The 55,496-nt window shown below is 69.5% G+C and carries 51 protein-coding genes (2 of these 51 only partly in view); 20 read left to right on the top strand and 31 right to left on the bottom strand.

Annotated features, from left to right (window positions below; genetic code table 11):
- Positions 1 to 1,283, bottom strand: partial view of a CynX/NimT family MFS transporter gene (locus tag FHY06_RS07450; protein ID WP_184604256.1) — the 5' portion only. It extends 37 nt beyond the left edge of the window; only the first 1,283 of its 1,320 coding nucleotides appear in the window; it begins with the start codon at positions 1,281 to 1,283; its stop codon lies beyond the left edge, outside the window.
- Entirely contained in the window at positions 1,283 to 1,960 is a 678-nt protein-coding gene (locus tag FHY06_RS07445; protein ID WP_184604253.1) for a FadR/GntR family transcriptional regulator, read from the bottom strand. Before FHY06_RS07445 ends, FHY06_RS07450 begins: the two co-directional genes overlap by 1 nt.
- A gap of 352 nt (positions 1,961 to 2,312) precedes the next feature.
- Here FHY06_RS07445 and FHY06_RS07440 point away from each other — a divergent pair, with 352 nt between their 5' ends.
- Positions 2,313 to 3,206 carry a LysR family transcriptional regulator gene (locus FHY06_RS07440; RefSeq protein WP_184604250.1) on the top strand — a complete coding sequence of 298 codons (894 nt, stop codon included), beginning with the start codon at positions 2,313 to 2,315 and terminating at the stop codon, positions 3,204 to 3,206.
- Position 3,207: 1 nt separating this feature from the next.
- Here the strand turns inward: FHY06_RS07440 and pbpC are convergent, their stop codons facing one another.
- Positions 3,208 to 5,478 carry a penicillin-binding protein 1C gene (gene pbpC / locus FHY06_RS07435; protein WP_145760473.1) on the bottom strand — a complete coding sequence of 757 codons (2,271 nt, stop codon included), beginning with the start codon at positions 5,476 to 5,478 and terminating at the stop codon, positions 3,208 to 3,210.
- A 289-nt stretch (positions 5,479 to 5,767) separates the two neighbouring features.
- Between pbpC and FHY06_RS07430 the strand changes: the two genes are divergently transcribed.
- Entirely contained in the window at positions 5,768 to 5,974 is a 207-nt protein-coding gene (locus FHY06_RS07430) for a hypothetical protein (RefSeq protein ID WP_019654179.1), read from the top strand.
- A gap of 74 nt (positions 5,975 to 6,048) precedes the next feature.
- Here FHY06_RS07430 and FHY06_RS07425 read toward each other — a convergent pair whose 3' ends face one another.
- The 4 genes from FHY06_RS07425 to FHY06_RS07410 all read right to left on the bottom strand — a co-directional run bounded on the left by FHY06_RS07425 (position 6,049) and on the right by FHY06_RS07410 (position 8,071).
- Positions 6,049 to 6,675 (bottom strand): LysE family translocator, encoded by a 627-nt coding sequence (locus tag FHY06_RS07425; RefSeq protein WP_019654178.1) that lies wholly within the window; start codon positions 6,673 to 6,675, stop codon positions 6,049 to 6,051.
- 51 nt (positions 6,676 to 6,726) lie between these two features.
- Complete coding sequence (locus FHY06_RS07420; protein WP_019654177.1) at positions 6,727 to 7,128, bottom strand: GFA family protein; 402 nt, start codon at positions 7,126 to 7,128, stop codon at positions 6,727 to 6,729.
- Between the two features lie 110 nt (positions 7,129 to 7,238).
- A complete protein-coding gene (locus FHY06_RS07415) occupies positions 7,239 to 7,520 on the bottom strand; it encodes a DUF2277 domain-containing protein (RefSeq protein ID WP_145760472.1) in 282 nt (93 codons plus the stop codon).
- Between the two features lie 38 nt (positions 7,521 to 7,558).
- Positions 7,559 to 8,071, bottom strand: coding sequence for a GNAT family N-acetyltransferase (locus FHY06_RS07410; protein WP_145760471.1), 513 nt, complete (start codon positions 8,069 to 8,071; stop codon positions 7,559 to 7,561).
- 221 nt (positions 8,072 to 8,292) lie between these two features.
- Here FHY06_RS07410 and FHY06_RS07405 point away from each other — a divergent pair, with 221 nt between their 5' ends.
- From FHY06_RS07405 to FHY06_RS07395, 3 genes are read left to right on the top strand one after another with little or no spacing between them, the layout of a single operon-like run.
- Positions 8,293 to 8,589, top strand: coding sequence for a hypothetical protein (locus FHY06_RS07405; protein ID WP_222431633.1), 297 nt, complete (start codon positions 8,293 to 8,295; stop codon positions 8,587 to 8,589).
- A 24-nt stretch (positions 8,590 to 8,613) separates the two neighbouring features.
- The gene (locus tag FHY06_RS07400) at positions 8,614 to 9,780 is read left to right on the top strand and encodes a DUF3182 family protein (RefSeq protein ID WP_184604248.1); all 1,167 of its coding nucleotides are present in this window, start codon (positions 8,614 to 8,616) and stop codon (positions 9,778 to 9,780) included.
- The gene (locus FHY06_RS07395; protein WP_145760469.1) at positions 9,764 to 10,540 is read left to right on the top strand and encodes an alpha/beta hydrolase family protein; all 777 of its coding nucleotides are present in this window, start codon (positions 9,764 to 9,766) and stop codon (positions 10,538 to 10,540) included. The genes FHY06_RS07400 and FHY06_RS07395 overlap by 17 nt, the downstream gene beginning before the upstream one ends.
- 80 nt (positions 10,541 to 10,620) lie before the next feature.
- On the opposite strand, the gene FHY06_RS07390 is transcribed toward FHY06_RS07395, so the two are convergent.
- From FHY06_RS07390 to FHY06_RS07340, 11 genes are all read right to left on the bottom strand, one after another.
- Positions 10,621 to 11,979, bottom strand: a complete 1,359-nt coding sequence (locus tag FHY06_RS07390; RefSeq protein WP_184604246.1) for an amidase — start codon at positions 11,977 to 11,979, stop codon at positions 10,621 to 10,623.
- Positions 11,979 to 12,716: a DUF2848 domain-containing protein gene (locus tag FHY06_RS07385; protein WP_019654170.1), complete on the bottom strand. Its 738-nt coding sequence runs from the start codon at positions 12,714 to 12,716 to the stop codon at positions 11,979 to 11,981. Before FHY06_RS07385 ends, FHY06_RS07390 begins: the two co-directional genes overlap by 1 nt.
- A 3-nt stretch (positions 12,717 to 12,719) precedes the next feature.
- Complete coding sequence (locus FHY06_RS07380; RefSeq protein ID WP_126182816.1) at positions 12,720 to 14,063, bottom strand: MFS transporter; 1,344 nt, start codon at positions 14,061 to 14,063, stop codon at positions 12,720 to 12,722.
- Positions 14,064 to 14,099: 36 nt separating this feature from the next.
- Positions 14,100 to 14,789 carry a DUF4286 family protein gene (locus FHY06_RS07375; RefSeq protein WP_184604243.1) on the bottom strand — a complete coding sequence of 230 codons (690 nt, stop codon included), beginning with the start codon at positions 14,787 to 14,789 and terminating at the stop codon, positions 14,100 to 14,102.
- A gap of 143 nt (positions 14,790 to 14,932) precedes the next feature.
- Positions 14,933 to 15,850 (bottom strand): LysR family transcriptional regulator, encoded by a 918-nt coding sequence (locus FHY06_RS07370; RefSeq protein WP_019654167.1) that lies wholly within the window; start codon positions 15,848 to 15,850, stop codon positions 14,933 to 14,935.
- Between the two features lie 95 nt (positions 15,851 to 15,945).
- Positions 15,946 to 16,311 (bottom strand): nuclear transport factor 2 family protein, encoded by a 366-nt coding sequence (locus FHY06_RS07365; protein WP_019654166.1) that lies wholly within the window; start codon positions 16,309 to 16,311, stop codon positions 15,946 to 15,948.
- 167 nt (positions 16,312 to 16,478) lie between these two features.
- The gene (locus tag FHY06_RS07360) at positions 16,479 to 16,886 is read right to left on the bottom strand and encodes a 2OG-Fe(II) oxygenase family protein (protein WP_184604241.1); all 408 of its coding nucleotides are present in this window, start codon (positions 16,884 to 16,886) and stop codon (positions 16,479 to 16,481) included.
- Positions 16,887 to 16,929: 43 nt separating this feature from the next.
- A complete protein-coding gene (locus FHY06_RS07355) occupies positions 16,930 to 17,616 on the bottom strand; it encodes a putative DNA-mimic protein (RefSeq protein WP_184604238.1) in 687 nt (228 codons plus the stop codon).
- 149 nt (positions 17,617 to 17,765) lie between these two features.
- The gene (locus FHY06_RS07350; protein WP_126182818.1) at positions 17,766 to 18,200 is read right to left on the bottom strand and encodes a hypothetical protein; all 435 of its coding nucleotides are present in this window, start codon (positions 18,198 to 18,200) and stop codon (positions 17,766 to 17,768) included.
- A 32-nt stretch (positions 18,201 to 18,232) separates the two neighbouring features.
- Positions 18,233 to 18,874 (bottom strand): putative DNA-mimic protein, encoded by a 642-nt coding sequence (locus FHY06_RS07345; protein WP_184604236.1) that lies wholly within the window; start codon positions 18,872 to 18,874, stop codon positions 18,233 to 18,235.
- Positions 18,875 to 18,959: 85 nt separating this feature from the next.
- On the bottom strand, positions 18,960 to 25,001 hold the full coding sequence (locus FHY06_RS07340; RefSeq protein WP_184604234.1) for an alpha-2-macroglobulin family protein: 6,042 nt from the start codon (positions 24,999 to 25,001) through the stop codon (positions 18,960 to 18,962).
- 186 nt (positions 25,002 to 25,187) lie between these two features.
- Here FHY06_RS07340 and opgC point away from each other — a divergent pair, with 186 nt between their 5' ends.
- Positions 25,188 to 26,330 (top strand): OpgC domain-containing protein, encoded by a 1,143-nt coding sequence (gene opgC, locus FHY06_RS07335; RefSeq protein ID WP_132752481.1) that lies wholly within the window; start codon positions 25,188 to 25,190, stop codon positions 26,328 to 26,330.
- 61 nt (positions 26,331 to 26,391) lie between these two features.
- On the opposite strand, the gene FHY06_RS07330 is transcribed toward opgC, so the two are convergent.
- The 3 genes from FHY06_RS07330 to FHY06_RS07320 form a co-directional block, all read right to left on the bottom strand.
- The gene (locus FHY06_RS07330; protein ID WP_020723044.1) at positions 26,392 to 27,126 is read right to left on the bottom strand and encodes an SGNH/GDSL hydrolase family protein; all 735 of its coding nucleotides are present in this window, start codon (positions 27,124 to 27,126) and stop codon (positions 26,392 to 26,394) included.
- Between the two features lie 101 nt (positions 27,127 to 27,227).
- Positions 27,228 to 27,983 (bottom strand): anti-sigma factor, encoded by a 756-nt coding sequence (locus FHY06_RS07325; RefSeq protein ID WP_184604231.1) that lies wholly within the window; start codon positions 27,981 to 27,983, stop codon positions 27,228 to 27,230.
- A gap of 46 nt (positions 27,984 to 28,029) precedes the next feature.
- Positions 28,030 to 28,605: an RNA polymerase sigma factor gene (locus FHY06_RS07320; protein ID WP_405054279.1), complete on the bottom strand. Its 576-nt coding sequence runs from the start codon at positions 28,603 to 28,605 to the stop codon at positions 28,030 to 28,032.
- Between the two features lie 154 nt (positions 28,606 to 28,759).
- Between FHY06_RS07320 and FHY06_RS07315 the strand changes: the two genes are divergently transcribed.
- Complete coding sequence (locus FHY06_RS07315) at positions 28,760 to 29,299, top strand: hypothetical protein (protein WP_184604228.1); 540 nt, start codon at positions 28,760 to 28,762, stop codon at positions 29,297 to 29,299.
- A 45-nt stretch (positions 29,300 to 29,344) separates the two neighbouring features.
- Positions 29,345 to 30,667: a hypothetical protein gene (locus FHY06_RS07310; RefSeq protein ID WP_019654155.1), complete on the top strand. Its 1,323-nt coding sequence runs from the start codon at positions 29,345 to 29,347 to the stop codon at positions 30,665 to 30,667.
- Between the two features lie 12 nt (positions 30,668 to 30,679).
- On the opposite strand, the gene FHY06_RS07305 is transcribed toward FHY06_RS07310, so the two are convergent.
- Together FHY06_RS07305 and argH are read right to left on the bottom strand one after the other, a co-directional pair.
- Positions 30,680 to 32,155 carry a rhomboid family intramembrane serine protease gene (locus FHY06_RS07305; protein ID WP_184604226.1) on the bottom strand — a complete coding sequence of 492 codons (1,476 nt, stop codon included), beginning with the start codon at positions 32,153 to 32,155 and terminating at the stop codon, positions 30,680 to 30,682.
- Between the two features lie 116 nt (positions 32,156 to 32,271).
- Entirely contained in the window at positions 32,272 to 33,669 is a 1,398-nt protein-coding gene (gene argH / locus FHY06_RS07300; protein WP_132752486.1) for an argininosuccinate lyase, read from the bottom strand.
- Between the two features lie 56 nt (positions 33,670 to 33,725).
- On the opposite strand from argH, the gene FHY06_RS07295 reads away from it, so the two are divergent.
- From FHY06_RS07295 to FHY06_RS07270, 6 genes are all read left to right on the top strand, one after another.
- Positions 33,726 to 34,811 (top strand): sensor histidine kinase, encoded by a 1,086-nt coding sequence (locus tag FHY06_RS07295; protein WP_409327449.1) that lies wholly within the window; start codon positions 33,726 to 33,728, stop codon positions 34,809 to 34,811.
- Positions 34,808 to 35,557: a LytR/AlgR family response regulator transcription factor gene (locus FHY06_RS07290; protein WP_019654152.1), complete on the top strand. Its 750-nt coding sequence runs from the start codon at positions 34,808 to 34,810 to the stop codon at positions 35,555 to 35,557. Before FHY06_RS07295 ends, FHY06_RS07290 begins: the two co-directional genes overlap by 4 nt.
- Positions 35,554 to 36,816, top strand: a complete 1,263-nt coding sequence (locus FHY06_RS07285; protein ID WP_184604224.1) for an AI-2E family transporter — start codon at positions 35,554 to 35,556, stop codon at positions 36,814 to 36,816. Before FHY06_RS07290 ends, FHY06_RS07285 begins: the two co-directional genes overlap by 4 nt.
- A gap of 102 nt (positions 36,817 to 36,918) precedes the next feature.
- Positions 36,919 to 38,100, top strand: a complete 1,182-nt coding sequence (locus FHY06_RS07280) for an acetyltransferase domain-containing protein (protein ID WP_184604222.1) — start codon at positions 36,919 to 36,921, stop codon at positions 38,098 to 38,100.
- Positions 38,101 to 38,104: 4 nt separating this feature from the next.
- The gene (locus FHY06_RS07275) at positions 38,105 to 38,872 is read left to right on the top strand and encodes a DUF4198 domain-containing protein (RefSeq protein WP_184604219.1); all 768 of its coding nucleotides are present in this window, start codon (positions 38,105 to 38,107) and stop codon (positions 38,870 to 38,872) included.
- Between the two features lie 31 nt (positions 38,873 to 38,903).
- A complete protein-coding gene (locus FHY06_RS07270; protein WP_260310156.1) occupies positions 38,904 to 40,316 on the top strand; it encodes an OprD family outer membrane porin in 1,413 nt (470 codons plus the stop codon).
- Positions 40,317 to 40,335: 19 nt separating this feature from the next.
- Here the strand turns inward: FHY06_RS07270 and FHY06_RS07265 are convergent, their stop codons facing one another.
- The 3 genes from FHY06_RS07265 to FHY06_RS07255 form a co-directional block, all read right to left on the bottom strand.
- Positions 40,336 to 40,803: a winged helix-turn-helix transcriptional regulator gene (locus tag FHY06_RS07265; protein WP_019654147.1), complete on the bottom strand. Its 468-nt coding sequence runs from the start codon at positions 40,801 to 40,803 to the stop codon at positions 40,336 to 40,338.
- An 83-nt stretch (positions 40,804 to 40,886) separates the two neighbouring features.
- A complete protein-coding gene (locus FHY06_RS07260) occupies positions 40,887 to 42,140 on the bottom strand; it encodes an MFS transporter (RefSeq protein ID WP_184604217.1) in 1,254 nt (417 codons plus the stop codon).
- Positions 42,141 to 42,151: 11 nt separating this feature from the next.
- Complete coding sequence (locus FHY06_RS07255) at positions 42,152 to 42,685, bottom strand: GNAT family N-acetyltransferase (RefSeq protein ID WP_184604215.1); 534 nt, start codon at positions 42,683 to 42,685, stop codon at positions 42,152 to 42,154.
- A gap of 49 nt (positions 42,686 to 42,734) precedes the next feature.
- On the opposite strand from FHY06_RS07255, the gene FHY06_RS07250 reads away from it, so the two are divergent.
- Positions 42,735 to 43,658: a LysR family transcriptional regulator gene (locus tag FHY06_RS07250; RefSeq protein WP_184604213.1), complete on the top strand. Its 924-nt coding sequence runs from the start codon at positions 42,735 to 42,737 to the stop codon at positions 43,656 to 43,658.
- Between the two features lie 21 nt (positions 43,659 to 43,679).
- Here the strand turns inward: FHY06_RS07250 and FHY06_RS07245 are convergent, their stop codons facing one another.
- From FHY06_RS07245 to ppc, 4 genes are all read right to left on the bottom strand, one after another.
- Positions 43,680 to 44,921 carry an MFS transporter gene (locus tag FHY06_RS07245; protein WP_184604212.1) on the bottom strand — a complete coding sequence of 414 codons (1,242 nt, stop codon included), beginning with the start codon at positions 44,919 to 44,921 and terminating at the stop codon, positions 43,680 to 43,682.
- Between the two features lie 181 nt (positions 44,922 to 45,102).
- Positions 45,103 to 45,645 (bottom strand): hypothetical protein, encoded by a 543-nt coding sequence (locus FHY06_RS07240; protein ID WP_019654142.1) that lies wholly within the window; start codon positions 45,643 to 45,645, stop codon positions 45,103 to 45,105.
- Between the two features lie 4 nt (positions 45,646 to 45,649).
- A complete protein-coding gene (locus FHY06_RS07235; RefSeq protein ID WP_184604211.1) occupies positions 45,650 to 46,051 on the bottom strand; it encodes a GFA family protein in 402 nt (133 codons plus the stop codon).
- 119 nt (positions 46,052 to 46,170) lie between these two features.
- Complete coding sequence (gene ppc, locus FHY06_RS07230; protein WP_019654140.1) at positions 46,171 to 49,014, bottom strand: phosphoenolpyruvate carboxylase; 2,844 nt, start codon at positions 49,012 to 49,014, stop codon at positions 46,171 to 46,173.
- Between the two features lie 103 nt (positions 49,015 to 49,117).
- Between ppc and hemC the strand changes: the two genes are divergently transcribed.
- From hemC to FHY06_RS07210, 4 genes are all read left to right on the top strand, one after another.
- Positions 49,118 to 50,023: a hydroxymethylbilane synthase gene (hemC, locus tag FHY06_RS07225; RefSeq protein ID WP_260310155.1), complete on the top strand. Its 906-nt coding sequence runs from the start codon at positions 49,118 to 49,120 to the stop codon at positions 50,021 to 50,023.
- A gap of 16 nt (positions 50,024 to 50,039) precedes the next feature.
- On the top strand, positions 50,040 to 50,813 hold the full coding sequence (locus FHY06_RS07220; protein ID WP_184604209.1) for a uroporphyrinogen-III synthase: 774 nt from the start codon (positions 50,040 to 50,042) through the stop codon (positions 50,811 to 50,813).
- Positions 50,810 to 51,907 (top strand): uroporphyrinogen-III C-methyltransferase, encoded by a 1,098-nt coding sequence (locus tag FHY06_RS07215; protein WP_126182837.1) that lies wholly within the window; start codon positions 50,810 to 50,812, stop codon positions 51,905 to 51,907. Before FHY06_RS07220 ends, FHY06_RS07215 begins: the two co-directional genes overlap by 4 nt.
- Positions 51,908 to 52,012: 105 nt before the next feature.
- Positions 52,013 to 53,296 (top strand): heme biosynthesis protein HemY, encoded by a 1,284-nt coding sequence (locus FHY06_RS07210; protein ID WP_019654136.1) that lies wholly within the window; start codon positions 52,013 to 52,015, stop codon positions 53,294 to 53,296.
- Between the two features lie 24 nt (positions 53,297 to 53,320).
- On the opposite strand, the gene FHY06_RS07205 is transcribed toward FHY06_RS07210, so the two are convergent.
- Complete coding sequence (locus FHY06_RS07205; RefSeq protein WP_184604208.1) at positions 53,321 to 54,886, bottom strand: MFS transporter; 1,566 nt, start codon at positions 54,884 to 54,886, stop codon at positions 53,321 to 53,323.
- Between the two features lie 119 nt (positions 54,887 to 55,005).
- Here FHY06_RS07205 and FHY06_RS07200 point away from each other — a divergent pair, with 119 nt between their 5' ends.
- Positions 55,006 to 55,496, top strand: the 5' portion of a protein-coding gene (locus tag FHY06_RS07200) for a LysR family transcriptional regulator (protein ID WP_184604207.1). 388 nt of this gene lie beyond the right edge of the window; only the first 491 of its 879 coding nucleotides appear in the window; it begins with the start codon at positions 55,006 to 55,008; the stop codon falls past the right edge of the window.

Below are 55,496 nucleotides of genomic sequence, written 5' to 3'. Positions count from 1 at the left end.
GTGCGGCCTGCCCCCAGCCCCGCGATCACGAGCGCGATGCCCAGGCCGATGAAGAGCCACGACGAGGCGCGGAAGCTCCCCGTCCATCCGTGCAGCAGCCCGGCCACCAGCGGCCCGAAGGCCGCCACCATGTAGCCCACGCCCTGCGCCATGCCCGAGAGATGCGCGGCCACGTGCGAGTCGGGCGAGCGCAGCACGATCATCGTGAGCGCCAGAGCGAAGGTGCCGCCCTGTGCGATGCCCAGCAGCACCGCCCAGGCCCACACGCCGAACACGCCGCCCAGCGGCGCGAACAGCATCGCCAGCATCGCGCCGACCGTCAGCAGCGCCAGCACGACCGCGAGGCCGCGCTGGTTGCGCAGCTTCACCGCCAGCGCCGGTATCACGAGGCAGGTCACCACCTGAGTCATGACCGACAGCGACACCACGTAGCCGGCCGTCTCGCTGCCCAGCCCGCGTTCGCGCAGGATCGGCGCGAGCCAGCCCATCACGATGTAGGCGAGGGCGGACTGCAGGCCCATGAAGAAGGTGACCTGCCAGGCGAGCCGGTCGCTCCAGAGCCCGCGCACGGTGAAGCCCGATTCGCTCGCCACCGGCTTCACCGGCAGCGCCTGCGGCGCCCAGATCAGCGTGACCAGCGCAGCCGGGAGCGCCCACATCGCGAGCGCCGTGGTCCAGCCGCCGCCCAGCGCGTGCTCGATCGGCACCGTGAGGCCGGCCGCGCTGGCCGCGCCACCGCAGACGGCCATGGTGTAGAAGCCCATCATCAGCGCCGCCTGCGAGGCGAAGTCGCGCTTGACCAGGCCCGACAGCAGCACGTTCGACACCGCGATGCCGCTGCCCGCGATGGCCGAGGCCAGGAACAGCAGCGGGATGTTGCCGGTGCCGCGCAGCACCGTGCCGACCAGGATCAGCACCATGCAGCCGAGCAGCGTGCGCTCGGTGCCGAAGCGCCGGCCCAGGCCGGGCGCGAGCGGCGCGAAGACGCCGAGGCAGACGATCGGCAGCGTGGTCAGCAGGCTGGCGGCGGTGGCCGAGAGGCCGGTGGCCTTGATGATTTCGGGCAGCACCACCGAGAGGCTGGCGAACACCGGGCGCAGGTTGAAGGCGATCAGCACCACGCTGGCGCCCAGCAGGATGCGGCGCGCGAGCGTCGGCGCCGGCGTGGGGCGCGGCGCGGGCAGGCTGTCGGCCTCCGCGTCGATCAGCAGTTCGTCGCTGGAGTGACGCGGCGAAGCGGGAGCGGCGGCGGCGTTGCGGCTTGCGAGGGTGGCCGAGTTCATCACGAGCCCAGCGCCAGCGCGTTGATCATCGGCGACATGAAGGTGCGCACCGCGGCGGCGGCCACGTCGGGGTCGCGGCTGGCGATGCCTTCGATGACGGCGCGGTGCGCCGCCTCGTCGGGCTCGGGCAGGGCGGTGCCCAGCGAGCTCGCGATGGTCTCCTTGATGTAGCCGGTGATGAAGCGGCAGGTCTCGGCCAGCGCGAGGTTGCCCGAGATGTCGACGATGGCGAGGTGGAACGCGAGGTCGCGCTCGATGAAGGCCACGCCGTTGTCGGCAGGGTCGAAGCTGCCTCGCTTGTCCAGCAGAGTGTGCAGGCGGCGCAGGTCGCGCGCCGTATGGCGAACCGCGGCGAGCCGGGCGGCTTCCACCTCGAGCGCGCGGCGCACCTCGAACTGGTCGCGCAGGCTGGCGAGCCGCATCTTCTGCAGGCTGGACGACGGATCGAAACCCGAGCGCACATAGGTGCCCGAGCCCTGGCGCACTTCGAGCAGGCCGCGCGACACCAGCGTCTTGACCGCCTCGCGCACCGTGCCGCGGCTCACCCCCAGCAACTGGGCGAGCTGCGGTTCGATCGGAATGCGGGAGCCGACGGGCCAGCGGCCGGCGGAGATCTCGGCGCGGATGCTGTCGGCGGCGGTGTCTGCGAGCGAAGTACGGGGAGCTTGGACAAGCATCGGGAGTGGGCCTGGTCGTTCAATGATTGGATGAATTTTGCCCCCAAACAGAGACCGGACTCCCCACGCGGCGATTGACCCGGAACGCCCCATTTCCAGAAACCGAAGCACCTTCGAAGCATCGCGCAAGCCGTTTTCGCGGATTTGTCCTCAATAAGTGAATTTTTCCCGACCTTCAGCGACTGATGTCGAAAGTGTTGCTCCGCCAGACCTGACTGTCAGAAAATGAAACTAAAGGTAGCTTGTGAATCCGCAGGTTGCCTCCGCCACGCAATCGGCCTTCTTCCGGCCGCTGGCACGGATTTGAGGGAGCGCAACAAGCAATGGGACCGCCTCGAGCGATGGAAGCGTCATGAAGGACTTCTCTTTGTCGGACGTGCGGCTGTTCGCCAAGGCCGCGCAGCTCGGGGGGCTGACCCCCGCAGCCGAAGTGCTCAAGGTGCCCAAGGCTTCGGCGTCGCGCCAGCTCCAGCGGCTGGAGGCCACCGTGGGGCACCTGCTGCTGCATCGCGGCGCCACCCGCTTCGCGCTGACCGAGGAAGGGCGGGAGTTCCTGGCGGCGGCCCAGCACGCGCTGACGATCCTCGACGACGTCATGCTGAACCTGTCGTCCGACGGCGGCGCGGTCTCCGGGCGGCTTCGCGTGGCCGTGCCGCACTACTACGGCCGCGAACTGCTGATGAAGCACCTGCCCGCCTTCATGACCGCCTACCCGCGCCTGGAGGTCGCGATCGAGACCGGGACGAACCGTGCCGACCTTCAACGCTACACGGCCGACGTGGCCATCCGCTGCGGACGCGACGACGGCGACGCGCTGGTGCTGCGCTCCCTGGCGCTGGAGCCGCTGATGCTGTGCGCCGCGCCGTCGTATCTCGCGCGCCATGCCCCGGTCGCGGACCTGCACGACCTCGCGGCCCACCGGTTCCTGACCACCGACGCCGACGGCCGCAAGCGCGAGATCGGCCTCGCGACCGCCGAGAAGACGCACCGCGTGCGGGTGGAAAGCGTGTTCCAGTCGGACGACCCAGAAATGGTCCTGCGCCTCGCGCTCTCGGGCCGCGGCATCGCGCTGCTGCCGCAGTCGCTCGCGCGCCCGCAGGTCGACGGCGCCGCCCTGGTGCAGGTGCTGCCCTCGCTCGCGCTGAAGCCGCACGACATCTATCTGAGCTACCTGCCCGCGCGCCGCAACACGCCGAAGATCCGGACCTTCGTCGACTACTTCCTCGACGTGTTCCGCGACGCCTGAATCAGCGCCGCGCGCCGCCGTTGTTCTTCGCCACCACGCCCGCGCCGCGCACCTCGATCCTGCGCTGGTCGGCCACCTTGCCGCCTGCGTCCACCAGCTCGATCACGTGGCGGCCCGGCCATGGGAACCACTGCACGGTGTTGCCGCGCGCCAGCGGCTTGCCGTCGACGCGCCACTGAACGCCGCGGCCTTCCGAATCGAAGCGCACGCGCTGGCGCTGCGGCGGGATGTCGGGGTCCAGCGCGATGATGGTGCCGTCGGCCGGCGCAGTGATGCGCGCGGAGCCGGAAGCATCGGTCGCCATGCCGGTGTCGAGCGCGAAGAGCGGCTGCTCCGTGCCCTGCAGGAACCACTCGCTGCGCGATGCCTCCAGCGCATTGCCGTCGCCGCCAGGCCCGAAGCTCACCTGCATCTCGACCAGCCCTGCCGGCGGCGTTGGCGCGCGGCTGGGCTCGCGCGCGTGCAGGAAGCGCATCACCTCGGCCCACACCGGCGCGGCGCCGCTGGTGCCGCTCACGTCCCACATCGACTCGCCGCTGGCGTTGCCCACCCACACGCCCACGGTGTAGCGCTGCGACCAGCCCACGGCCCAGTTGTCGCGCATGTCCTTGCTGGTGCCGGTCTTCACGGCCGTCCAGAAGCGGGTGGAAAGAATGCTGTCGAGGCCGAAGGTGCGCGTGCGCGCATTGGGGTCGGAGAGGATGTCGCCCACGATGAAGGCCGCACGCGGATCGATCAGCGGCGCGGGCGCGGCGGAAGCGGCCTTGGGTTTCTCCGCAGGCTTCGGCGTCAGCGTCGTCGTCGCGTAGCGCCCGCCGTTGGCCAGCATGCGGTAGGCATTGGTGAGCGACAGGAGCGACACCTCGGCGCTGCCGAGCGCGAGGCTGTAGCCGTAGTAGTCGCCGCTCTCGCGCAGCGGCAGGCCGGCAGCGCGCAGCTCGCGCGCGAAGGCCTCGGGCGACACCATCACCAGCGTGCGCACGGCGGGCACGTTGAGCGATGCGGCCAGCGCGGTGCGCGCCGACACAGGGCCCTTGAAGCGGCGGTCGTAGTTCTGCGGGATGTACAGGCCGCTGGCGGTGCTGATCTGCGCCGAAGAGTCCTCGATCAGCGAGGCCGCCGTGATGCGCTTCTCGGCGATCGCCTGGGCGTAGAGCAGCGGCTTGAGCGTGGAGCCGGGCTGGCGCAGCGCGGTGACGCCGTCGACCTCTGCGGCCTGGCTCAGCGGACCGGAGGAGCCGACCCAGGCGAGCACCTCGCCGGTCGCGTTGTCGAGCACGACGAGGGCGCCGTCTTCCACGTGCCGGTCGCGCAGCTCGCGCAGGTGGCGCTGCAGCGTGTCGAGCGCGAAGCGCTGCAGCGGCGCGCGCAGGGTGGTGCGCACGCCGGTCTCCTTCTCCTTGCCCTTCGATGCGGGCGCTGCGCTGGCGGCAGCGGGCGCGGCCGCCGCGTTCGCGTCGCGAATCTCGCGCAGCACCCGCCGCGCGGCATGCGGCGCGATCCCTTCGTTGGGCTCGAAGGCGCGCCGCTGAACCGCGGCGCTGGTGAACATGTCGAGCGCCTCGCAGTCGGTCTTCTGCTGCGGCTCCATGGTGCGCAGCACCTCGCAGGCGCGCTGTGCCACCGCGGCGGGCTTGGCGTTGGGGGCGCGCACCAGCGCCGCCGCCACGCTGGCCTCGCGTGCATCGAGGCCGCTGGGCGCCTTGCCGAAGAGCGTGCGCGAGAGCGCGTCGATGCCCACGATCTCGCCGCGGAACGGCACGGTGTTGAGGTACGCCTCCAGGATCTGGTCCTTGCGCCAGTTGCGCTCCAGCTGCGCGGCCGCCACCGTCTGCCCGATCTTCTGGGTGAAGCTGCGTCCGCCCGAACTGCGGCGCAGGTCGTCGTCGAGCAGGCCCGACAGCTGCATCGTGATGGTCGAGGCGCCGCGGGTGCGCGTGTTCCAGAGGTTGCCCCAGGCAGCGGCCGAGACCGCGCGCCAGTCGATGCCGCTGTGTTCGTAGAAGCGCTTGTCCTCGCTGAGCACCATGGCCGTGCGCAGCGCGGGCGACACGTCGGCCAGCGCGGTCCACTGGCCGCGTCGCACGGTGGGGTCGGTGCGCACGCGCTGCAGCAGTTCTCCGTTGCAGTCGAGCACGGCGGTATCTGACGAGCGGAAATCGCGCTTCACCTCCTCGAAGCTCACCACCGCCCCGGCCGTGTGGGCCCATGCCGCGGCGATCAGCAGGGCTGCGAGGGACTTGCGGGAAAGAGCGAAGGGGGCTGGCTTCATCGGAGGAAAGGAACCGGTATCCAAAGGCAGGACTTGGCGCAAAGGCATGGGCGCCGCCATTCTCTCTCGGTGCGGGCCACGGGAACCGCGCCTACCGTGCGACGGGCTGCGCGCCGCCTTTCAGCGCCCGGGCCGCGAGGCAGATTGCAGATCGGGCTCCACATCCGGTAACGAACTTCACGCGAGGGCTTCAAAGCGGAAACCCGGCGCGTACCGGCGTGGTCTTCAATGCACTACCGGCTCGCAGGAGGCGAAGCCCGGTTCCACAAACATTCCAAGGAGAACTCGCATGACGAAGACATTGGCGATCCTGCTGGCCGCATCGGCCATCCTCGCAGGCTGCGTGGTCGCACCCTACGACCGTCCGCCGCCGCCGCGTCCGCACTACGGCGACCGCGACCGCGACGGCGTGCCCAACCGCTACGACCGTGACCGCGACGGCGATGGCGTTCCGAACCGCTACGACCGCAACCCCAACAATCCGTACCGCAACTGATCCGTGGCGTGACGAACAAAAGGCCGCGAAGCTCTACGCTTCGCGGCCTTTCTTTTGTTGGAGCAGGCGATCGCTCAGCCTGGCCGGCGCGCCATCAACGCCCAGATGCCTGCGGCGCTCAGCAGCGAACCGCCTGCCAGGTTGAAGCGCCGCTGCGCGCGCGGCGAAGACAGCAGCCTGCGCGCCGATCCCGCGAACACCGCGTAGAGCGTGGCGTTGGTCGCGGCCAGCACCACGAAGGTGACGGCCAGCACCCACAGCTGGCGCGTCACGTCGGCGGCCGGGCTGATGAACTGCGGCAGGAAGGCCACGAAGAACACGATGCCCTTGGGGTTCAGCGCGGTCACCAGGTAGGTGTTGGCGAACAGGCGCAGCCGCGACGCGGGCGCCGCAGGCGTGGCGATCTCGGTGGACGAGATGCCTGCGCGCAGCAGCCTGACGCCGAGGTACAGCAGGTACAGCCCGCCGGCCCACTTCACCACGGTGAACCAGAAGGCGGAAGCCGCGAGCAGCGCGCCCAGCCCCAGCAGCGACACCACCAGCGCGGTGGAGTCGCCGAGCGCCACGGCCGCCACCAGCGGCAGCTTGGCGCGGCGGCCGTGAGACATCGAATAGCTGATCACCGTGAGGATGGTCGGCCCGGGAATGACGAGCATCAGGGCGGAGGCCGCGACGAAGGCGAGCCAGAGTTCGATGGGCATGGGCTTTTTTTCTCCGGAGTGTGGTTGTCGTGGGAATGGATCTTGTCGTCGTCAGATGCCGATGGCCGTGCGTGCGACGTGCCAGGTGCCGCGGTGGCCGTCCACGTAGCTGATCGGCGAGCTCGCAAGGTCGTCGAGGTCCACGTCGTCCAGGCAGGTCACGTTCACGCCGTAGGCGCTCTCGCCGGTCTGGGGCGAATGGCCCACGCCGAAGGCGCGCACGCCGCAGTGCCTGCAGACGATGTAGTGGCTGTTGCGGGTGTCGAGCATCTGCTCGCTGAGTTCCGACTCTCCTTCGATCAGCCGGAAGGCGTCGGTCGCGACGATGGCGGGCCAGAAGCGGGTCTGGGTGCAGATGGAGCAATTGCAGCGCAGCGTGCCCAGGCTGAGGTCGATGTCGGCCTCGAATCTCACGGCGCCGCAGTGGCAGCCTCCTGTGTAGGTCTTTTTCATGTGCTCGGGCTTCGCATGATGGTGCTGGAAAGCACCATATCAAAGGCCGCGCAACGGCGCTGCGCTGTGGGCATGTGCTTGGCCCGCCGTGCGCGCGGCGCCGGACGCGCTCAGGCGGAAGGGCCGCTGCCGAAGCGCAGCGCCGAGCGGGCGCGGGCGCGCTCGGCTTCCACCTCACGGTCGCGCGGCTCGGCCGTGGTGACCAGCGAATCGATCAGCCGCGCCGCGGTGGCGGCCACCTCGTCGACGGCCCGGTTGAACGTCTCCTCGTTGGCCCTGGAGGGCACGTTGAAGCCGCTGAGCTTGCGCACGAACTGCAGCGCGGCGGCGCGGATCTCCTGCTCGGTGGCGGGCGGCTCGAAGTTGTAGAGGGTCTTGATGCTGCGGCACATGGGAGCACTCCATTCGGCGACGGTCGACGCCGTTCAGTTCAGTCTAGGGCCTGTTCGGGCTGTCGAAGCAGCGCCATCGCGTGGCAGTCGAGGTAGGCGCCGTCGATGCGCATCGCGTGGCGCAGGAGGCCTTCATGCTCGAAGCCCAGGCGCTCGTAGAGCATCCTGGCTGGGGCGTTGTCGGCGCGCACCGAAAGCTCGATGCGCGTCAGCCCGCGCTCCCACGACTTGCCGATGGCCGCCTGCAGCAGCCGCGTGCCCAGCCCGAGCCCGCGTGCCTCGGGCACCAGCGCGATGCCCAGGACGCCGACGTGCTGGCGCGAATGCCCGAACACCGGCGACACGTCGCACCAGCCGACCACGCGGTCGCCGTCGAGCGCCACGAAATGCGGGAAATCGCTCGAGATCACGCCGCGATAGAACTCGATCGACTTCGCCAGCGGCGGCGCCTGCGTCAGCGCGAGGTATTTCTTCTCACGCGCGACGACGTCCAGCGCCCGGTGCAGGCTTTCGAAGTGGGGCTCGGCCGTCGGCTCGACGGTGCAGTTCATTCCTCGGACTCCTTGGCTGTTGCGCCATGCGCTGCAACGGGCCTGCGGGGCCGTCGGGGCCGGCCGGCGATGGCTGCGCGAATGGCAGGGCGTTGCACGATAGCCGATGCACGGCCCCGCCTCGCCGGACAGGTCCCACACGCAAGGGCAGCGCCTTCCCACCGAGCGCGGCGCGCGCCCGCCCAACATGCGGGGTGAACAGCCTGGAGGTTCACACCATCATGACCACGAAACAGCAGCAAGGGCAGCCCCAAGACAGAGAAGACAGGAAGCCCCCGACGGCGGAAACTCCGGAGTCGCCGGGGAAGTTTCCCTTTCCCACCTCCGGCAATCCCGAGCAGGGGCGGGCCGAATCCGCCAAGCCGGTGCCGCAGCCTTCGAGCGAGGAGGCGCTGGACAGCGGCGTGGAGGAATCCTTTCCCGCCAGCGACCCGGTATCCGTCACCGTGACCAAGGTGAAGCTGCCTTCCTCCGAGCAGAAGAAGGACGCCGAAGAGAAGCAGGCCGGCAAGGGCTGAGGCCCGGCGGAACGAGCCATCGCCGTGGAAGCGCTTTCCCTGGCCGAGCCCCGGCCGGCCGATGCGGCCGCCGGCCCCTGCGGCGTCGTCACCCTCGACGTGGATTCGCGCGGCTACTGTAGCGAGCATGAGCACGCCACCCGCGCGCACTACGGGCAGCGGCTGGCGGCGCTGATCGGCTGCGCCTTCGAGGGCGAGTACGCCGCCGCCGCGCCGCCCGGCTCACGGCACTACTTCGTGCCCAGCGACACGCTTTCCGACCCGGCCCGCGTGCGCGCCCTGGGCATCCTCGGCGTGGACGACCTCTTCGGCGGCGTGGTGCCGTATGCCTTCGTCGCCACCAAGGTCATCAGCCATCCGCTGATCGGCGGGGGCGATGCGGCCCGGCCGCAAGGCTGGTCGACCCGCTTCGCCGGCGAGGTCGGCGACGCCACGCTGCCGGGCTTCTCCTGCTTCGGCGCCGACGAGGCGATGAGGGCGGGGCGCGCGATGCTCGGTGCGGGTGCCGTGCGCCTGAAGCGGGTGACCGCGACCGGCGGGAGAGGGCAGATCGTCGTCGACAGCGCGCAGGCGCTCGACAACTGCATCGGCGCGATGGACCAGGCCGACATCGGGCGGCACGGCCTCGTGCTCGAGGCGAACCTGCAGGATCCCATCACCTGGAGCGTCGGCCAGGTGCTGGTGGCGGGCATGGTCGTGAGCTACTACGGCGTGCAGCGCACCACCAGCGACAACGCCGGCGAGGAGGTCTATGGCGGCTCCGACCTCGTGATGCGGCGCGGCGACTTCGACGCGCTGATCGCCGGCATCGTCTCGCCCTCGCTTCGCCGGGCGGTCGAGCAGGCGCGGCGCTATCACTGCGCGGTGATCGACTGCTACCCCGGCTTCTTCGCCTCGCGCGTGAACTACGACGTCGCGCAGGGCGCCGACCGCAGCGGCCAGTGGCGCTCGGGCGTCCTGGAGCAGTCGTGGCGCGTGGGCGGCGCCACCGGTGCGGAGATCGCGGGGCTCGAGGTGTTCCGCGCCGACCCCGGGCGGCACGAGGTGCGCGCCTCGTGCTTCGAGGTCTATGGCGCTTCCGCGCCGGTGCCCGCCGGCGCCATCGTGGCCTACCAGGGGACGGACAGCCGCGTCGGGCCGCTCGTCAAGTACACGACCCTGCCCGGAGAGCACCATGCCGACGCGCCGTAGCACCATCGACATACCGGTCGACGGCCAGCACATCGAAGGCACCTTGTTCGCCGCCTCGACCACCGTGCCCGGCGTGCTGCTGGTGCACGGCTGGGACGGCAGCCAGGAGCAGTACGCCAAGCGCGCGAACGAACTCGCCGCCCTGGGCTGCGTGTGCCTGACCTTCGACCTGCGCGGCCATGCGCGCCATGCAGCGCAGCGCATGGAGGTGACCCGCGAGGACAACCTGCGCGACGTGCTCGCGGCCTACGACGCGCTGGTCAGCCACCCGACGGTCGATCCGGCGGCGATCGCCATCGTCGGCAGCAGCTACGGCGGCTACCTGGCGGCGCTGGTCAGCGCGATGCGGCCGGTGCGCTGGCTGGCGCTGCGAGCGCCCGCGCTCTACCGCGACGGCGAGTGGGACACACCCAAGGGCGCGCTCAGCCGCTCCGACCTGGTCGCCTACCGCCGCTCGTTGGTCGGCCCCAAGGACAACCGCGCGCTCGCGGCCTGCGCGGCCTTCTCGGGCGACGTGCTCATCGTGGAATCGGAGCACGACCAGATCGTGCCGCACCCGGTGGTGGAGAACTACCTCGGCGCCTTCAAGCGCGTGAAGTCGGTGACCTACCGCGTGCTCTCCGGTGCGGACCACGCGCTCTCGAAGCAGGAGTGGCGCCAGGCCTACGGTTCGCTGCTGGTGTCGTGGCTCACGGAGATGACCCTGGGCGCCCAGGCGACGGCCACCATGACCAAGCCGGTGACCAGCGCGACCGCCTGAGAGGCGGCGTCGCCGGGCGGGGAACGGACGCGGCAGGACACCCCATGCGAATGCTGCGCGCGGCTTGAGCGGACCGGCCGTCAGCCCGTCGTGCGTTGCTGCAGCGCTGCTTCGGCGGCCAGCGCCACCGCGGCCAGCCGCGCATCGTCGCCGCGCACCGACGCCAGCATCAGCCCCACCGGCAGGTCGCCCTGCGCGTGGCACGGCAGGCTGAAGGCGCAGCCGTCGAGCAGGTTGATCGCGAAGGTGTTGCGCAGCAGCAGGCCGTTGGCCTTGAAGAAGGCGGCGTCTTCCGCCAGCGCCGCGATCGGCGGAGCGACGATCGGCACGGTCGGGCACAGGAGGGCATCGAAGCCTTCGACGGCGCGCCCGACGCGGCCGATCCAGTCGCGCCGGCGGTCCTGCATGGCGATGTAGTCGGCCGCGCGCACCTCGGTGCCGAGTGCGATGCGGGCGGCCACGCGCGAGTCGAAGCCGTCGCGCCTGGCCGCGAAGCGTTCGCGGTGCACGGCCGCCGCCTCCACCGGCGAGAAGCCGCCGGGGGCATTGACGGTGGCGATCTCGGCGAGCTCGGCCAGGGTGATGTCCACGATCTGCGCGCCCGCGGCAGACAGCGTCTGCAGCGCACCGTCGAAGGCGCGTGCCACGGCGGGTTCGATGTCGTCGAACATCAGCGTGCGAGGCACGGCCAGGCGCATGCCCTGCAGCGGACGGCGGCGCACCGCGAGCGGCGCGTCGGCGATGGCGGCATCGGCGGTGAGGCAGTCTTCCACGCTGCGCGCCATGGCGCACACCGTGTCGAGCGAGCGCGCGAGTTCGAAGGCGCCCGTGCGCGGCACGCGCGACTGCGTGCTCTTGAAGCCGACCAGCCCGCACAGCGCGGCGGGAATGCGGATCGAGCCGCCCGTGTCCGAGCCCAGCCCCGCCACCGCGAGGCCCAGCGCCACCGACACAGCAGCGCCGGACGACGAGCCGCCCGGAATGCGTGCCGTCTGCGCGTCGGCCGGATTGCGCGGCGTGCCGTGGTGCGGATTGATGCCCACGCCCGAGAACGCGAACTCCGTCATGTTGGTCTTGCCGACGATGGCCGCGCCCTGCGCGCGCAGCCGCGCCACGGCAGTCGCGTCGTGCGCGGCCGGCGGCTCGCCCGCGCAGACCGCGGAGCCGGCCATGGTGGTCTCGCCGGCCACGTCGTAGAGATCCTTGACCGAGACGGGCAGGCCGGTGAGCGGACCGAGTTCGATGCCGGCCTTGCGCGCCGCATCGGCATGGCGTGCGGCGGCGCGGGCGCCGTCGGCGTAGAGTCGCGTGAAGACATGTGCCGCGGCGGGCTGCGCCGCGGCGTCGAGCACCTGCTCGACCAGCGCCTCGTGCGACAGTTCTCCACGCGCGATGCGTTCGCGCAGGGCCGAAATGGTGAAGCCGTTCTTCGTCGTCATCACGCCACCACCGGCAGTGCTTCCACCGCATAGCGATGCACGATGCGGCGCCGAAGCTTCGGGTCGTGCAGTTCGATTTCCATCTGCGCGGCGGGCCGGATGCCTTCGCCCCTGGCGTTGGGCAGCGCGCCCAGCGTGCCGCAGGTCATGAAGAGGCCTTCGGGCGCGGAGCCTGCGCCCGGCATGCCGTCGCGCAGGCCGGCCAGCGGCCGGATCGAGGCGAGCGTGCCGCGCTGGTAGTCGATCCAGCGGCCGTCCTCCAGGATGCGCGAGCGCAGCTCCAGCGTGTCCTGGTGCGCCTGCACGTCGCGCCAGCGCCAGGCGGCCTCGGCCACGGGCTTGGCGCACATCTGCTTGGACACCGCCACCGAGTAGCTCTCGACGTGGCGGTCGGTGTGGTCCGAGGCCACGCTCAGCCACCACTCGCCCTGCGAGAAGAACAGCACCGGCTCGGCCTCGCCGGAGCTCTGGTCGCCCAGCGCCTCGATGGCGGGCGATTGCGTCAGCAGCTGGGCCGCCACGCGGTAGTACAGCGGCACGCTCGAAGGGCGCGGCACGCCGAGCGCGGCCAGCTCCTCGATGTGGTGCTCGATGGCGGCGATGTCGCGGCCGGTCCAGCCGGCCACCACCAGCGCGCGGGGCGCGACGAGGTGGATGGCCGCGCAGCGCGTGCCGTCGTCGGCGATGCTCTCGCAGGCGAAGCGCAACAGCGAATTCATGTTGTTCGTGCTCGCCATCGATCAGCTCTCCAGCGGGCGCTTGGCGGTCTCGCGCGCCACTACCAGGGCGATCAGCGTCACGCCCAGCGCGGCCACCACGTAGAACGACACGGCCACCGTGCTGCCCCAGGACTTGAACAGGCTCGCGATGATCAGCGGCGCGAAGCCGCCGCCCACGATGCCCGCCAGCGTGTAGGCCAGCGAGGCGCCGGCGTAGCGCACGCGGCTGGGGAACTGCTCGGTGACGAAGGCGGCCTGCGGGCCGTACATCATCGCGTGGATCAGCAGGCCCACCACCACGGCCGCGCAGATCGCGACCGGGTGCGCGCTGTCCATCAGCACGAAGAACACGAAGGCCCACACCATGCCCAGCAGCGCGCCGGCGATGTACACCGGCCTGCGGCCGATGCGGTCGGACAGGCTGCCGAACCACGGCACCGCGATCGCGTTGCAGGCCGCGCCGATCATCGTGGCGGTGAGCGCCAGCGGCCGCGACAGGTGCAGCACCGTCGTCACGTAGGTCAGCGTGAACACCACCACCAGCGCATACAGCACGTCGGAGCCGATGCGCGAGCCGCCGGCCACCAGCAGGCGGCGCCAGTGCTGGGTGAGCACTTCCTTGATGGGCGTCTTGGCGGTGGCCTTCTTCTCTTCCATCTCGCGGAAGACGGGCGTCTCGTCCACGCCGCGGCGCAGCCACAGGCCGAACAGGACCAGCGCGACGCTGGAGATGAAGGGAATGCGCCAGCCCCAGCTCTGGAAGTCTGCCGGGCTCAGCCATGCCGACACCGCGGCGATGAAGCCGGTGCCGATCAGCGTGCCGCACGAGGGGCCCACCTGCGTGAACGAGGCGTTGCGGCCGCGCTCGTCGGGCTTGCCGTGTTCCATCGACAGCAGCACCGCGCCGGCCCATTCGCCGCCGAGGGCCACGCCCTGCACGAAGCGCAGCGCCACCAGCGCGACGGGCGCCCAGATGCCCCAGCTCGCATAGGTCGGCAGCAGGCCCATCAGGCCGGTCGATACGCCCATGATGACCAGCGTGGCCACCAGCACGAAGCGCCGGCCCAGCCGGTCGCCGAGGTGGCCGAACACCACGCCGCCCAGCGGACGCGAGATGTAGCCGACCGCGTAGGTCGAGAACGCGAGGATGGTGCCCGTGAGCGGGTCGAAAGAGGGGAAGAACACCGCGTTGAAGACCAGCGCGGCCATGATGTTGTAGACGGTGAAGTCGTACCACTCCAGCGTGGTGCCGATGGAGCTGGCCATGGCCAGCCGGCCCATCCTGGCGGACTCGGGGGCGGGCTGGGCGCCCGTCCTGGCCGCAGCGCTTGCCGTGCCTGCGGTGGGGAGAACATGTTCGGTCATGGAAATACCTTCGTTCGGTGAAGACATGGAAGTCGGTCAGGCCAGCTCGCCCGCGCCCAGCTTCCAGCCGAGCGAGAGCAGCCAGCCGGTGGCGGGATCGGCGTCGAGGGCGGAGGCGGCCGCGGCGCGCGCGGCGCGTGCCGCGTCGGCGCTGCTGGTCTCGATCACAAGCATCGGCTGCAGCACGCGGCCTTCGGTGGATTCGCGCGGCAGCGGCGTGCTGAGCGCGGCGTCGGGCATGAGCAGGTACGACTGCACGAAGCCTGCCTGCTCCTTCTTGAGCTGTTGGCCGATGCGTTCGGCGCCGTGCACCAGCGCCTCGGCATCGGCGGCTGCGGCCAGCGGCAGCACGACCACGTGGCTGCCGCTGCCGCTGCCGAAGCCGGTCACGGCGCGCACGGCGCACACCCGGCGCACCGGCTGGCGCATGCGGTCGAGGTTGGCGAGCGACCATGGCGTCTGCTTCTCGAACGCCGCGCGGTAGCCGGGAGAGCCGAACACCGCGAGCGATTCGGTGCGGTAGAGGCCCAGGTACTTGCGCCCGCCCTCGAGCGAGAAGTAGCGCGCACCCGAGAGGAAGCCGGGAATGCGCACGCGCTCTTCCACGTGCTCCTGGTCGTACCAGCGGTTGAAGTCGGCTTCGTCGGCCGGCTCCACGTCGGATGCGACGAACAGCATGCCGTTTGCCGTCGCTGCAGCGGAAGAAGAGGAGTCAGTGGTGTTCATGGCGGCGGAAGAGAGTCGGGCCTTCGAAAAAATGAAGGCGCGATCTTCCGTCGCAGGGGCGGACTGTCACAAACGAGTTTTTCTGGGCGACAGCCACAAGAATTACTGGCCCCTTTTCGGGGCCGGATGCGCCATTCCGAGGGTTAACCCTCTGTGGATGCGCTCCATGTTGGTGCGACGGCCGAGGTCGTGAACTGGTCGGAGGCGCGGCAGGCCAGTTCGGCCACGAGCCGGATGGCGTCGGAGTCGGCGGCTTCGAGGTGGCTCACCACGATGCGCTGGGGCGAGATGAGCGCATCGCACTCGATGATCTTCACGTCGCCGGTGGCCACGTATTCGTAGCAGGGCGGCAGCGGCACCAGCGCGTTGCCGAAGCCGGCCTTCACCAGCCGCGCGAGCGCCGAGATCGAGCTCACGCAGTGCACCTTGCCCAGCGGAATGCCCGCCGCGCGGAACAGGTTCTTCAGCGCCTCGTGCGGCTGCGAGCCGGGGCTCATCGTGAGCACGGGCTGGCGCAGCAGCTGCTCGACGGTCTGCGTGCCCTCGGCGCCGGGCGGCCCGACCCAGCCCATGGGCATCGGCAGGCAGGGCGTGCTCACGATGCCCGCACCGGCGATGTGGTCGGTCTGCAGCGCGATGTCGAGCGCGCCCTCGCGCAGTCCGCGGTGCAGCGCCAGCGTGGTCTCGGAGGTCAGCTGCACCTCGATGCCCGGATAGGTGGAGCGCAGGTTGGTGAGAAAGCCCAGCAGCCAGGTGTGGACCACGGTCTCGATGGCGCCGATGCGCACCAGCCCGAGGATGTCGCCGCGCGGGCGGCCGAGCGAGACGATCTCGCGGCGCAGCTCCAGCAGCCGCTCGCCGTAGTCCATCAGCCGCACGCCGACGGGCGTGAGCCGCAGCTCGCGCGCGTCGCGCTCGAACAGGCGCGCGCCGATGTCTTCTTCGAGGGAGGCGACGCGGTTGGACACCGCCGCCTGCGTGATGTGGAGCCGGTCGCTCGCGGCGCGGAAGCTGCCCAGCCGCGCGGCCCAGAGGAAGGCTTCTACAAATCTTGTGTTCATGAGGGCACCTGCGGACCATTCTGCCCGCATCGCGCCTGCACGAGAACCTGCTGCCTGCCGGACCCGTACCGGTGCCGGCGCGCGGCAGCCCTTCGCTAGCCTGCGTCGTAGAAGAACTCTTCGCGCACGATCTTTCCGTCCTTGACGGTGTAGAGCGCCATTTCCTCCATGGTGAAGCGGTGGCCGTTGGCCTTCATCGTCACGTCGAAGCGGAAGCCGACGATGAAGCGGTCGTCGTGCGGCCACGGACCGGCGACCTGCATCGAATGCACTTCATGGTTGGCGGTCCACCACTCGCCCTTGGCCCTGATGGCCGCGAGACCGACCGCCTCGCGCGCCTGGCCGGGCGGGGCGCTGGCCTCGACGCTCACTGCCTCGGGTGCATAGAGCACCTGTGCGCCTTCGAAATTTCCGTCCTTGCAAAGCGCCACGAGCCTGTCGGCGATTTCCTTGGTGTTCATGAGTTTCTCCTGTGAACGTTGGGAGGGAACGAGCGAGCGAATGAACGAATGAACGAATGAACGAATGAACGAGCGAACGAAGACCGGGGGCGCAGTTTAGGCCTGGCGGAAGGCGTCGAGGCTGCAGGGCTCGAGCCGGCAGCTTCGGATCTCGAGCGGCAGCTGCTTCATCGCGGCGGCCTTTCTCCGGCGTCGGAGCTGCACGGCCGAAGCACCCAGCCGAGCGAGAACACATAGCGGCTGCCGCCCACCACCCGTGTCACGCTGTGCTCGCAGGCATCAGGGCGGAACAGCTTGATGCGCCGCGTCGCGAAGATCGGCGTGGCGCAGACGAACTCGCCGCCCGAGCGCGGCGACTTCAGCACGATGTTGAGCCGGTAGTGCCGTCCGGCCTGAACAGGGTCGGTGTGCGGCGGGATCTCCGAGCCTTCGGGGTAGCGGATGAGGTAGCTGTCGAACGGCAGCGGCCAGCGCGCCGTGAGCAGCAGCATCTTGTCGTAGCCCGTGCCCTGGCGGCCGCGCTGCCAGCGGAAGGCCAGGGAGAAATAGTTGCGCAGTTCGGTGGCGAAACTCATGCGGGATGTATGGGAGCCTCCAGGCCGCGCATTTTGAGCCGATTCAGCAGAAGACGATCGCGGTCCTGTGCTCGATGCTCAGGCGAGCCGATTCGTACAGCAGCAGCCAGGAGACGTATTCGCGATACAGGCTGTCGTCCTCGTCGATGAGCGCATCGATGCGTTCGGCTTCCTCGTCGGAGAGCCTGCCGTCGTCGAGGCGGATGCCCAGCGCGGGAGCGACGAACACCAGCTCCTCGAGCAGCCGCTGGGAGGAGCCCAGCATGCCGCCGGGAAGGCCGGCCGGTTCCTCGATGTCCGCATCGCCTTCGGCTTCTTCCTCGTCGCCGCCGTCCCCGTCGAACAGCACCTCGTCGAAGTCGACGGGAACGTAGAAGCCCTCGGCGTCGGAGTGGCACAGCAGGTGGCTCTCGCAGCCGTCGAGCAGCGCCTGGATCTTCGGGTCGGCCGTGGGGTCGACATCGTCCGCCAGCGGCGTGGCCACCCAGTCGGGCGACAGCACGCGGTGCGCATAGGCGCGGCGCAGGTAGTGGATGAAGGAGTACGGAAAGCCGTCGATCGAGGCGCGCGAGTCGAGTTCGAGCGGACCGCGCGACTCGGTGTGCGGGGGAAGCCCCGCGGCGGCGAGCACGCGATTGACTTCGGCCAGTTCTTCCTCGAAGCCCTCGGCGCTTTCGGGATCGTCCTCGAGCAGTTCGGCGAGCATGCCGACGCAGACAGCCAGGCCCATGGTGTTGTCCTCCAGGTTGTGGGTTCGCCGCGATGGTGAGGGCGGCCGGTGAAGGAGCGATGACCGGTCGATGCTCCTTCGCCGTTCCCCCTGTCAGGCACTCGCCGCAGCCGCGAAAGGCCTGGACGCGACGGGGCCGGGCGTTACCGTTACCAGCTGCACTTCTTGCCGTCGTCGGAGGCGATGTCCTGCGAGAACGAATACTGCTTGCCGTTGCGCAGGTTCTTGTAGTCGAAGCCGTAGATGTTCGCGCCCTGGGTCGTCACGACGTACTGGCCCGCGATGCGGCCGTCGACGATCTCGGCCCAGGTGGTGGTGTATTCCCACGGACGGCCCTCGGGCTTGTCACCGACCTCGGTCTTCACCGGCACGATGGTGATCACGCGCGACGCCCCCTTGTACCTGACGTATCCGCCTGACCAGTTGCTGTTCGGGTCGGAAAACACGCGCCACTCCAGGCGGATCGATTGCGCGGAGGATTCGGTCAGGCAGCGGTAGTCGACCGAGACCGGCGCATCGCCCGATGCGGCCAGTGCCGACAAGGGCAGCAGGAGTGCTGCGAGCGCAAGGCGGGTGTGGTTCATGGCAGGCAGCCGAAGCCGGTGAACTGAACTGCTCAGTTGAAAACGATCGCCGTCTTGTGCGCAATGCTCAGCCGGGCCGATTCGTAGAGCCGCAGCCAAGAAACGTACTCCCGATGGAGGCCCCGGTCGGCGTCGATGAGCCTGCCGATCCGTTCGGCTTCCTGGTCAGACAGCTCGCCGTCGGCGAGTTCGATGCCCAGTGCGGGGGCCACCAGCACCAGTTCGTCGAGCAGGCGGTAGGACGAGCCGAGGATGCCGCCGGGCAGTTTCTGATCCGGCTCGGCGTACAGCACTTCGTCGAAATCGACGGGCACGTAGAGCCCTTCCGCATCGGAGTGGCAGATCAGGTGGCTCTGCATGTCGCTCAGCGCGTCGTCGACCGCCGGATCCTCCGAGGGGTCGACACCGTCTTCCACCGGAGTAGCCGTCCAGTCGGGCGAATTCGCGCGGTACGCATAGGCCCGGCGCAGGTAATGGATGAACGAGTACGGGAAGCTGCCGATCGCCGCACGCGAGCGCAGCGGCGGCAGCTCACGCGGCTCTGCGTGCGGCGGAAGGCCCGCCGCCGACAGCACCTCGTTCACCACCGCCAGATCTTCCTGGAGCCATTCGGCCCCTTCGGGATCGTGTTCGAGCAGATCGACGAGCACGCCGATGCTGATGGCCAGGCCCATTGTGTTCTCCCTGTTTGCTTTCGAATCGGCAAATGCGAAATGCGAAATGCGAAATGCGAAATGCGAAATGCGAAATGCGAAATGGCTACTTCGCCGCCTCCACCTTCACCCGCGCATTCGGCGCCTCGCCGAACATCTCGGGCGCGTACATGGCCTCCACGCGGCTCGGCGGCAGCGCGAAGTCGCCGACGTTGTTCAGGCGCACGGTGTATTCCATCTTCACCACGCCCTTGGGCAGGTACTCGTAGTAGCTGCGGAAGGCCTCGAAGCTGCGCTCCTCGAAGGCCGGCCAGCCCGCGCCCGACTTCTTCTCGCCCTGCGTGGCGATCTGCGAGTCGCGGCCCAGGCCGCCGCCGAGGATGGTGGCGCCGCCCGGGATCGGGTCACTGATGACCACCCAGGTCATGTCGGCGCTGGCGTTCACCTCCAGCGTCACGCGCAGCACGTCGCCGCGCGTGTACTTGCCGGCGGTGGCCTGCTCGACCGGGGTGATGGTCTTCTTGATGGCGTAGCCGGCCGCGAACGGCGCCTTCAGCTGCACGGCAGCGATCGACTGCAGCGTGAGCCACGGCTTGCCGGTGCCCTGCTGCGTCACCAGCAGCGTGTCGCGCACCGGAGCACCGGACGGCGACGATGCCCACGGCAGGAACATCGTGTTGTTCTTCAGGTTGCCCGGCGAGGCGGGTGCGCCGAAGAAGGTGCTCTGGTTGGGCGCGCCGGCCGCGTCACTGGTCTTCACGCGCTCGACCTTGCTCCAGTCGACTTGCGCCTTCACGGCGCCAAGCGTGGCGGCGGTGACGCCGGTCACCGGCGTGCTCTCGAACACCTTGCTGAATTTCTCCAGCGCCAGTCCGCCCCACAGGTTGGCGGTGGTGGTGTGCCAGGCGCCGTTCTGCTGGCGGCCGATGAAGCCGTTGGCGAGCTTGCCGATGTCGTCCTTCCAGGCCGGGTCGTCCATCACGCTGAGCAGCAGGCGGGCGGTGTTGACGTCGCCGTTGGTCATCAGCCACCACCAGTAGTCGTCCTGCTCGGTGCTGAAGATCAGCTTGGTGCCCTGGTACGACAGGCGCGCCTTCAGCACGTTGTTGGCCTCGTCCAGGCGCTGCTGGCGCTGCGGCACGTCGTTCACGCGCTTGAGGATGTTGAGCCAGTCGATCACCGCGCTGGTGGGCCACTGGTTCGGCGCGATGGTGATGCTGCCGACCATGCTGCCCTTGGCCTTGCCGTAGCGCGAGAGCGCTTCGAGCGCGGCCAGCTTGCGCACGTCGAGGTCTTTGCGCGGACTCCAGAACTCGCGGGTGATGCGGCCTTCGACGAAGGCGATCAGGCCCGACTCCATCGGCGCGCGCACGTCGTCGGCGAGCGCGAAGGCGGGGTTGAGCTGGGCCGCTTCGTTCGTGGCCGCGAGCAGGTACGAGGTGAGGATGTCGCTGCCGCGGTTGGCCTCGCCGTCGCGCGGCGGGAAGTAGTTGGCCAGGCCGTCGCTGTCCAGGTAGGTCGGCAGCTGGGCCAGCACGCCCTGCCACATCTTCGCGTCGCGCAGGCCGACCGACTTGCTGGTCTTCTGCTCGAGGCAGATGAAGGGGTAGTTGGCGAACCAGTCGCGCACGCCCGGCAGGCCTTCGGCCAGCTTGGGCTGCAGCGAGAGCTTCAGGCCGCCGCGGCCGGGCAGGGCGTCGGCGGGCGGCGCCACGTCGAGCGTGAACGGACCGTCGACCTGCACCAGCGTGCCTTGCTGCACCGTGAGCGGCACCGAGGGCACGATGCGCTGGCGCACCTTCAGTGCGTCTCTCGCACCTTGGGCGCCGCCGCTGATGTCCTTGGCCTCGATCTCCCACAGGATGGCTTCGGCGCGCGTCTGCCCGAGCTGCGCGGGCGCGGTCACGGTCCATGCCACTTCGCGGGCCTCGCCGGCCGGGATGTCGACCGTCTGCGGCTCCAGCGTGAGCAGGGTGGCGCGCGGCGTGGCCTCGACCTTCATCGGCTTCTGCGTGGTGTTGCGCAGGGTGATCTGGGCGCGGAACTGGTCGTCCTCGCGCACCAGCGGCGGCAGGCCGCTGATGATCTGCAAGTCCTGCGTGGCCTGGATGCTGGCCTGTCCGGTGCCGAACAGGTTGGCGCCCGAATCGGCCACCGCCACGATCTTGAAGGTGGTGAGCGCGTCGTTCAGCGGCACCGTCACCACGGCCTGGCCGTTGGCGTCGAGCACCACCTTCGGGTTCCACACGAGCAGGGTGTCGAGCAGTTCGCGCGTCTGGCCCTTGCCGCCGCCGCCGCCCGCGGGCACGGCCTTGCGGCCGTAGTGGCGCCGGCCGACGATTTCCATCTGCGCGGTGGAGGTGCTCACGCCCCAGCTGCGGCGCTGCAGCATCGCGTTGAGCAGGTTCCAGCTGTCGTTGGGCATCAGCTCCAGCAGCGCCTGGTCGACCGCCGCGAGCGCCACTTCGGCGCCGGCCGCGGGCTTGCCGTCGGGCAGCTTGGCGCTGATGGTGACCTGCGCCTTGCTGCGGATCGGGTAGCTGGGCTTGTCGCTGGTGACGGTCACGTCGATCTGGTGGGCGCGCGTGCCGACGCGGATCTCGGCCATGCCGAGGCGGTAGGCGGGCTTGCTCAGGTCGACCATGGCGGTCGGCGCCACGTATTCCTTGCCCTCGTACCAGAAGGCCGTCCACCACTCGCGCGGCGACCTGAATCCCCAGGTGAAGAAGCTGTACCAGGGCACCTCGCGCAGGCGGCCGCGCAGCGCGAGCACGCTCACGTAGGCGTTCGGTCCCCACTCGGGCTTCACCTCGAGGGTGACGGTCGGGTCCTTGCCGTCGAGCTTGACCACGTGCGTCTCGATGATGCCCTCGCGTTCCACCGCGACCAGCGCGGTCGCGAAGCGGAAGGGGCTGCGCACCTGGAACTTGGCGATCTCGCCGGGCTGGTAGCTCTTCTTCTCGGGCAGCACGTCGATGCGGTCGTTGTCCTCGCCGCCGAACCACAGTTCGCCCTGTTTGGTCACGTAGACCGAGCTCACCGCCCTGGCGTCGCGGCCTTCGCTGTCGGTGGCGCTGGCGATGAGTTCGACCTCGCCGGCTTCCTTCAGCTCCGATTCGCACAGCAGCAGGCCGCGCGCGTCGCTCTTGCCGCTGCAGACGGTGCCGATGTCCTTGGTCTCGGTCTTGTTGTCGTAGGTGTAGAAGCCGCCCACCATGCGCTTGCGGCTGGTGGTGGTGATGCGCGCCACGGCGCGCACGTTGAGCGTCACGTTGGCCTGGGGCTTGCCCGAGAGGTCGAGCGCGAGCGCCTGGAACTTCAGCTTCTGGGCGGTGGAGACCCAGCCCTCGGTCTTGATGCCGGCGATGACGGATGCCGGCCACAGCGTCTGCGTGCTGCGGATGGTCTGCACCTCGCCGTTCGGGTCGGCGTAGGTGGCCTCGAGCAGCAGCTCGCGCGCGGCCTTGACCTTTGGCACCTTGTCGATGGTGACCTTGCCGGCGCCGTCCTTGTTGAGCGTGAGCGGCAGCTTGTCGGCGATCACGCGGGTGTCGTTCACGCTGTTGAGGTCTTCCTCGCCCGAGCCGGCCTCGGCCGCTGCGGTGACGGCCGTGGCCGCCTCGCTGCCGTCGCCCTGCGAGGCGCGCGGCGGGCTGAAGCTGAAGGCGTCGTAGTCGGAGAAGCTCAGGCTCTTGCCGCGCACCATGGCCGACACGCGCACCGGCAGGTTGGCCGCGCCGCCGCCGGAAACGTAGTTGATCTGCACGTCGGTGGGCACGCTGGTGGCCGCCACCAGCGGCTTCTTGTCGGCCGGCGTGATGCGGCCCTCGAGCACGGGCAGGCGGAATTCCTCGACGCGGAAGCTGCCGGTGGAGAAGCTGCGGCCGTAGCCTTCGTCGCCATCGCCTTCACCCTCGCTGTTGCCGTCGCCGTTGGCGTCCTTGCCGCCGGTGCGCAGCATCACCTCGTACACGCCGAGCTTGGCGGCCGGTGGAATGGCGAAGCTGTTCTCGGCGCTCAGGCCGCCGGTGGCGGTCTTGCGCCAGTTCAGCGGCTGCGTGAAGCGCTGGCCGCTGCCCACGTGGGTGATGACCAGCGTGTCGGGGCGGTTCTCGGGCAGGCCGAACCCCTTGCTGGTCTGCGTGCGGATCAGGCTTTTCATCGACACCGTCTCGCCGGCGCGCAGCAGCGTGCGGTCGAAGATGGTGTGGGCGACGCGGTCGGCCTCGGGCTGCAGGCTGGTGGGCACGTTGAAGCGCCAGGGCTCGATGCCGCGCTGCCAGTCGCTCCAGGTGAAGGCGAGGTCTTCCACGCCCTTCTCGTCCTTGGCGCGGGCGCTGACGAACCAGGCGCCGCTGTCGTATTCATTCGGTCCGTTGCACGAGGGCGCCTGCGGCGAGATGCCGCTGAGCATGACCACGCCGTTGGCGTCGGTGGTGCCGCTGGCCACGGCCTTGCCGTCGCAGCTGGACACGCGCACCTCGGCGCCAGCCACGACCTTGCCCTTGTCCAGCGTGGTGACCCAGGCCATCGAGTTCTCGCGGCCCAGCTTGAAGTGCACCGCCAGGTTGGTGGCCAGCGCGGTGGTGCGCACGTACATCGTGCGCCCGGCGTTGTAGCGCTCGTCGAGCAGCGCCTCGCCCAGCTTCTGCGAGGCGATCTCGAGCACGTGGAAGCCCGGCGTCAGCGGGATGCCGATGACCTCGAAGGGGCGCGGATCGCCGCTGTCGGCCTTGGGCATGTCGAGCGCCTTCACACCGGGCTGGCCGGCCAGCAGCGACAGCATGCGGGTCTGCAGCGTGGTGCGGTCGTCCTTGTCGATGACCGGGGGCAGCGGGCCCTTCACGTCCTTGCGCGCCTGTTCGCGCGAGATGGTGAAGTTGTCGTAGCGGCGCACCTTGCGGAACCACGCGATGATCTCCGCGTCGGTCTTCGGGTTCATGTCGCTCACCTTGCCGGGCGTGAGCGCGTTCACCATCAGCTTCGGCTCCACGCGGCGCACGGTGACCGGCATCATGGCCGGCGTGTCGGGCTCGGCCAGGCGCTCGACCACGCCGAAGGGCGAGGCGGCGAACTTGGCCAGCGGCGGCATCGCGCCGGTGGCCACCTTCATCGGGAAGTTGCCGGGCGTGGCCAGCGGGCGGCCCGAGGCGTCCTCGAACTTCGAGGGCAGCTCGATGCTGTACTGCGCGCTCTCGGCCAGCGGCGGGCCGAAGTACACGCCGTTGACCACGTCGTCGTCGCTCTGCGCGCCGCCTTCGATCTGGGCCTTGACGGTTTGCCCGTTGCCCTTGAGTTCGATCTGCGCTGCCAGCTTGCGCGTGACCGGCGCGTTGAACGTCAGCTGCATCGGGCGCAGCGGCAGGCAGGCGGCCTGCGCGTTCTCGCGCTCGCAGGTGAAGGACGCGGCGAAAGGCTCGCGCACCTGGAACTCCAGGCGGCGCTCCACGTTGTTGGCCACACCCGAGGGCGTGGCGACGCCCTTGCCGTAGACGACCTGCACCTTGGCGCCGGGCGTCAGCGTGCGGTTGCACTGCAGCGTGACGAAGCGCAGCGGGTCTTTCTCGGCCGACTTCTCGCGGCCGAAGGCCTTGAGCAGGCCGGCGCGCTGCTCGCCGTCGAGCAGCTTGACCGGGATGCGCTCGCCCACGCCGTCGGCCGTGCACCAGACGTTCTGGCGCACGCTCTCCAGCGTGGCCGCGCCGTTGAGCTCCAGCATGAACATCTGCTGCTCGTCGATACGGCTGTAGCTGCCCGGCATGTAGTTGCGCACGAAGGGCCCGCCGGTGTTGAACTGGTAGCGCTCGGGGCCGGTGAGCTCGCCCGAGGCGGGCTTGAAGGTGGGAATGCGGGTGACCGTGCAGCGCACGCCGGGCGGCAGGTCGTTCTCGAAGTCGTAGACCCAGGCCTTGGCGTCGGTCCAGCGGCCGGTGCCCTTGGCAGCCTGGGCGTCGTTGCAGCTGACGGCGAGCGGGGCGGGGGCCTTGGGGTCGCCGAAGTTGACGGCGGGCTGGTCGAACTTGGCGACCACCTGCCGAACCCGCGCCACTTCGCCCTGCGGCGAGAGGCTGACGATCTGGAGGGCATGGCCCGGGCCGGCCGCAAGAGCGCCGCCGGCCAGGAGCAATGTTGGAAGGAAACGGTTCACTTTTTTATATCTCCACCTGAGAGGCAGCGCGCAGCGTAGCCGATTTGCACGACGGTTCGGGAGTGCCAACAGTCATAGGCCGTCGGCCCGGCCTTCCGGCGCGGCCGGCTTTACACAGCTCTTCTTACAATCGGGGCCGTCGTGCGTGCGCCGCGCGGACCGCCACCAAGATCTCGCCGCCGACCGATGAAACGCTACTGGGAAATAGACGCCTTGCGCGGGCTGATGCTCGTGCTGATGACCGTCACCCACCTGCCCACCCGGTTGACCGACCCGCTGGGCCAGCCATTCGGTTTCGTTTCGGCTGCGGAAGGTTTCGTTTTGCTTTCCGCCTTCGTCGCCGGCCTGGTGTACAGCCGCATCGGCCACGTCCGCGGCGTCGACTCGATGCGCCAGGCCTTCTGGCGGCGCGTGCTCAAGGTCTACCTGGCCCAGGCCGCGACCCTGCTGTTCCTGTTCACGGTGATCACGGCCGTGGGCCTGCACATCGACCAGCCGGCGGTGAAGAACCTGGTGTCCTACTACCTGGCCGAGCCGCGCGAGGGCTTCATCTACGGACTGCTGCTCATCTACGAGCCGGCGCTGCTCGACATCCTGCCGATGTACATCTTTTTCATGCTCATGAGCCCCTGGGTGCTGGCCTTCGCCATGCGCCACGGCTGGACCTGGGTGATGGTGGTGAGCGCCACCGTGTGGGCGGCGGCGCAGTTCGGCATCAGCGAATGGGTCTACGGGCTGGCGGTGCACTACCTTGGCGTGCCGGTGCCCTTCCACGAGATGGGCGCCTTCAACACCTATGCGTGGCAGTTCCTGTGGTTCGCGGGGCTGTGCATCGGCGCGACACGCAACGATCCGGGCGCGCGTCCTCTGCACTTTCCGGGCTGGCTGCTGGCGCTGGCGGCGGGCATCGCGCTCTACGGCCTCTACTGGCGCCACACCGGCATCAATGGGCAGGCGCCGTTCGGCGGCGACGTGGAGCTGAACCTGCTGTTCGACAAGTGGCAGCTCGGCCCGCTGCGGCTGGTGAACCTGGTGGCGCTGGGCATCCTGGCGGTGCGCTTCGGGCCCTGGCTGATGCACCGCATCCCGCGGCTGCGCTGGCTGGAGGCAATGGGCTCGGCCTCGCTGCCGGTGTTCTGCGCTCACCTCGTGGCGGTGCTGCTGGTGCTGGCCTTCTACGGCGACAGCCAGACGGCGCGGCCCTGGTGGGGCGACGGCCTTCTGCTGGCGGCGGTGTTCTCGGGGATGTATTTCGTCGCGCGCTTCACGCGCGGCGCCGACGTTCCGCCGCCGGCCGACGACGTGCCGCCGGAGCCCGTTCGGGCCTGATTTCGGTCCTCGGGCGTCGCACCCGGCAGGGGCGACGAAGCGCGCCGGGCTTCGGGCCGGCTCAGGGGTTCTGCAGGTGCGGCGCGATCACCGAGTGCCAGAGGCGGTAGCCCTCGTCCGTCATGTGCAGCTTGTCGCTGCGGAAGAGCTCGGGGCGCGGGCGGCCGTCGGCGCCCAGCATCGGCGTGTAGATGTCGATGAATTCGCTGTTGGGCAGCAGGTTCAGGTAGGCCGAGATCACATGGTTGGTCTCGCGGATCTGCGGCAGCAGCTGTTCGCGCGAGGGGCTGGGCTTGACCGAGATGAAGCTGATGCGCGCCTCGGGCAGCTCGGCGCGCACCGCGTTCGCGAAGCGCGCGAAGCTGTCGAGCACCTGCAGCGGCGTGCGGCCCTCGGCCAGGTCGTTGTCGCCCGCATACACCATCACGTGGCGCGGCTTGTAGCGCACCACCAGGTCGCGCGCGAAGAGGGCGCAGTCGGCCAGGGTGGAGCCCCCGAAGCCGCGGTTGACGACGCCGCCGGGCACCTGCTGGGCGAAGTCCTGCGACAGGCGGGTCCACATCCGCACCGTGGAGCTGCCGACGAACACCACGCCGCCCGGCGCCGGAAAGCGCTCCTGGTCGGCGCGGGCGAAGGCGGCGAGCTCGTTGTGCCAGCGGCTCTTGGCGGCCAGGTAGTCGCGGGCGGCGGCAGCCTCGGCGGCGGCCGTCTCGGATTCCTGGGGAAAGAAGCTGGACTGGGCGCTGGCGGATAGCGCGGCGGCCAGCAGAGCGACCGCGGCGAGCGCGGTTTTCATCGGATGCATCGGAAGGACGGAAAAGAATGCGGAAGGCGGCGAATGGGCGATTTTCCCTTACGACGCCCCAGCAGCCGCGCTCGTTGACAGTCAGGCCCCGGCTAGAGAGTTTTCTCGATGAGCGCGCCCTTGAACAGGATCGGCCCCTTCGGCCCGCTGCCCGGCGGCACGCCGCCCTTGGCCTCGAGCGAGATGGCCAGCGCGGGCACGGCCTGCACGTCGGATTCCGACGCCGTCAGCCGCAGGGCCGGCGCGTTGCCGAGCACGCCCAGCGAACGCGGCGCGCCGCCCGGGGGCAGGGCCCAGAGCTGCAGCGACTTGTCCACGCCTTCCTGGTAGCCGCCGACGCGCTGGAGCACCAGCTGCTTCTTCTTCGGATCGAAGGTCACGAGCATCGAGGCGGCGGCCTTGTCGTCGTTGAGCACGGCCACGTATTGCACCGCGGGTGCGTTCTGCAGCTGGTCGCGCAGGTTCAGGCCGACCGTCACGGCCACCACCGTGGCCAGCGCGCCGGCCGCGGCCGCACCGCGCCACAGCGCGAGACTGCGCAGCCAGCCGCCCTGGCCGGCCTCGCCGGCGGCCCTGGCCGCATCGCGCTGGCGCTCCAGCGCGAGCGCCGACTGTTCGGCGTCGATGATGTTGCGGATGCGCGTCCAGACCGCCGGGTCGGGCACGACGGGCGACTGCAGCTCCGTCATGCTCGCCAGCCGGCCCTGCCAGACCAGCGCGGCGGCGCGCACGGGCGCCTGCTCGCGGGCCAGGGTCTCGAAACGGCGGCGGGCGCCGCCGCGCAGGGTGCCCAGCGCATGGCTCGCGGCCAGCAGCTCGAGCAATTCGGGGTGTGCGATGAGGTTCATGATGGGACAAACGCCTTTTGAAACGCCTTCTTCGTCGTCACCGCGCTCACGCGAAGCGTCCCATGCACACGCGCAGCTTCTCGAGGCCGCGCCGTATCCAGGTCTTGACCGTGCCCAGGGGCAGCTTCAGCTGCTCGGCGAGTTCGCCGTGGCTCATGTCGCGCAGGTAGGCCAGGCTCACCACTTCCCGCTGACGGCCTTCCAGCTGGCTCAGGCACTGGTGCAGGGCCCAGGCCTGCTCGCTCGCATCGGCGTTCTCGGCCGGGCCGGGCGCGTCCGACTCGAGCTGGTCGGCCATCTGCTCGTCGAATTCCTGCGTGAGCTGGGCGCGGTCGGCGGCGCGGCGGCGCAGCAGGTCGAGTGCCCGGCTGCGCACGATGAGCCCGAGCCAGGCCAGCGGCGGGCTCAGCGAGGCGCGGTAGTCGCCCGCTACGCGCCAGACGGTCAGGAAGCTCTCCTGGAGCACGTCTTCCGCCCATTCGCGCTGGCGCACCACACGCATCGCCAGGCCCATCAGCCGGGGAGAGGTTCGGTCGTAGAGCTGCCGCAGTGCGGCTTCGTCGCGATGGCCGATCCGGTCGATCAGCGCCATCAGTTCGGCGTCGGGGCTGGGTGCAGGCATCCACTGATTGTGGGGCATCGGTGCGCATGCCCGATGTACGGGGCAATCCCGTGGACGGATTCAGCGCGCCGGCCAAATGAAGTCTTTTGGAAACATTTGTGAACGTATACTGCGCCGCAAAAACCGAGGGACCGCGGGTGCGCGGACGGAGAAGATGAAGCAAATTGCGATCGTGATCGCGCTCTGCGTGGGCGCGTGGTACTTCTTTATCGGCGGGCGCAAGCTCGACGAGCCGATGGTGCGCGACTACTACCAGAAGGAAGCCCACGCCATCTACTCGCGCGACCCCGAGGCGCTGTGCAAGCAGCTCAGCCGCAATGCCCGCATCGAGAGCAGGACCACGATGATGGGGAAGACGCTCGAAAGCTCCCACAACCGCGACGAGGCCTGCCAGGCGACCCGCGATACCTTCCAGACCTTCAGCAAGGTCGGCGAACGCATGGGCGGCATCCTCACCATCGAATACGAGTACCACATCGACGACATCGAGGTGGCCCCCGGCCGCAAGAGCGCCGTCGTCAAGGGCACCAGCGTGCTGAAGATGGGCGAGTCTCTGCTGCAATACAAGACCAGCTTCACCCAGCGCCTGGAGCGCGAGCTCGGCCAGATACGCCTCGTGCACGCGGACGAGGTCACGGTGATGCGCCTGGGCGGCGCCGGCGCCATGAGCCAGAGTGACTTCTTCCGCAAGTAGGAAGAAGACAGGACAGACAGCAAAAGGAAGAAAAGGGAGGTCGCCATGATCGTCGTCAAGGATGCGCTGCCGCCGCCACCGCCGTTCTGGCACCGGCTCAACAGCTTCTTCGCCTTTCCGTTCCAGATGCGGCCGCTGGCCTACGGCCTGCTGCTGTCGTTCTGCAGCCTGCTGTTCGACGCCGTCTTCTTCCTGCCGCAGGCGCTGGCCCTCTTCGTGATCGAGGTCGGCATCATGCTGGCCGCCAGCCGCTACGGCTTCAAGATCATCGCGCTGGGCGCGCGCGGCATCCGCGACTCCGCCGACTTCGGCCGCGAGTCGAGCGACGAATGGACCTACCTGCCCTGGAAGCTCTTCGCCATCTCGCTGGTGCAGGCATTCCTGATCGGCTGGCTCGCCTGGTATGCGCCCATCCTGGGCACGGTGGGGCTGTTCGTGATGTCCTTCACCTTCCCGGCGGCGGTGATCGTGCTGGTGCAGTCGGGCAGCTTCTTCCAGGCGATGAACCCCGCCAACGTGATGGATGCGATGCGCATCATCGGCTGGCCCTACGCGCTGCTGTGCTTCTTCCTGTTCCTTCTGAGCACCGGCGCGCAGGTGGCGCTGGCGATGGTGCTGCCGATGTTCGACGGGCGCATCGTGCTGCCGATCGTCAATTTCGCCTTCATCTACTTCGGCTGGGTCATGGCGAGCCTGCTGGGCTACGTGATGTTCCAGCACCACGACGCCTTCGGCTTCGACGCGGTGCCGGGCAGCGAGCTGCCCGACGGCGCGCCCGTCGACCGCCGCACGCCCGCGCAGATCGCCGCGCAGCGCACGGACGCGGAAGTGGCGCAGCTCATCACCGACGGCGACCTCGCGGCCGCGCTGGGCACGGCCTACGAGGCACAGCGCACCGCCGACTCCAACGACCTCGCGGCGCAGCGCCGCTACCACCGCGTGCTGGCGCTGATGCCCGAGAAGAAGGACACCATGCTCGACCACGCGCGGCGCTTCATCCCGCTGCTGATGCGGCGCGACCTGGCCTCGGAGGCGCTGAAGGTCTTCAAGGCCTGCAAGGAGCGCGACAAGGCCTTCGCGCTCGACGACCCGGCCATGGTCATCGCCATGGCCCGCGCCGAATGGCGCAACGGCGACGCCCACGCCACGCTGGCGCTGCTCTCGGGCTTCGACAAGCGCTTCCGCGGCAACGAGGCCATTCCGCAGGCCTACGAACTCGCGGCACGCGCGCTGGTGCAGGGGCTGGGCCGTTCCGACATGGCGCAGCCCATCCTGACGACGATGGAAGCGCGCTACCCCGACAGCGAGCAGACGCAGGAAGTGCGCTGGCTGCTGCGGCCGGCGGCGCCGCCGGCGCAGACGGCATAGCGGCAGGCGCCCTCAGGCGTTCTGCAGCGCCCGCGTCACCATGTCGTTGGGCGCGAGCCGCAGCAGATGCGGCAGCAGGCCCATCGCCTTGTCGCGCAGGCCGGCGTGCAGCAGCCCGTTGGCGCAGGTCGAGAGCGTGTCGGCCAGCTCGGGGTGGTCGGGCGCCGTATTCAGCAGGATGCGGCAGAGGCGGTCGGCGTCCTCGAACTGGCGGATGCGGGAGAAGCGCCGGGCGAGGCGGGCCATGTCCTCGGGCTTGAGCCGCACGCCGGGGCGGGCCTGGTCGAGGTAGGCCTGGAAGCTCGCGTGCTGCAGCGACAGGGTGTGGTCGTCGGTGGCGGGCAGGCGGAAGATGCGGCGCGCGGCGTGGTGGAAGTCGTCGCTCGCCGGCTGCAGGCGCGCGGTGTTGAACCAGGCGCGCAGCGTCTCGGCGTCGTTGGGGCGCAGCGCGGCGGCGGCGCGCCATTCGGCGCAGGCGCGGTCGAACTTCATCGCCGAGCCGAACCTGCGGGCCGCGGCCACGTGCTCTTCGAAGCGGTCGTCGTCGCGCACCATCTCCGATTTGACGGTCTCCGGCGTCTTCACCCGGCCCAGCAGCATGGCGCCGCACATCAGTGCAGCACCCGTCAGCAGGCCGCCGAGGTGGGCCATGTAGGCGATGCCCTGGCCGCCCAGCCAGTGCTGCATCAGCTCGTTGGCGATCCAGGCCGGCAACAGCAGCAGGGCCGGCGCGGTGACGTAGTTGAAATAGAAGAACAGCTGGTAGAAGAAGCGGATGCGCCGCAGGCGGTACATCACCGCGTACATGCCCATCAGCGCCGAGACCGCGCCCGAGGCGCCCAGCCCGTAGGTGCCGCCCGCGTAGGCCCAGCCGGCCAGCACCGACGCGCCGACCGCGCCCAGCAGGTAGAACGCCAGGTAGGTGCCGCGCCCCAGCGCCAGCTCCACCGAGAAGCCGAAGAGGAACAGGAACAGCATGTTGCCCAGCAGGTGGCCGGTGCTGGCGTGCAGGAAGGCGTTGGTGATCCAGGTCCAGGGCCTGAATTCGGCATCCGTCGCGTAGCTCTGCGCCCAGCGTTCGGTGAAGGGCGCGGGCAGCATCGACTCGTACTGCTGGCGGGCGCGCTTCCACTCGCCGTACTGCGGGTTGTCGGGCTTGATGACCTCGTCGGCGCGCAGCTTGTGCAGGAACTTGCGGTCGTTCTGCAGGCCTTCGAGCAGCTGCGGATAGGCCTCCTCGTGCCGGAGCATGCGGCGCGCGACCTTGCCGCGCTTGGGGTCGGTCTTCTCGAGCCATTCGACGAAGGCCGGCAGCTCCAGCTGGGGCAGCGCGCTCTTCACGTAGTAGGCTGCGGCGCGCTCCTGCCCCTTCTCCTCGCTGCGCTGCGGTCCCCAGAACACGATCATGTTCACGAGGATCAGCAGCAGCGTCATCCATGGTGGATTGCGCCAGCTCGGCTTGTTCTCGAGCGGGATGGCGTAGAACACGGGGCGCTTTCCGGCTTTCGGATCGGCCGCTTACGGGCGGCCGCCGCCGGGCCGCACCGAGGCGGGCCGCGCCTTCCCCGTGGAAGGCGGAGTGAAAGGCCGGAGGGCCGACATTTCTAGCCGAGGCGGGCGCGGTGGCGGGCGACCTGCGCCTTCACCTGCGCCGGCGCGGTGCCGCCGAGGATGTTGCGCGCGTTCAGCGAGCCGCGCAGGCTCAGCACGTCGTACACGTCCTTCTCGATGCTCGGGTTGAACTGCTGCAGCACGGCCAGGGGCAGCTCGGCCAGGTCGACCTGGTGCGAGGTGGCGGCCTTCACGGCGTGGGCCACGGTCTCGTGCGCGTCGCGGAAGGGCAGGCCCTTCTTCACGAGGTAGTCGGCCAGGTCGGTGGCGGTGGCGTAGCCGCGCAGCGTGGCGGCTTCCATGGCTTCGGGCTTCACGGTGATGCCGCCGATCATCTCGGCGAAGATGCGCAGGGTGTCCTTGAGCGTGTCGACCGTGTCGAACAGCGGCTCCTTGTCTTCCTGGTTGTCCTTGTTGTAGGCCAGCGGCTGGCCCTTCATGAGCGTGATGAGCGCCATCAGGTGGCCGACCACGCGGCCCGTCTTGCCGCGGGCCAGCTCGGGCACGTCGGGGTTCTTCTTCTGCGGCATGATCGACGAGCCGGTGGTGAAGCGGTCGGCGATCCTGATGAAGCCGAAGTTCTGGCTCATCCACAGGATGAGTTCCTCGCTCATGCGGCTCACGTGCACCATGCACAGGCTGGCGGCGGAGGTGAACTCGATGGCGAAGTCGCGGTCGCTCACCGCGTCCAGGCTGTTCTGGCAGACGCCGTCCATGCCCAGGGTCCTGGCGACCAGTTCGCGGTCGAGCGGGTAGCTGGTGCCGGCCAGCGCGGCGGCGCCCAGGGGCAGGCGGTTGACGCGCTTGCGGACCTCGCTCATGCGCTCCGCGTCGCGGCTGAACATCTCGACGTAGGCCAGCATGTGGTGGCCGAAGCTCACCGGCTGCGCCACCTGCAGGTGGGTGAAGCCCGGCAGGATCACGTCGACGTTCTTCTCGGCGATGTCCACCAGCGCCTTCTGCAGCTCGACCAGCAGGTCGCCGATCAGGTCGATCTCGCCGCGCAGCCACAGGCGCACGTCGGTGGCGACCTGGTCGTTGCGGCTGCGGCCGGTGTGCAGGCGCTTGCCGGCGTCGCCGACCAACTGGGTCAGGCGGGCCTCGATGTTCAGGTGCACGTCTTCCAGGTCGAGCTTCCACTCGAAGGCGCCGGATTCGATCTCGGAACGGATCTGCGCCATCCCGCGTTCGATGGCGGCGTGGTCCTGCACGCTGATGATGCCCTGAGCTGCCAGCATGCCGGCATGTGCCAGCGAGCCCTGGATGTCGGCCTGCCAGAGGCGCTTGTCGAAGAAGACGCTGGAGGTGTAGCGCTTCACGAGGTCGCTCATCGGTTCGGAGAAAAGGGCCGACCAGGCTTCGGATTTCTTGTCGAGTTGGTTTTGGGTCATGGGAGCCGTCCTGGAGGCAATAATGGGTTGGTTACCCGATGGATCTGATGTCTGCGATGCGCAACCCGGCGATTTTATCGGCCAGCACCTCACCCACGCCCCCGCCGTCGTCGGACCGGGCGCGCGCGGGCGCGTCCCCCGCGCGCGGCGGGCCGTCGATCTTCGACGCCTGCCAGATCGGGGTGGTGCTGCGCACGGTGGTGTTCGTCGAGGCGGTGGTGGCCATCGCCGCGCTGTTCGTGGTGTCCACGCCCGGCGAATGGCTGGTGCAGACCGCCACCATCACCGGCGGGGCGCTGCCCGCCACGCTGCTGTGGCTGGTGAGCGCCTGCGGCCTCAAGAAGCCGCTGCGGCGGCTGCCGAAGCACTGGCAGTACACGGCCGGCGCGCTGCTCGGGGCGCTTTCGGCGCTCTACGGCTGCGGCCTGCTGCGCCTGACGGGAGCGCTTTCGAATGCGCCATGGCTGGCCAGCGCGCTCACTGGCGCCCTGTTCGCGGGGCTCGTGATGGCGGCGATGGTGCTGCGCGCCCGGGGCCAGACGCCGGCCGCCACCACGGCGCGGCTGGAGGAGCTGCAGTCGCGCATCCGCCCGCACTTTCTCTTCAACACCCTCAACAGCGCCATCGCGCTGGTGCGCGAGGAGCCGGCCAAGGCCGAGACCATGCTCGAAGACCTGGCCGAGCTGTTCCGCCAAGCGCTGGCCGACCCGGGCGAGTCGGGCACGCTGGCCGACGAGATCGCGCTGGCCGAGCGCTACCTGGCGATCGAGCAGGTGCGCTTCGGCGACCGCCTGCGCATCCGCTGGGACCTCGACGCCGCCGCCAGCAACGCGCGCCTGCCGCCGCTGCTGCTGCAGCCGCTGGTGGAGAACGCCATCAAGCACGGCGTGGAGCCCAGCCCCGAAGGCGCCAAGCTGCGCATCCGCACCGAGCGGCGCGGCAACATGGTGGTGATCGAGGTGGTCAACAGCCTTCCGCCGCTGCGCTGGGCCGACGAGCCGCTGCCGCGCGGCCACGGCATCGCGCTGGCCAACGTGCGCGACCGTCTGCGGCTGCTGCACGACATGCAGATGCAGTTCAGCGCCGGCATGGACCAGAAAAGCTACCGGGTGCGCATCGCCATACCCGCCGAATCATCATGACGACTCTCAAGACACTCATCGTCGACGACGAAGCCCTGGCGCGCTCGCGCATGCGCACCCTGCTGCGCGACTGCACATCTCCCGCCGCCGAAGTGGTGGCCGAAGCCTCGCAGGGCGCCGAGGCGCTGCAGCAGCTCGGCACGCTGGCGCTCGACCTGGTGCTGCTCGACGTGCACATGCCCGGCGTCGACGGCATCGAGGTGGCGCGCACGCTGCGCAGCCGCGCCGACGCGCCGGCCGTGGTGTTCGTGACGGCCCACGCATCGCATGCGGTGACCGCCTTCGACCTGGATGCCGTCGACTACCTCACCAAGCCCGTGCGCGCCGAGAGGCTGCAGCAGGCGCTGCAGAAGGCCGAGCGCTTCCTGAAGGAGCGCCGCGCGCTGCAGGCCCAGGCCGCGCCGGAGACGGTGCTGATCCAGGACCGGGGCCGCGCCGAGCGGGTGCCGCTGTCGGAGGTGCTCTACCTCAAGTCCGAATACAAGTACCTCACGGTGCGCACCGCCACGCGCAGCCACATCCTCGACGGCTCGCTCAACGAGTTCGAGGAGCGCTATCCGCACCGCTTCCTGCGCGTGCACCGCAACGCGCTGGTGGCGCGCTCGGCCATCCGCGCGCTTGAGAAGTACGACGACGGCGAGGATGCCGAGGGCTGGGCCCTGCGGCTGGACTCGGTTCCCGAGCCCGTGGCCGTGTCGCGCCGGCAGCTCGCGGCCGTGCGCGAAGTGCTGAAGGAAACGCGATGAGCACCGGCGAGCCCGTGCCAGCCCCCCCGCAGGCGCAGCAGCCGCCGACCGAGCCGGCCGGCGAGCCGCCGCAGCCGGCGGCCGCCGCGCCGCTCCCCCCTGAACCGGAACCGGAATCCAGGCCGGAACCGCCGCCGCCCGCCCCGCAGCGCGAGCGCCTGCTGCTGCACATGCCCGTCGACGTGCGCAGCGCCTCGCTGGTGGTGCTCGCGGTGCTGGCCAGCGTGTTCGCGCTGCAGTGGGGGCAGGCCGTCTTCATCCCGCTGATGCTGAGCCTGCTGCTGACCTATGCGCTGTCGCCGCTGGTCGAGCTGCTGCACCGCTGGAAGCTGCCGCGCTGGATCGGCGCGGGGCTGATCCTCATGGGCCTCTTCGGCGGACTGGGCTGGACCGGCTATTCGCTCTCGGGCAGCGCCACGCAGCTGCTCGACTCGTTGCCGGTGGCCGCGCAGAAGCTGGGCCAGGCCATGCGCCGCGACCGGGGCGCGAGCGCCACGCCGCTGGACAACGTGCAGCAGGCGGCGGCGCAGCTCGAGAAGGCGGCCGAGGAGAACTCCGCCCGCGTCGCGTCACGCAAGGGCGTGGCGCGCGTCATCATCGAGCGGCCGGGCTTCAATGTGCGCGACTACCTGGTCAGCGGCACCGTCGGGCTGCTCAGCGCGATGGGGCAGCTCACGCTGGTGGCCTTCCTCACCTACTTCGCACTGTGCTCGGGCGACACCTTCAGGCGAAAGCTCATCAAGATCACCGGCTCCAGCCTGCAGAAGAAGAAGGTCACGGTGCACGTGCTGGACGACATCACGCGCAACATCGAGCGCTACCTGCTGGTGCAGATCCTGGTGAGCGCGATCGTCGGCGTGGCCACGGGCCTGGGCTTCTGGGCCATCGGCATGGAGAACGCGGCCGTTTGGGGGATCATCGCGGCCGTCACCAACCTCATTCCCTACATCGGCTCGGTGATCGTGCTCGCCGCCGCGGGGCTGGTGGCCTTCCTGCAGTTCAACAGCCTGCAGATGGGCGTGGTGGTGGCTGGCATGTCGCTGGGCATCCACACCATCGTGGGCAACCTGCTGATGCCCTGGCTCACCAGCCGCACCAGCCGCATGAATCCGGTGGCGGTGTTCGTGGGCGTGATCTTCTGGGGCTGGCTCTGGGGCATCTGGGGCCTGCTGCTGGGCATTCCGATCACGATGGTGATCAAGTCGATCTGCGACCGCGTGGAAGACCTGCAACCCATCGGGGAGCTGCTGGGCGAGTAGCCCTCGCGCCCGGTTCCGGGCATGGGCTTCGGTAGGCAAGGACATTAACAAAGGGTGTCTTTTCGGTCGATACGATATTGGGATTCGATTCCCAATAACCGTATGTCCGAACCTCTGAGCATTCCTTTGCCGCCGCATGCCGACGCACGCGGCAGGCTGCTTTCCATCGACGCGCTTCGCGGCCTCGTGATCCTGTTCATGCTGCTGGACCACGTGCGCGAGACCTTCTACCTGCATCACCAGGTACCCGACCCGATGGTGGTGGACCAGACGCCGCCGGAGCTTTTCTTCAGCCGCCTGCTGGCCCATCTCTGCGCGCCGGTCTTCGTCTTCCTCACGGGCCTCTCGGCTTTCCTCTACGGTGCGAAGCATGCGGACGGCCGTGCGGCCACGTCCTCCTTTCTCTGGAAGCGCGGCCTTTTCCTCGTCGTGCTCGAAGTCACGCTCATCAATTTCGCCTGGACCTTCCAGTTCCCGCCCGCCAAGGTGTTCCTGCAGGTGATCTGGGTGATCGGACTCTCGATGCTCTCGCTCGCCGCTCTGGTCTGGCTGCCCCGCAAGGCGCTCGTGATGCTGGGTGTGGTGCTGGTGGCGGGTCACAACCTGCTCGATGGCGTGCACTTTCCGGTGGGACACACGCTGCACGTGCCATGGGCCGTGCTGCATGACCGGGGCTGGATCGAGGTGTCCGACGCGCTGAAGCTGCGCACTTCATACCCGCTGCTGCCCTGGATCGGCCTCATTGCGATGGGCTACGCGGCCGGGCCATGGTTCATGGCCGGTGCCGATGCGGTGCGGCGGCAGCGTCTGCTGTTGGTGTGGGGCCTGGGGCTGCTGGCCGGTTTCGTGCTGCTGCGTGCGCTCGACGTCTACGGAGACAAGCCCTGGGCGGCCGGCGGCAGCGCCGTCACCACGCTGATGGCCTTCCTGAACATCACGAAGTACCCGCCGTCGCTGCTGTTCATCGCGCTGACCATGGGCGCGGGCCTGCTGCTGCTGCGTGCCTTCGAGCGCAGGCAGGGCGCGGCATGGCTCGTACCACTGGCGGTGTATGGCGCGGCGCCGATGTTCTTCTACGTGCTGCACCTGTACGTGCTCAAGTTCCTCTACCTCGGCGGCGAGGCGGTCTGGGGGCTCAACCAGGGCAAGTTCTTCGGCTTCAGCGCGATGTGGATGGTGTGGCTGGCCTCGGTCGTGCTCGCCTTCGCGCTGTATCCGGCGGTGCGTGCATTCGCGTCCCTGAAGGCGCGGCGCCGAGACATCGCTTGGCTCAAGTACCTGTGAGGCCATGGCGATGCTTTCCTGCAATTCCCTGTCGATGCTTTCACTGCGCTGCGTGGCGGTCGCCTCCCTGCTGTGGGGCGTTTCGGCCGCGGCACATGCCCACGGCATCTGGTTCGCCCAGCGCTCGGGCGATCTGGCGCTGATCTACGGCGAGGGCGGCGACGACCTCGATGCCGCCAGGCGCCTGCCGCTGATCACGTCGATGGCGGGCTACGACGTGGCGGGCCGCGCGGTGCCCACTGCGCTCGAGCCGGTCGGCAAGCTTGCGCTGGTCGACCTGCGGGAGCAGCCGGCCGTCGTCGCAGCCGTGCTGGACAACGGCATCTGGACCAAGTCGGCCGAAGGCCAGTGGTTGAAGAAGCCCAAGAACGAAGTGCCGGGCGCCGTGGTCAGCGGCCATAACTTCAAGTACGCGGTGCATCTCAGGCGCACGCCGCTGGACCGGCCGCTCGCGGCCCTGCCTGGGCATACGCTGCAGATCGTGCCCGTCGAGGCCGCGCTGCCCTCGTCGCTGGGCCAGCCGCTTCGCGTGCGCGTGCTCCATCGCGGCAAGCCGGTCGCGAACGTGCCGGTGCTGGCCGACTTCGTCAACGATCCGGACGGCAAGGCGCTGCTGACGGCGGCCGATGGCACCGTGACGGTCCCGGTGCGCAACCAGGGGCTCAACGTGATCGCCGCGAAGCTCGATGCGCCCGCGGAGGACCAGGTCGCCACCGACAAGGTGGAGCACCTGGCCACGCTGTCCTTCCGGCTCGCGCATGCGCCCGAATGAAGAGGGGGCACGCATGATCCGAATGCATCCGATGCAACCTGCAGTCCCGTCGATTCCGGTCCAGGGCGGTCGAAGGCGCCTCCCGCAGGTCGGCAAATGCTGCGGTGCCGTGCTGATCGCACTGGCCGGTACCGCCTCCGGAGCGGAAGGCACCCCCCGCGAAGCCGCCGGTGGCTTCGTCGAGGACACTCGCTGGAGCCTGCTGAACCGCACCGTCTACGAGCGCCGCAACTATCTGGACGGCGCGACGAGCAACGGCGGCCGCAATGCAGTGCTGCCGAAGACCAGGCGCAGCGACTACGCGCAGGAATGGGGCTACGGGCTCATCGGCACCGTCGAATCCGGTTTCACGCCCGGCTGGATAGGTTTCGGCGCCGACGCGCATGTCTCGCTCGCACGCAATCTCTCCGGCGACGACTACCGCGTCGGCAAGATCCGCATGCTGCCGGTGGACAGTGCCGGCTACGCGCAGGACGGCATCGCGCGCGGCGGCATCGCGCTGAAGGCGCGCGTTTCTTCCACGGTGCTGAAAGTGGGCGAGCAGCGGGTGAAGACGCCGATCTTCAGTTCGTCCGACACGCGCCTGCTGCCCGAGACCATGCGCGGCTGGCTCGTCACCAGCAACGAGTTCGACAAGCTCACGCTCCAGGCCGGCCGGTTCACCGGCTCGACCGACCGGAATGCCCGGAGTACCGGCAACCCGCTGATCGTGAACTACCTCGATCCGAAATCGCCGCGCGGCGACGCCTTCGACTTTGCCGGCGCCACCTGGAAAGGCATTCCCTCGCTCGCGATCAGCGGCTATGTGGGGCGGCTGAAGGACACCTGGCGCACGAGCTACCTCGGGGCTTTCTACACGGTGCCGTTGCAGGATGGCGGCAGCGCGAGCGCGAGCACGCTGTCCTTCGACCTGCAGGTCTATCGCAGCAAGGACACGGGCCGTGCACTGGCGGGTCGGGTCGACAACACGACTTCGAGCCTGATGACCACCTACGCGCACGGGCCTCATCGCATCGGCCTGGGCTGGCAGAAGGTGGCTGGCGACACGCCGTTCGACTACGTGACGCGCGGCGCCATCTGGCTCGGCAACGCGGCACAGCTTTCGGACTTCAACGCGCCGCACGAGCAGTCATGGCAACTGCGCTACGAGGTCGACGCCGCGCAATGGGGCGCGCCGGGCCTGAGCCTGGGTGCGGCCTACATCCGCGGCAGCGGCATCGACGGCAGCCGCGTGCCCGCACGCGGAGGCTATGCGTGGCTGGGCTATGGCCGCGGCGGCGAGCACTGGGAGCGTGACCTCTGGCTGCGCTACACGGTCCGCGAGGGCCGGGCCAAGGGGCTGGCCCTGCTGCTGCGCTATGGCGAGCACCGCAACAACAAGGCGCAGGCCGAACTTCCCACGCGCCAGATCCGCGTGGCGGTGGAGTACCCGATAGGCGGTTGACCGGGAAGGAAGCTGCCGGTCAGCGCGCCACCCTGGCAGTGGCGGGAAGTTTCTTCACGAAGGTCGCGTCCGGATCGAGCGGCTTGCCGTCGCGCGCACGCAGCTCGATCTTCGGCACCGGCTTGCCGCTGTCGCGCTCGACCAGCACCGAATGCGGCTCGCCTTTGGCGTAAAGGTGCGCCTCGCCCCAGTGTCGCAGGCCGACCACCACGGGGAAGAGGCCCTTGCCCTTGGCGGTGAGCACGTATTCCTGGTAGGCCGATCCGTCGGAGGCGGGCACGAGTTCGAGCACGCCTTCCTGCACCAGGTTCTTCAGCCGGTCCGACAGGATGTTCTTGGCGACGCCCAGGCTCTGCTGGAATTCGCCGAAGCGCTTCATGCCGTCGAAGGCGTCGCGGATCACGAGCAGCGACCACTGGTCGCCCACGATGTCGAGCGCGCGTGCCATCGGGCACGCGTCGGCCTTGAGGCTTTTTCGTTGAGCCATGGGTTTCTTTCCGAAACGAGGGCGGGCTCGGGCAGCACCGCCGTTCGGTTTTATTTTAAAACCCAGAGGAAAAGGCCCTTGCCTTATCGGACAGCGACGTGCGCGCGATGCAGCCGGGCGAAGCGAGCGATCATCAGCGGGCCCAGCAGCGCGCCCAGACCGGCCGAACTCCATGCGGCGACCCAGGCGTGCGTGCTGCCGGTGCCGAAGCTGGCCTGCCCCCAATCGAGCGCGAGTCCGAACACCCACGGGCTGATCGCACCGGCGCCGAAGCCCATCACAGAGCGCACCGAGAACGCCACGCCCAGCCGGTGCGGCGCCACCACGTCGGCCAGCGCAGTCGAGTAGACAGACGAGTCGGCAATGGCCAGCAGGTTGTAGACCGCGGCAGCCGCCGCCAGCAGCCACAGCGGCCAGCTCCACATCCAGCCGAAGGTGAAGGACATGCACAGGCTTGCGAGGGTGGCGATCATCATCACCCGCGCGCGGCCCAGCCTGTCGGAAGCGGCACCGCCCGCGATGCTGCCGAACACGCTCACCAGGTGCGCCAGTGCCGCCAGCGCGATGCCGGCACCCTGCCACGACGATGCCGTGCCCGAAGACGCGACCAGGTACGCCGGCAGCCATGCCCAGAGCGCCATGAGCTCCCAGCAATGGAAGGCGTAGGCCCAGTTGCCGGCCATCGCTGGCTTGTCGCGCACCGTGGCAGCCAGGGCGTGCAGGGTGCTTTCGCGGACCGCGCCAGGCGCTCGTGGCGATGGCGGCCGCATGCGGCGCAGTGCCTGCGCCGTGAGCAGCGCGCCCGCCACGGTGCAGGCCGCCGCCGCCAGCAGCCCCAGCCGCCAGTGCTGCAGATGGCTGAACGTCGCCACCACCGCGAGCGACAGCGCATAGCCCATCGACGACGATCCGATGAAGAGCCCCATCGCGCGTCCGCGCACGGCGGGCTCGGTGTTGTGCGCCAGCAGCTGCAGCCCTGGCGTGTACGAGGCGCCCGCGCACAGCCCGGCCAGGCCGTAGAGCAGCATCGCCGAGAGATGGTCGCGTGCGAAGAGTGCGAAGGCGAGCGCAGCCCCCGCGCTCACTGCGCTGCCCGCGAGGAAGATGCGCTGCGGCCCGTAGCGATCGGCCAGCAGGCCCACCGCGAACAGCGAGCTCATGTAGCCCACGTGCCAGGCGCTCTGGATCGAGCCGGCCTGGGCGGCCGTCATGTGCCAGTCGGCCATCGCGAACGGCAGCACGCCCGAGTAGGCGGTGACGATCATCGACTGCAGCAGCCGGCTCGCGCACAGCATTGCCAGCCAGCCGCGCGCTGGGCCGGCGGTGTCGCCCGACATGACGGCGGGCCTCAGCGCAGTGCGCGCTGCATCAGCACCGTGTCGACCCAGCGGCCGAACTTGAAGCCGATGTTGCGCAGCACACCGACCTGCACGAAGCCCAGGCTCTCGTGCAGCCGCAGCGAGCCCGTGTTGGCGCTGTTGCCCACGCAGGCGACCATCTGCGTGAAGCCGGCGTCGGTGCAGCGCCGGATCACCTCGCGCAGCAGCGCCTTGCCGATGCCGTGGCCTTGCATGCCCTGCGCGACGTAGACTGAGTCTTCCACCGAGTGCCGGTAGGCCGAGCGGGCGCGGTAGGCGGTGGCGTAGGCATAGCCGGCGACTTCGCCGTCGAGCAGTGCCACGAGGTAGGGCATGCCGCGCGCGATCACGTCGGCGCGGCGCTGCTGCATCTGCTCGACGGACGGCACTTCTTCCTCGAAGGAGCACAGGTCGTGCAGCACGTAGTGGCTGTAGATGGACTGCACGGCCGCCATGTGATGCGGCGTGGCGTCGAGGATCTCGACCGTGGCGGAAGCAAGCGGAGCAGGGGATGGCGATGACATGGCCCCGATCTTGACGATGCGCCGTCGATAAGTGAAGCTTCGTCTGCCTATGCAGAGCATGAGAAAAACTTTGGATAAATCGCTCAACCTCGACCAGCTCCGATCCTTCGCGCTCGTCATTGAAACCGGCAGCTTCTCGGCCGCGGCAGACAGGCTGGGCCTTTCGCAGCCGGCCGTGAGCCTGCAGATCCGTCAGCTCGAACGCCGGCTGGCGGTGCGCCTGGTGGAGCGCGTGGGCAAGCGCGCGCAGGCCACGCCTGCAGGCATGGAGCTGCTGCGCCATGCACAGAACATCGAGACCGCGGTGGAAAACGCCATCGACGCGCTCGCCGACCACGCCAGCGGCGTTGCGGGTCGCGTGCGGCTGGGCACGGGCGCGACGGCCTGCCTGCACTTCCTGCCTGCCGTGCTGCGCGGGCTGCGCGAGCGCTTTCCTGAACTGGGCGTGGTGGTCAGCACCGGCAATACCGAGGACCAGGCGCGCAAGGTGGAAGAGAACAGCCTCGACCTCGCGCTGGTCACGCTGCCCGCGGCCGGGCGCTCGCTGGCGGTGATGCCCGTGCTCGACGACGAGTTCGTCGCCATCGGCCGGCACGACCTCGCACCGCTGAAGGCGAGAGTCTCGCCGCGCGACCTGGCCGGCCTGCCTTTGGTGCTTTTCGAGCCCGCGGCCAACACGCGCAAGCTGGTCGACCGCTGGTTCGCCGCCGAGGGCCTGCAGCCTCGGCCGGTGATGGAGCTGGGCAGCGTGGAGGCGATGAAGGAGATGGTGGCCGCGGGGCTGGGCTACGCCATCGTGCCCGGCATGGCGATGACGGGCCGTGGCGCGCACCCGGAGCTGAAGGCCAGCCGGCTGAACCCGCGCATGCACCGCGCGCTGGCGATCGTGGTGCGGCGCGACAAGCCTGTCAGCAAGGCGTTGCGCGTGGTGCTGGATGCGATCGTGGCGGCCGGAAAGCCCGGCCGCCACTGATCGCGAAGCTGCTGCTTGCGCTTATTCGGGAACGGCGGCCAGCGAAGTGCCGCCGCGCGCGCGTCCCAGCGTGCCGACGATCAGCGCCGCGATCAGCACCAGCACGCCGCTGAGCACCATCGCGCTGGAGATGCCGAAGTTGTCGACCGTCACGCCGCCGATCAGCGCGCCGGAGGCAATCGCCACCTGGAAGCCGCTCACCAGAAGGGCCTGGCCGGCCTCGGGCGCGTCGGGCACCGCTTCCATCATCCAGCCGGTGAGCGCCACCGGGATCAGGCCGAAGGCCACGCCCCAGATCACGACCACCACCGCGCCCGGCACGAAGCCCGAGCCGATCACCGTCGTCAGCAGCAGCGCGGTGGCGAGCATCAGCGCCGCCAGCAGGGTGGTGGCACGCACGCTGCGCGCCACCAGGCTGCCGCCGAGGAAGGTGCCGATGAAGCCTACTGCGCCATAGACCAGCAGCAGCGTCGACACCGAGTTGGGCGCGAGGCCGAACACCTGCTGCAGCAGCGGCTTCAGGTAGGTGTAGGCCGCGAAGTGGCCGGCGATGAAGAACAGCACCGCGAGCAGACCCACCTGCGCCATGCGGCGCGTGAGCGGCGTGAGCAGGTCGCGTGCGCCGATGGCACGCACCGGCGGAATGGCGGGCAGCAGCCACAGCTGCACCAGCAGCACCGCGGCGGCGAGCGCGCCCGTCACCGCGAACGATGCGCGCCAGCCGAACTGCGTGCCGAGGAAGGAGCCCGCCGGCACGCCGAGCACCGTGGCGGCCGACACACCGGCCAGCACGATCGACATCGCGCGCGCCTGCGAGGCGTGCGGGACCAGCTGCGTGGCGGCGGCGGGCGCGAAGGTCCAGAAGCCGCCCACGCACAGGCCGAGCAGCAGGCGGGCCACCAGCATGGTGGCGAAGTTGGGGGCGAAGGCCGCGAGCAGGTTCGACGCGATCAGCAGCGTGGTGAGTGCGATCAGCACGGTGCGGCGATCGAGCTTGCCCGAAGCCACGATGAGCGCCGGGCCCGCGAACGCGGCCAGCACGCCGGGCATGGTGACCATGAGGCCGGCCGTGCCGTCGGACACGTTGAGGCCGCGCGCGATGTCGGTGAGAAGGCCGATGGGCATGAACTCGGTCGAGACCATCGCGAAGGTGCCGACGGCGATGGAGCCGACGGCGAGCCATGCGGAGCGCGAGGCCGGCACGGGCTGCGCAGGCGCCCCGAGCTCGTCGAGGCACGGGTTGCTGCTGGGTGAATTCATCATGATGGGGAGTTGTCCTTTGGAGCGTCGGCGCCGGCGCGCGCACCGATGCCGTTGAAGAGGCATGGAGTGTGCGAGCCGTCGCCTTCGCGACAAAGGGGCCGCGCGGCAGCAGACAGTTTCCCGGCGATGAACAATGGGCTGTTTTGATGGCCAAGGCCATCCGCGAGGCGGCCCGGAAGGCCTAGTCTTGCACCGGCCGCAGCTCCAATATTCGGCCGTCGGCCACGAAGGAATCGCCGATCAGTACGCGAAAGTTCGTACCGGGCTGGAAGCGCGGCAGCGCGATGGCGGGCGAGAGGAACTCGACTTCGAGCGCGGCCGGTGCGCCGCGCTGCAGCGCATCGCCCGCCGGCACCATCCAGCGGGCCGAGAAGCCTTCCTTGTCGAGCACCAGCGCGCAGCGGTATTCGCCCGGTGCGATGGGTGTGTCCTGCGAGGGCAGGGCGGGCTTGCGGAAAGTGATCTCCGCGAGCGCGGCCGGCGTGAAGGCCTCCAGCGCATCGAAGCCCGGCGGTGCCGCCGGCGGCTTGCGGCGCGGCCACTTGCCGATGAGCCATGCGATCACGTTGCCGATGATCGGCACCCACAGCACCATCAGCAGCGTCGCGATGTCGCGCGTGGTGGAGCCCGGTGCCGCGTAGTGCCGCACCACCGCGCCGGCCACCGCCACGCAAAGAAGGATGACGACGATGAGCCTGCGGCGAGAGCCTGTCTTGGTGCTCATGCGCTCATGCCTTGGCCGGCGGCGCTTCGGGGAAGGACGGGATCTCGCTCGCGTGGTCGAGCCACGGCACCTCGTGCAATGTCCAGATGTGCGAGGCGGGGCGCTGGCCCGGGTCTTCGTCGAGCGAGCCCAGACGCAGGATGACCTGGGGCTTGCCCACCCACTCGGCCACGAGGTGCGTGCCGCATCGGGTGCAGAAGTGGCGCAGCTTGCCGGGCGTCGACTCGAAGGAGCCGATCGCTTCTTCGCCTGCGGTCCAGCGGAAGTCGGGGCGGTCGACGCGCGCGGTGGTGGTGAACGCGGCGCTGTGCGCCTTGCGGCAGGTCTGGCAATGGCAGTGGACGATGGGGCCGGCGAGGCGCGCGGCCTCGTAGCGGACGGTGCCGCACAGGCAGGAGCCCTTCATGGCTTTTCCTTTTCGGTCGCGATGGATGGATGGGTGGGTGGGGCTGTGAGTCTATGCGCCGCCAAAAAAACGAAGACGGGCGCGCAGGCCCGTCTTCGTTCGGTGCGCGCACAGGCGCGTCAGCCGGTATTGCGCAGGCCCGCCGCCACCCCGTTGATCGAGATGTGGATGCCGCGCTGCAGCCGCTCGCCGCCATCGCCCGCGCGGTAGCGGCGCATCAGCTCCACCTGCAGGTGGTGCAGCGGGTCGATGTACGGGAAGCGGTGGCGCACCGAGCGCTGCATCTCGGCATTGCCTTCGAGCCGCTGCTTGGCGCCGGTGATGAGCGTGAGCGCGTCGGAGGTGCGGTGCCACTCGGCCTCGATCATCGAGAACACCTTCTGGCGCAGCTTGCGGTCGGTCACCAGCTCGGCATAGCGCGAGGCCAGCGCGAGGTCGCTCTTGGCGAGAACCATGTCCATGTTCGACAGCAGGGTGCGGAAGAAGGGCCACTGCGCGTACATGCGCTGCAGCAGCGCCTGGCGCTCCTTGCGCCCGGCCGCGTTGCCTGCGGCGGCGAGGAACTGCTCCACGCCCGAGCCGAAACCGAACCAGCCCGGAATCGTGAGGCGGCACTGGCCCCAGCTGAAGCTCCACGGCACCGCGCGCAGGTCGTCGATCTTGTGGCTCGGGTTGCGCGAGGCGGGGCGCGAGCCGATGTTGAGCTCGGCGATCTCGCGGATCGGCGTGGAGCCGAAGAAGTAGTCGCCGAAGCCCGGCGTCTCGTAGACCAGCTTGCGGTAGGCGGCCATGCTCGCCGCCGAGAGTTCGCTCGCGGCCGAGAGGAAATTGGCCGGCGCCGACTTGCCCTGCGGCAGTAGCGTGGCTTCCAGCGTGGCGGCCACCAGCGTCTCGAGGTTGCGCCGGCCGATCTCGCGGTTGGCGTACTTCGAGCCGATGACTTCGCCCTGCTCGGTCAGGCGGATCTGTCCGCGAACCGTGCCCGGCGGCTGCGCGAGGATGGCCTGGTAGCTCGGGCCGCCGCCGCGGCCCACCGTGCCGCCGCGGCCGTGGAACATGCGCAGGCGAATCGGATTGGTCTTCTTCCTGTTCAGCTCGTCGAAGAGGGAGACCAGCGCGATGCCGGCGCGGTACAGCTCCCAGTTGCTGGTGAAGATGCCGCCGTCCTTGTTGCTGTCGGAGTAGCCCAGCATCACGTCCTGCTCGGCGCCCGAGCGCTCGATGAGCGCCTGGATGTTCGGCAGCGCGTAGAAGGCGCGCACGATGGGTGCGGCGTTGCGCAGGTCCTCGATGGTCTCGAACAGCGGCACCACGATCAGGTCGCAGGTGGCCTTGCCGTCCATCGCGCCGCGCAGCAGGCCCGCTTCCTTCTGCAGCAGCAGGGCCTCGAGCAGGTCGCTCACCGTCTCGGTGTGGCTGATGATGTAGTGGCGGATGGCGGCGGCGCCGTAGCGTGCGCGCGCGGTACGGGCGGCCGCGAAGATGGCCAGCTCGCTCTTCGCGAGCGGCGAGTAGTCGGCATCGGGCACGCGCAGCGGGCGGGCGTCGTCGAGCAGCTTCAGCAGCAGCGTCTGCTTGGCCTCTTCGGCCAGCGATGCATACGAAGGCTCGATGCGCGCGGTGGCCAGCAGCTCGGCGATCACCGCCTCGTGCTTGTCGGAGCTCTGGCGCAGGTCGACCGTGGCCAGGTGGAAGCCGAACACTTCCACCGCGCGGATCAGCGGCAAGAGGCGCGGCGCGGCCAGCACGCTGCCGTGCTTTTCCTCCAGCGACTCGGCCACCGTGCGCAGGTCGGCCAGGAATTCTTCTGCGCTCTTGTACGGGTTCTGCGGCGCGACGGCGTGTCGCGCGGCCTCGCCGCCGGTGAGCTCGCGCAGCGTGGCCGCCAGGCGCGCGTACACGCCGGTGAGCGCGCGGCGATAGGGCTCGTCCTTGCGGTGCTCGCTGGTGTCGGGCGAGCGTTCGGCGAGCGCCTGCATTTCCACCGACACGTCGACCAGCGTGGCCGACAGCGACAACTCGCTGCCGAGGTAGTGCACCTCGGTGAGGTAGTAGCGCAGCGCCAGCTCGCACTGGCGGCTCAGGGCGTATTCGAGCGTCTCGGCCGTGACGTTCGGGTTGCCGTCGCGGTCGCCGCCGATCCACTGGCCCATGCGCAGGAAGGGCGCCACCGAAGGCACCTGGCCGCCATGTGCCAGCGCCTTCTCGAGGTCGGCGTACACGCGCGGGATCTCGCGCAGGAAGGTGGCTTCGTAGTAGCTCAGCGCGTTCTCGATCTCGTCGGCCACCGTGAGCTTGGAGAAGCGCAGGATGCGCGTCTGCCAGATCTGCGTGACGCGGATGCGGATCTGCGTTTCGTTCTCGGCGAACTCCAGCGGCGTGAGCGTGTCCTTGCCCGAGGCGTAGGCGCTCTGGCGCAGCCGGATCTCGTCGCGCACCGTCAGCAGCTGCGCGATGGCGCGTTCGGCATCGAGGATGCTCTTGCGCTGCACTTCGGTGGGGTGTGCGGTGAGCACCGGCGAGACATAGCTGCGGGCCAGCGAGGCGACGATCTCGTCGGGCTTCACGCCGGCCTTGCGGATGCGAGCGAGCGCGGTCTGCAGGTCGCCCTCGACGCTCTCGCCGGCGCGCTCGGTCTCGGTGCGGCGGCGGATCTGGTGGCGGTCCTCGGCAAGATTGGCCAGGTGGCTGAAGTAGGTGAAGGCGCGGATCACGCGCACCGTCTCGGCGGCGCTCAGCCCCTTGAGCAGGTTCTTCAGCGCCCGGTCGGCCGCCTGGTCCGCATCGCGGCGGAAAGCCACGGAGAGAGTGCGGATCTTCTCGACCAGTGCATATGTCTCTTCTCCCTCCTGCTCCCGGATCACGTCGCCGAGGATCCGGCCCAACAGCCGGATGTCTTCGATCAGAGGCTGGTCTTCGGCCTGGCGGCGCTTGGGCGGAGCAGGTGTCTTGCTGGCTTTCATTCGATGTTTGTCCTGGACTTCTTGAATGGAGTGCCGTCTTCGTTGTTGCGGCGCAACATGCTAGCATTCCCGCGGTTTTGAACACGTACTTTTGAGGCCGGTCTTGAGCAATATCGTCATCGCCACGCGCGAAAGCCGCCTGGCACTCTGGCAAGCCGAACATGTGCAGGCGCTTTTGCAAGAAAGAGGCCACACCGTCAGCCTGCTGGGCCTCACGACCACCGGCGACCAGATCCTCGACCGCACGCTCAGCAAGGTGGGCGGCAAGGGTCTCTTCGTGAAGGAACTCGAGCTCGCCCTCGAAGAAGGGCGCGCCGACATCGCCGTCCATTCGCTGAAGGACGTGCCGATGGACCTGCCCGAGGGCTTCGTGCTGGCCTGCGTGCTGGAGCGCGAAGACCCGCGCGACGCGCTCGTCTCCTCTCGCTACGAATCGCTCGACACGCTGCCGCAGGGCGCCGTCGTCGGCACTTCGAGCCTGCGCCGCGTGGCGCTGCTGCGTGCACGGCGGCCCGACCTGCGCATCGAACCGCTGCGAGGCAACCTCGACACCCGGCTGCGCAAGCTCGATGAAGGTCAGTACGACGCCATCGTGCTGGCCGCGGCCGGGCTCAAGCGGCTGGGGCTGGAAGGCCGAATCCGCGTGGCCTTCGACGCCGACACCATGCTGCCCGCCGCGGGGCAGGGTGCGCTCGGCATCGAGGTGCGCGCCGACCGCAACGACCTCATCGAGCTGCTGGGCTCGCTGGCCCACAGGGGCGACTGGCTCTCGACCGCCGCCGAGCGCGCCGTGAGCCGCGCAATGGGCGGCAGCTGCTCCATGCCGCTGGCGGCGCACGCTCGCTGGCAGGCCGACGGCTCGTTGCGCATCGACGCCGCCTGGGGCGACCCCGAAGGCAATGCCGCGCTGGTGAAGGTGCATGCGCTGGCCGCGGCCGGCGACTTCGCGCAGGCCGAGGCGCTCGGCGAGCACGCAGCGGCACTGCTGCGTGCCGGCGGAGCCCACTGACACCGGTGGTCGTCGTATGACCGGCCGTCCCGTCATCGTCACGCGGCCGGCGCGCGAAGCCGCGCAGTGGGTGAGCGATCTGCGCGGTGCGGGGCTCGGCGCCGTGGCCCTGCCGCTGATCGTGATCGAACCCGCGACCGACATCGAGCCGCTGCGCACAGCATGGCGGCAGCTCTCGGACTATGCCGCGCTCATGTTCGTGAGCGCCACGGCGGTCGAGCATTTCTTCCAGCACAGGGGCCCCGCCGATTCGCTCGCAGGGCGCCGTTTCTGGGCCACCGGCCCCGGCACCACGCGCGCCCTGCGGCGTGCGGGCGTGCCGCCGGAATCCATCGACGCGCCGCCGCCCGGGGCCACGCGCTTCGATTCCGAGGCGCTCTGGGAACGCGTCCACGCGCAGGTATCGAGCGGCGTTCGCGTGCTGATCGTGCGCGGCGGCGATGAGGCCGGCCGTCCGGCCGGCCGCGACTGGCTGGCCAGGGAGATCGATGCGGCCGCCGGCCATCGCGACACCGTGGTGGCCTATCGCAGGCTGCCGCCCTCGCTGGACGTCGTACAACGCCGGCTCGCAATGGACGGCGCCGAAGGCCGCGCGATCTGGCTCTTCAGCAGCTCCGAGGCGATCGGCAATCTGCAGCGTGCGATGCCCGGTGTGCAATGGCATGCCGCCAGCGCGGTCGCCACGCATGCACGCATCGGCGAAGCCGCGCGTGGCGCGGGTTTCGGGACGTTGCGTGTATGCACGCCGCTGCTGGAGGCGCTGGTCGCGTCGATAGAATCCTTGGCATGAGCGCCGCGTCACCCACAGACGATCTCCCTTCCTCCCCATCCGCTGCCACGGCGCCGGTGCCCGCCCCGCTGGCACCGCATCAGACACCTGCCGCGCAGGCCGCGGGCGCTCTGCTTCTCTCCCGCATCGGCTTCGGCCTCGTGGCCCTGGTGGCGCTCGCTGCGCTGCTGATGTCCATCGCGCTCTGGCAGAAGGTCGGCGGCATGAAGGAGCAGCTCGCGCGCCAGAGTGCCGACGCCATCGCGCAGTCGATGGAGGCACGCACGCTGGCCCGCCAGGCCAGCGACACGGTGCGCGACGCCTCGGCGCGCGTCGCGCTGGTCGAGACCCGTGTGGCCGAAGTCGCGCTGCAGCGCTCGCAGCTCGAGGAACTCATCCAGAGCCTTTCTCGTTCGCGCGACGAGAACCTCGTGGTCGACATCGAGTCGGCCGTGCGCCTTGCTCTGCAGCAGGCGCAGGTCACGGGCAGCGTCGAGCCGCTGCTGGCCGCGCTGAAGGCCGGCGACACGCGCATCGCCCGCGCAGCGCAGCCGCGGCTCACGCCCCTGCAGCGCGCCATGCAGCGCGACGCCGACCGCCTGCGCAGCAGCGCCAGCAGCGACGGTGCCGAGGCGCTGCAGAAGCTCGACGAGCTGATGCGCAACGTCGACGACCTGCCCACGCTCAACGCGGTGGCCGTGCGCGGCACCGGCACCAACGCGTGGCAGCCCGAGCCCATTCCCGCCGATGCGCCGTGGTGGCGCCGCGTGCTGCTCAGCGTGCAGGGCGAGGCCCGCTCGCTGGTGCGCGTCGGCCGCATCCAGACCCCCGAGGCGATCCTGCTGGCGCCCGAGCAGTCGTACTTCCTGCGCGAGAACCTCAAGCTGAAGCTGCTGAATGCGCGCCTGTCGCTGCTGTCGCGGCAGATGGAGGCCACCCGCAGCGAGCTGTCGCAGGTGACGGCTTCGCTCAACCGCTATTTCGATCCCGCATCGCGCCGCACCCAGGCCGCCGCCACGCTGCTGCAGCAGTTGCAGTCGCTGGTGAAGACGACCGAGCCGGTCCGCATCGACGACACGCTGGCGGCCCTGGCCACTGCCGCGGCAGGGCGCTGAAACAAATGACCCCCCGGCTTTTCACTCGCTTCGCTCCGTGCAATTCGCCAGCCCCCGAGGGGGCGGCGCGACCCGCCTTGGCGCGGCCCGGCGGCGGTCGCTGACATGCGCGCAGCAATCTGGCTCCTCGCCCTCTTCGCCGTCGCGGCGGCAGTCGCTCTCTTCGCAGGCAACAACCAGGGCACGATCACCGTGTTCTGGCCGCCGTGGCGCGTCGATCTTTCGCTGAACCTCGTGCTCGTGATCCTGCTGGTGGTCTTCGTGCTGCTGCATGCGGCATTGCGTGCGCTCGCGGCGCTGTTCTCGCTGCCGAAGCAGGCGCGCCAGTGGCGGCTGCAGCAGAAGGAGCGCACGCTGCACGCGGCCCTGCTCGACGCGATGGTGCAGCTCATTTCCGGCCGCTTCTCTCGCGCACGCAAGGCCGCGCAGGCCGCGCTCACGCAGGAGAAGACGCTGGCCGCGCTCGGCGCCAGCCTGCCGCAGGCGCAACAGGTCCGTGTGCTCTCGCACCTGCTCGCGGCCGAGAGCGCGCAGGCGCTGCAGGACAAGGCCGCGCGCGACGCCCACCTGCAGCAGGCTCTCAACGAAAGCTCCGACCGCACTGTGCTCGCCAGCCCCGAGACGCGCGAAGGCGTGCAGCTGCGCGCGGCGCGCTGGGCCCTCGAAGACCGCGACGCGGCGGCCGCACTCGCGCGGCTCGAAGAACTCCCGCAGGGCGCGCAGCGCCGCACTCTCGCACTGCGACTGCGCCTGAAGGCCGCGCGCCAGGATCGCCGCACGCTCGAGGCGCTCGAGACCGCGCGCCTGCTGGCCAAGCACCGCGCCTTCTCGGAAGCGGCCGCGCAGAGCATCGTGCGCGGCCTCGCCACCGAGCTGCTGTCGGGCGCGCATGACCCGGCGCAGCTGCTGCGCGCATGGACCGAACTCGACGCCAGCGAGCGCGAGATGCCAGAGGTGGCGATCCATGCCGCCCAGCGCATGGTCGCGCTGCGAGGCGATCTGGCGCTGGCGCGCGGCTGGCTGCTTCCGGCGTGGGAGCGCATGGTGGCCAACCCGCGCGGGCTGGGCGACGGGCTGCGCGTCAAGCTGGCGCGCGCGCTCGAAGCGGGGCTCGATTCGGTGGACGCCGAGTGGCTCGCGCGCATCGAGAGCGCGCAGCGCAGCAACCCGCGCGACGCCAATCTGCAGTACCTCGCGGGCATGGCCTGCATGAAGCGCCAGCTCTGGGGCAAGGCGCAGCAGCTGCTGACGCAGGCCGGCATGGGCCTGCAGGACACGGAGCTCTATCGCCGCGCCTGGCTCGCCCTGGCCCAGCTCGCCGAAGACCGCAACGACGCGGAGCAGGCGGCCGACGCCTGGAAGCGCGCGGCGCAGGTCGAGAACTCCTGAGCCCTGCCTTTTTCCGGTCCCGCGTCAGGGGCAGGCAGGCTTCCCGGACTCCGGTGCGGGTCGCGTCGACGGCTTGCTGCCGCTGCCGAAGACCAGCCAGCTGACCCCAGCCAGCACCCATACGCCGACACCGCCGTAGAGCATCACCAGCCCGAAGCTGTGCACCAGTGCCGCGTGCACTGCCGTGCCGGACGGATCGGCCTGCGAGAGCGCTGGAAAGGCCTCGCCGAGCGAGGTGAAGCTGCCCGCCGCGACTCTTTCCGCCAGTGCGCGTAGCCGAGGCGCATCGAGCGAAGCGGACAGTGCTCCGCGCAGATGCGCATGAACGCCCTCCAGCAGCACGAAACCCATCAGCGCGATGTTGATGGCCAGCGTGATCAGCCGCGCGCTCATGTCCATGCCCGAGGCCATGCCCGCCCGCGCGCCCGGCACCGAGCCGGTGGTGGTGTTGGTGACGGGGGTGTTGGTCAGGCCCAGCCCGATGCCCGCGATGAGGCAGCCGGGCAGCATCGTCATCCAGCTCGCGTGCACCATGCCGCTGCCGTAGCGCATGGCCATGAAGCCCAGTCCGATGACGAAGAGGCCCGCCGGAATCACCACGCCCGGGCGATAGCGCAGTGAAAGCCGCTCGGCCAGCGGCGGCAGCACCAGCGTGGGCAGCGTGTAGGCCAGCAGGGCGGAGCCGGCCACCACGGCGTCGTAGCCCAGGGCGCCCTGGAAGAAGATCGGCAGGTAGATCATGAACGGCCAGAAGCTGAAGTTCATGCCGATGGAGCCGATGATCGAGCCCGAGAAGTCGCGGATCCTGAAGACGGAGAAGTCGAACATCGGATGCGGGTTGATCTTCTCCACCCAGAGAAAGAGCGCGAAGCTCGCCGCCGACGCGGCGGCGATGCCGATGGCCGGCGGGCTGGCGAAGCCCAGGCCCGGGCCCTGCGTGATGAAGCAGGTCAGCCCCAGCACCGCGAGCGACAGCGTGACGATGCCGGGCAGATCGAGCCGTTTGGCGTCGGGGTCGCTCGACTCCTCCACGCTGCCGAGCACCAGGGCCAGCGCCACCGCCGCGAGCGGCACGTGGACCAGGAACACCCACTCCCAGCTCGACAGCGCCACGATCGCGCCGCCGATGATCGGCCCGAAGCCCAGGCCCATGCCGAAGACCACGCCCCAGGTGGCGAAGGCCCGGCTGCGCTCCTTGCCCTGCTGGAACTGGTGCGAGAGCACCGCGAGCTGGCAGATCAGCATCGCGCCGCCGCTGAGGCCCTGCAGGAAGCGCGCGGCGATCAGCACAGGCGCGCTCTGTGCGAGGCCGCAGGCCAGCGAGGTTGCACCGAACAGCGCCACGCTGACCACGAGGATGCGCCTGCGGCCGTAGCGGTCGGCCAGCGTGCCGGCGGCCATCAGCACCGTGGTGCAGGCGATGGTGTAGGCGTTCATGATCCACTGCATGTCGCTGAAGTCGCCGTGCAGCGCCTTTTCGAGCGTGGGGAGGATGACCGGCACGCTGGAGATCTCCAGGCCGAACATCAGGGCGATGAGGCAGATCGCGGCCAGTGCGACGCGGTTCTTGCCGGTGGGGGAGAGGGGCATGGGAATCTTTCGGAAGTCCTTGAAGGCGACAGGTCCGGGCGATTCTGGGTAAAGCTCCTTCATGACGGAAATGATTTAATTTCCTGAGACCCATTAACACTCATCATTTATCCATTGCCATGGACTTCGACCCTGCACTGCTGCGCGCCTTCCTGGCCGTCAAGGAAACCGGCGGCTTCACGCGCGCCGCCCAGCGGTTGCACCTGACGCAATCGGCCGTGAGCCATCAGATCCGCCGGCTCGAAGAACAGGTGGGCAGGCCGCTCCTGCATCGCACGACGCGGCGTCTCACGGTGACCGAGGACGGCGAGGACTTCCTGCGCTACGCCCAGCAGATCCTCGAGACGCTGGACGCGATGACCCGGCGCTTCCAGCCTTCATCGATCTCGGGCGTGGTGCGCTTCGGCGCGCCCGACACCTTCATGGGCGAGCGGCTGCCGCCGCTGCTGTCGCAGTTCGCGCGCTCCTTTCCCGCCACGCGCATGGAAGTCAGCGTGAGCATGCACCTCGACTTCCGCGCCATGATCCGCGCGGGCGAGCTCGATCTGGCGGTGGTGATGTCGCCGCCAGGCTGCGAGGAGGGCACGCGCCTGCGCCGCACGCAGCTGGT

Source organism: Variovorax atrisoli (genome assembly GCF_014195185.1).
In the GTDB taxonomy this organism is placed as follows: domain Bacteria; phylum Pseudomonadota; class Gammaproteobacteria; order Burkholderiales; family Burkholderiaceae_C; genus Variovorax; species Variovorax atrisoli.
This window is presented reverse-complemented; position numbering and strand designations above follow the sequence as displayed.

Bases quoted from the DNA above. Each gene is read 5' to 3' on its own strand.
- FHY06_RS07295 (WP_409327449.1), top strand. From the start codon at position 33,726: ATGCGCAACCCGGCGATTTTATCGGCCAGCACCTCACCCACGCCCCCG.
- FHY06_RS07365 (WP_019654166.1), bottom strand. From the start codon at position 16,311: ATGAACACCAAGGAAATCGCCGACAGGCTCGTGGCGCTTTGCAAGGAC.
- FHY06_RS07360 (WP_184604241.1), bottom strand. From the start codon at position 16,886: ATGAGTTTCGCCACCGAACTGCGCAACTATTTCTCCCTGGCCTTCCGC.
- pbpC (WP_145760473.1), bottom strand. From the start codon at position 5,478: ATGAAGCCAGCCCCCTTCGCTCTTTCCCGCAAGTCCCTCGCAGCCCTG.
- FHY06_RS07380 (WP_126182816.1), bottom strand. From the start codon at position 14,063: ATGACCGAACATGTTCTCCCCACCGCAGGCACGGCAAGCGCTGCGGCC.
- FHY06_RS07370 (WP_019654167.1), bottom strand. From the start codon at position 15,850: ATGAACACAAGATTTGTAGAAGCCTTCCTCTGGGCCGCGCGGCTGGGC.
- FHY06_RS07395 (WP_145760469.1), top strand. From the start codon at position 9,764: ATGCCGACGCGCCGTAGCACCATCGACATACCGGTCGACGGCCAGCAC.
- FHY06_RS07205 (WP_184604208.1), bottom strand. From the start codon at position 54,886: ATGCCCCTCTCCCCCACCGGCAAGAACCGCGTCGCACTGGCCGCGATC.
- FHY06_RS07285 (WP_184604224.1), top strand. From the start codon at position 35,554: ATGAGCACCGGCGAGCCCGTGCCAGCCCCCCCGCAGGCGCAGCAGCCG.
- FHY06_RS07350 (WP_126182818.1), bottom strand. From the start codon at position 18,200: ATGAACCACACCCGCCTTGCGCTCGCAGCACTCCTGCTGCCCTTGTCG.
- FHY06_RS07265 (WP_019654147.1), bottom strand. From the start codon at position 40,803: ATGGCTCAACGAAAAAGCCTCAAGGCCGACGCGTGCCCGATGGCACGC.
- FHY06_RS07405 (WP_222431633.1), top strand. From the start codon at position 8,293: ATGACCACGAAACAGCAGCAAGGGCAGCCCCAAGACAGAGAAGACAGG.
- FHY06_RS07215 (WP_126182837.1), top strand. From the start codon at position 50,810: ATGAGCGCCGCGTCACCCACAGACGATCTCCCTTCCTCCCCATCCGCT.
- FHY06_RS07290 (WP_019654152.1), top strand. From the start codon at position 34,808: ATGACGACTCTCAAGACACTCATCGTCGACGACGAAGCCCTGGCGCGC.
- FHY06_RS07390 (WP_184604246.1), bottom strand. From the start codon at position 11,979: ATGACGACGAAGAACGGCTTCACCATTTCGGCCCTGCGCGAACGCATC.
- FHY06_RS07270 (WP_260310156.1), top strand. From the start codon at position 38,904: ATGCAACCTGCAGTCCCGTCGATTCCGGTCCAGGGCGGTCGAAGGCGC.
- FHY06_RS07260 (WP_184604217.1), bottom strand. From the start codon at position 42,140: ATGTCGGGCGACACCGCCGGCCCAGCGCGCGGCTGGCTGGCAATGCTG.
- FHY06_RS07415 (WP_145760472.1), bottom strand. From the start codon at position 7,520: ATGTGCCGCAGCATCAAGACCCTCTACAACTTCGAGCCGCCCGCCACC.
- FHY06_RS07280 (WP_184604222.1), top strand. From the start codon at position 36,919: ATGTCCGAACCTCTGAGCATTCCTTTGCCGCCGCATGCCGACGCACGC.
- FHY06_RS07255 (WP_184604215.1), bottom strand. From the start codon at position 42,685: ATGTCATCGCCATCCCCTGCTCCGCTTGCTTCCGCCACGGTCGAGATC.
- FHY06_RS07275 (WP_184604219.1), top strand. From the start codon at position 38,105: ATGGCGATGCTTTCCTGCAATTCCCTGTCGATGCTTTCACTGCGCTGC.
- FHY06_RS07325 (WP_184604231.1), bottom strand. From the start codon at position 27,983: ATGAACCTCATCGCACACCCCGAATTGCTCGAGCTGCTGGCCGCGAGC.
- argH (WP_132752486.1), bottom strand. From the start codon at position 33,669: ATGACCCAAAACCAACTCGACAAGAAATCCGAAGCCTGGTCGGCCCTT.
- FHY06_RS07425 (WP_019654178.1), bottom strand. From the start codon at position 6,675: ATGCCCATCGAACTCTGGCTCGCCTTCGTCGCGGCCTCCGCCCTGATG.
- opgC (WP_132752481.1), top strand. From the start codon at position 25,188: ATGAAACGCTACTGGGAAATAGACGCCTTGCGCGGGCTGATGCTCGTG.
- FHY06_RS07420 (WP_019654177.1), bottom strand. From the start codon at position 7,128: ATGAAAAAGACCTACACAGGAGGCTGCCACTGCGGCGCCGTGAGATTC.
- FHY06_RS07220 (WP_184604209.1), top strand. From the start codon at position 50,040: ATGACCGGCCGTCCCGTCATCGTCACGCGGCCGGCGCGCGAAGCCGCG.
- FHY06_RS07315 (WP_184604228.1), top strand. From the start codon at position 28,760: ATGAAGCAAATTGCGATCGTGATCGCGCTCTGCGTGGGCGCGTGGTAC.
- FHY06_RS07345 (WP_184604236.1), bottom strand. From the start codon at position 18,874: ATGGGCCTGGCCATCAGCATCGGCGTGCTCGTCGATCTGCTCGAACAC.
- FHY06_RS07375 (WP_184604243.1), bottom strand. From the start codon at position 14,789: ATGAACACCACTGACTCCTCTTCTTCCGCTGCAGCGACGGCAAACGGC.
- FHY06_RS07235 (WP_184604211.1), bottom strand. From the start codon at position 46,051: ATGAAGGGCTCCTGCCTGTGCGGCACCGTCCGCTACGAGGCCGCGCGC.
- FHY06_RS07330 (WP_020723044.1), bottom strand. From the start codon at position 27,126: ATGAAAACCGCGCTCGCCGCGGTCGCTCTGCTGGCCGCCGCGCTATCC.
- FHY06_RS07440 (WP_184604250.1), top strand. From the start codon at position 2,313: ATGAAGGACTTCTCTTTGTCGGACGTGCGGCTGTTCGCCAAGGCCGCG.
- FHY06_RS07240 (WP_019654142.1), bottom strand. From the start codon at position 45,645: ATGAGCACCAAGACAGGCTCTCGCCGCAGGCTCATCGTCGTCATCCTT.
- FHY06_RS07445 (WP_184604253.1), bottom strand. From the start codon at position 1,960: ATGCTTGTCCAAGCTCCCCGTACTTCGCTCGCAGACACCGCCGCCGAC.
- FHY06_RS07210 (WP_019654136.1), top strand. From the start codon at position 52,013: ATGCGCGCAGCAATCTGGCTCCTCGCCCTCTTCGCCGTCGCGGCGGCA.
- FHY06_RS07320 (WP_405054279.1), bottom strand. From the start codon at position 28,605: ATGCCTGCACCCAGCCCCGACGCCGAACTGATGGCGCTGATCGACCGG.
- FHY06_RS07385 (WP_019654170.1), bottom strand. From the start codon at position 12,716: ATGGCGAGCACGAACAACATGAATTCGCTGTTGCGCTTCGCCTGCGAG.
- ppc (WP_019654140.1), bottom strand. From the start codon at position 49,014: ATGAAAGCCAGCAAGACACCTGCTCCGCCCAAGCGCCGCCAGGCCGAA.
- FHY06_RS07430 (WP_019654179.1), top strand. From the start codon at position 5,768: ATGACGAAGACATTGGCGATCCTGCTGGCCGCATCGGCCATCCTCGCA.
- FHY06_RS07250 (WP_184604213.1), top strand. From the start codon at position 42,735: ATGCAGAGCATGAGAAAAACTTTGGATAAATCGCTCAACCTCGACCAG.
- FHY06_RS07310 (WP_019654155.1), top strand. From the start codon at position 29,345: ATGATCGTCGTCAAGGATGCGCTGCCGCCGCCACCGCCGTTCTGGCAC.
- FHY06_RS07410 (WP_145760471.1), bottom strand. From the start codon at position 8,071: ATGAACTGCACCGTCGAGCCGACGGCCGAGCCCCACTTCGAAAGCCTG.
- FHY06_RS07245 (WP_184604212.1), bottom strand. From the start codon at position 44,921: ATGATGAATTCACCCAGCAGCAACCCGTGCCTCGACGAGCTCGGGGCG.
- FHY06_RS07355 (WP_184604238.1), bottom strand. From the start codon at position 17,616: ATGGGCCTGGCTGTCTGCGTCGGCATGCTCGCCGAACTGCTCGAGGAC.